Annotated in this window: 47 protein-coding genes (2 of these 47 cut by a window edge); 24 read left to right on the top strand and 23 right to left on the bottom strand. The window is 61.1% G+C overall.

Features of this window, described 5'->3' with window-relative positions:
* The 3 genes in view from EYS21_RS13840 to EYS21_RS13830 are tightly spaced (each overlapping or abutting the next) and all read right to left on the bottom strand, a layout consistent with a single transcriptional unit that may run on beyond the window.
* Positions 1 to 177 carry the 5' end (the start) of a tripartite tricarboxylate transporter permease gene (locus EYS21_RS13840; protein WP_131133779.1) on the bottom strand. The gene continues 1,332 nt to the left of window position 1, outside the view, so 177 of the gene's 1,509 nt are visible here — the first part of the coding sequence; its start codon is at positions 175 to 177; its stop codon lies beyond the left edge, outside the window.
* The gene (locus tag EYS21_RS13835; RefSeq protein WP_131133778.1) at positions 177 to 824 is read right to left on the bottom strand and encodes a tripartite tricarboxylate transporter TctB family protein; all 648 of its coding nucleotides are present in this window, start codon (positions 822 to 824) and stop codon (positions 177 to 179) included. Before EYS21_RS13835 ends, EYS21_RS13840 begins: the two co-directional genes overlap by 1 nt.
* Positions 821 to 1,801 (bottom strand): tripartite tricarboxylate transporter substrate-binding protein, encoded by a 981-nt coding sequence (locus tag EYS21_RS13830; protein ID WP_131133777.1) that lies wholly within the window; start codon positions 1,799 to 1,801, stop codon positions 821 to 823. Before EYS21_RS13830 ends, EYS21_RS13835 begins: the two co-directional genes overlap by 4 nt.
* A gap of 229 nt (positions 1,802 to 2,030) precedes the next feature.
* Here EYS21_RS13830 and tcuA point away from each other — a divergent pair, with 229 nt between their 5' ends.
* From tcuA to EYS21_RS13810, 4 genes are all read left to right on the top strand, one after another.
* Positions 2,031 to 3,524 (top strand): FAD-dependent tricarballylate dehydrogenase TcuA, encoded by a 1,494-nt coding sequence (tcuA, locus tag EYS21_RS13825; protein ID WP_207307772.1) that lies wholly within the window; start codon positions 2,031 to 2,033, stop codon positions 3,522 to 3,524.
* Between the two features lie 72 nt (positions 3,525 to 3,596).
* Positions 3,597 to 4,289 (top strand): GntR family transcriptional regulator, encoded by a 693-nt coding sequence (locus EYS21_RS13820; RefSeq protein ID WP_131133776.1) that lies wholly within the window; start codon positions 3,597 to 3,599, stop codon positions 4,287 to 4,289.
* 257 nt (positions 4,290 to 4,546) lie between these two features.
* Complete coding sequence (locus EYS21_RS13815) at positions 4,547 to 5,104, top strand: hypothetical protein (RefSeq protein ID WP_131133775.1); 558 nt, start codon at positions 4,547 to 4,549, stop codon at positions 5,102 to 5,104.
* A complete protein-coding gene (locus EYS21_RS13810) occupies positions 5,101 to 8,049 on the top strand; it encodes an ATP-binding cassette domain-containing protein (protein WP_131133774.1) in 2,949 nt (982 codons plus the stop codon). The genes EYS21_RS13815 and EYS21_RS13810 overlap by 4 nt, the downstream gene beginning before the upstream one ends.
* A gap of 383 nt (positions 8,050 to 8,432) precedes the next feature.
* Here the strand turns inward: EYS21_RS13810 and EYS21_RS13805 are convergent, their stop codons facing one another.
* From EYS21_RS13805 to EYS21_RS13780, 6 genes are all read right to left on the bottom strand, one after another.
* Positions 8,433 to 9,398 (bottom strand): cyclase family protein, encoded by a 966-nt coding sequence (locus EYS21_RS13805; RefSeq protein ID WP_131133773.1) that lies wholly within the window; start codon positions 9,396 to 9,398, stop codon positions 8,433 to 8,435.
* Positions 9,399 to 9,495: 97 nt separating this feature from the next.
* Positions 9,496 to 10,860, bottom strand: a complete 1,365-nt coding sequence (locus tag EYS21_RS13800; RefSeq protein ID WP_131133772.1) for an MFS transporter — start codon at positions 10,858 to 10,860, stop codon at positions 9,496 to 9,498.
* A 57-nt stretch (positions 10,861 to 10,917) separates the two neighbouring features.
* Positions 10,918 to 11,484, bottom strand: coding sequence for a zinc-binding dehydrogenase (locus EYS21_RS23755; RefSeq protein WP_242633427.1), 567 nt, complete (start codon positions 11,482 to 11,484; stop codon positions 10,918 to 10,920).
* 684 nt (positions 11,485 to 12,168) lie between these two features.
* Positions 12,169 to 13,215 carry a LacI family DNA-binding transcriptional regulator gene (locus tag EYS21_RS13790; protein ID WP_131133771.1) on the bottom strand — a complete coding sequence of 349 codons (1,047 nt, stop codon included), beginning with the start codon at positions 13,213 to 13,215 and terminating at the stop codon, positions 12,169 to 12,171.
* Positions 13,216 to 13,291: 76 nt separating this feature from the next.
* Positions 13,292 to 14,413 (bottom strand): NADH:flavin oxidoreductase, encoded by a 1,122-nt coding sequence (locus EYS21_RS13785; protein WP_131133770.1) that lies wholly within the window; start codon positions 14,411 to 14,413, stop codon positions 13,292 to 13,294.
* 39 nt (positions 14,414 to 14,452) lie between these two features.
* The gene (locus tag EYS21_RS13780) at positions 14,453 to 14,791 is read right to left on the bottom strand and encodes a helix-turn-helix domain-containing protein (RefSeq protein WP_242633426.1); all 339 of its coding nucleotides are present in this window, start codon (positions 14,789 to 14,791) and stop codon (positions 14,453 to 14,455) included.
* A gap of 85 nt (positions 14,792 to 14,876) precedes the next feature.
* On the opposite strand from EYS21_RS13780, the gene EYS21_RS13775 reads away from it, so the two are divergent.
* Positions 14,877 to 15,803 carry an alpha/beta hydrolase gene (locus EYS21_RS13775; RefSeq protein ID WP_131133769.1) on the top strand — a complete coding sequence of 309 codons (927 nt, stop codon included), beginning with the start codon at positions 14,877 to 14,879 and terminating at the stop codon, positions 15,801 to 15,803.
* Between the two features lie 577 nt (positions 15,804 to 16,380).
* Here the strand turns inward: EYS21_RS13775 and hemB are convergent.
* From hemB to EYS21_RS13760, 3 genes are all read right to left on the bottom strand, one after another.
* Complete coding sequence (hemB, locus tag EYS21_RS13770) at positions 16,381 to 17,364, bottom strand: porphobilinogen synthase (protein WP_131133768.1); 984 nt, start codon at positions 17,362 to 17,364, stop codon at positions 16,381 to 16,383.
* Positions 17,365 to 17,512: 148 nt separating this feature from the next.
* Positions 17,513 to 17,722 carry a hypothetical protein gene (locus EYS21_RS13765; protein ID WP_131133767.1) on the bottom strand — a complete coding sequence of 70 codons (210 nt, stop codon included), beginning with the start codon at positions 17,720 to 17,722 and terminating at the stop codon, positions 17,513 to 17,515.
* 183 nt (positions 17,723 to 17,905) lie between these two features.
* Positions 17,906 to 19,114 (bottom strand): alpha/beta fold hydrolase, encoded by a 1,209-nt coding sequence (locus EYS21_RS13760; protein ID WP_131133766.1) that lies wholly within the window; start codon positions 19,112 to 19,114, stop codon positions 17,906 to 17,908.
* 415 nt (positions 19,115 to 19,529) lie between these two features.
* Here EYS21_RS13760 and EYS21_RS13755 point away from each other — a divergent pair, with 415 nt between their 5' ends.
* From EYS21_RS13755 to EYS21_RS13700, 12 genes are all read left to right on the top strand, one after another.
* Positions 19,530 to 20,510, top strand: a complete 981-nt coding sequence (locus EYS21_RS13755; protein WP_165478319.1) for a sugar ABC transporter substrate-binding protein — start codon at positions 19,530 to 19,532, stop codon at positions 20,508 to 20,510.
* A 15-nt stretch (positions 20,511 to 20,525) separates the two neighbouring features.
* A complete protein-coding gene (locus EYS21_RS13750) occupies positions 20,526 to 22,046 on the top strand; it encodes a sugar ABC transporter ATP-binding protein (RefSeq protein WP_131133764.1) in 1,521 nt (506 codons plus the stop codon).
* A gap of 20 nt (positions 22,047 to 22,066) precedes the next feature.
* Positions 22,067 to 23,095 (top strand): ABC transporter permease, encoded by a 1,029-nt coding sequence (locus EYS21_RS13745; RefSeq protein WP_165478318.1) that lies wholly within the window; start codon positions 22,067 to 22,069, stop codon positions 23,093 to 23,095.
* A gap of 156 nt (positions 23,096 to 23,251) precedes the next feature.
* Complete coding sequence (locus EYS21_RS13740; protein ID WP_131133762.1) at positions 23,252 to 23,929, top strand: GntR family transcriptional regulator; 678 nt, start codon at positions 23,252 to 23,254, stop codon at positions 23,927 to 23,929.
* 194 nt (positions 23,930 to 24,123) lie between these two features.
* Positions 24,124 to 25,809 carry a thiamine pyrophosphate-dependent enzyme gene (locus tag EYS21_RS13735; protein ID WP_131133761.1) on the top strand — a complete coding sequence of 562 codons (1,686 nt, stop codon included), beginning with the start codon at positions 24,124 to 24,126 and terminating at the stop codon, positions 25,807 to 25,809.
* Between the two features lie 94 nt (positions 25,810 to 25,903).
* Complete coding sequence (locus EYS21_RS13730) at positions 25,904 to 27,385, top strand: NAD-dependent succinate-semialdehyde dehydrogenase (protein ID WP_131133760.1); 1,482 nt, start codon at positions 25,904 to 25,906, stop codon at positions 27,383 to 27,385.
* Between the two features lie 161 nt (positions 27,386 to 27,546).
* Positions 27,547 to 28,239, top strand: a complete 693-nt coding sequence (locus EYS21_RS13725) for a GntR family transcriptional regulator (protein WP_207307770.1) — start codon at positions 27,547 to 27,549, stop codon at positions 28,237 to 28,239.
* A gap of 228 nt (positions 28,240 to 28,467) precedes the next feature.
* Positions 28,468 to 29,685: an iron-containing alcohol dehydrogenase gene (locus tag EYS21_RS13720; RefSeq protein ID WP_242633439.1), complete on the top strand. Its 1,218-nt coding sequence runs from the start codon at positions 28,468 to 28,470 to the stop codon at positions 29,683 to 29,685.
* Between the two features lie 47 nt (positions 29,686 to 29,732).
* Positions 29,733 to 31,184, top strand: coding sequence for an aldehyde dehydrogenase family protein (locus EYS21_RS13715; protein ID WP_131133757.1), 1,452 nt, complete (start codon positions 29,733 to 29,735; stop codon positions 31,182 to 31,184).
* Positions 31,184 to 31,948: an SDR family oxidoreductase gene (locus EYS21_RS13710; protein WP_131133948.1), complete on the top strand. Its 765-nt coding sequence runs from the start codon at positions 31,184 to 31,186 to the stop codon at positions 31,946 to 31,948. Before EYS21_RS13715 ends, EYS21_RS13710 begins: the two co-directional genes overlap by 1 nt.
* Before the next feature lie 67 nt (positions 31,949 to 32,015).
* Positions 32,016 to 33,215: an L-2-hydroxyglutarate oxidase gene (lhgO, locus tag EYS21_RS13705; protein ID WP_131133756.1), complete on the top strand. Its 1,200-nt coding sequence runs from the start codon at positions 32,016 to 32,018 to the stop codon at positions 33,213 to 33,215.
* Positions 33,216 to 33,462: 247 nt separating this feature from the next.
* Positions 33,463 to 34,329, top strand: coding sequence for an enoyl-CoA hydratase-related protein (locus tag EYS21_RS13700; protein WP_131133755.1), 867 nt, complete (start codon positions 33,463 to 33,465; stop codon positions 34,327 to 34,329).
* 489 nt (positions 34,330 to 34,818) lie between these two features.
* Here the strand turns inward: EYS21_RS13700 and EYS21_RS13695 are convergent, their stop codons facing one another.
* Positions 34,819 to 35,238, bottom strand: a complete 420-nt coding sequence (locus tag EYS21_RS13695) for a thioesterase family protein (RefSeq protein ID WP_131133754.1) — start codon at positions 35,236 to 35,238, stop codon at positions 34,819 to 34,821.
* 119 nt (positions 35,239 to 35,357) lie between these two features.
* Between EYS21_RS13695 and EYS21_RS13690 the strand changes: the two genes are divergently transcribed.
* Positions 35,358 to 36,455, top strand: a complete 1,098-nt coding sequence (locus EYS21_RS13690) for a LacI family DNA-binding transcriptional regulator (protein ID WP_131133753.1) — start codon at positions 35,358 to 35,360, stop codon at positions 36,453 to 36,455.
* 539 nt (positions 36,456 to 36,994) lie between these two features.
* Positions 36,995 to 38,005, top strand: a complete 1,011-nt coding sequence (locus tag EYS21_RS13685) for a LacI family DNA-binding transcriptional regulator (RefSeq protein WP_131133752.1) — start codon at positions 36,995 to 36,997, stop codon at positions 38,003 to 38,005.
* Positions 38,006 to 38,351: 346 nt separating this feature from the next.
* Here EYS21_RS13685 and EYS21_RS13680 read toward each other — a convergent pair whose 3' ends face one another.
* The 8 genes from EYS21_RS13680 to EYS21_RS13645 all read right to left on the bottom strand — a co-directional run bounded on the left by EYS21_RS13680 (position 38,352) and on the right by EYS21_RS13645 (position 47,244).
* Positions 38,352 to 38,753, bottom strand: coding sequence for a hotdog fold domain-containing protein (locus tag EYS21_RS13680; RefSeq protein ID WP_131133751.1), 402 nt, complete (start codon positions 38,751 to 38,753; stop codon positions 38,352 to 38,354).
* Positions 38,754 to 38,804: 51 nt separating this feature from the next.
* Positions 38,805 to 39,833, bottom strand: a complete 1,029-nt coding sequence (locus EYS21_RS13675; RefSeq protein WP_131133750.1) for an oligopeptide/dipeptide ABC transporter ATP-binding protein — start codon at positions 39,831 to 39,833, stop codon at positions 38,805 to 38,807.
* Positions 39,826 to 40,872 carry an ABC transporter ATP-binding protein gene (locus EYS21_RS13670; protein WP_131133749.1) on the bottom strand — a complete coding sequence of 349 codons (1,047 nt, stop codon included), beginning with the start codon at positions 40,870 to 40,872 and terminating at the stop codon, positions 39,826 to 39,828. The genes EYS21_RS13675 and EYS21_RS13670 overlap by 8 nt, the downstream gene beginning before the upstream one ends.
* 70 nt (positions 40,873 to 40,942) lie before the next feature.
* On the bottom strand, positions 40,943 to 42,478 hold the full coding sequence (locus EYS21_RS13665; protein ID WP_131133748.1) for an ABC transporter substrate-binding protein: 1,536 nt from the start codon (positions 42,476 to 42,478) through the stop codon (positions 40,943 to 40,945).
* Between the two features lie 26 nt (positions 42,479 to 42,504).
* On the bottom strand, positions 42,505 to 43,356 hold the full coding sequence (locus tag EYS21_RS13660) for an ABC transporter permease (RefSeq protein WP_131133747.1): 852 nt from the start codon (positions 43,354 to 43,356) through the stop codon (positions 42,505 to 42,507).
* Positions 43,353 to 44,264: an ABC transporter permease gene (locus EYS21_RS13655; RefSeq protein WP_131133746.1), complete on the bottom strand. Its 912-nt coding sequence runs from the start codon at positions 44,262 to 44,264 to the stop codon at positions 43,353 to 43,355. Before EYS21_RS13655 ends, EYS21_RS13660 begins: the two co-directional genes overlap by 4 nt.
* A gap of 9 nt (positions 44,265 to 44,273) precedes the next feature.
* Entirely contained in the window at positions 44,274 to 45,125 is an 852-nt protein-coding gene (locus EYS21_RS13650; RefSeq protein ID WP_207307768.1) for an enoyl-CoA hydratase/isomerase family protein, read from the bottom strand.
* Positions 45,118 to 47,244, bottom strand: a complete 2,127-nt coding sequence (locus EYS21_RS13645; protein WP_165478316.1) for an acetate--CoA ligase family protein — start codon at positions 47,242 to 47,244, stop codon at positions 45,118 to 45,120. The genes EYS21_RS13650 and EYS21_RS13645 overlap by 8 nt, the downstream gene beginning before the upstream one ends.
* A gap of 974 nt (positions 47,245 to 48,218) precedes the next feature.
* Between EYS21_RS13645 and EYS21_RS13635 the strand changes: the two genes are divergently transcribed.
* From EYS21_RS13635 to EYS21_RS13620, 4 genes are all read left to right on the top strand, one after another.
* Positions 48,219 to 48,713: a MarR family winged helix-turn-helix transcriptional regulator gene (locus EYS21_RS13635; RefSeq protein WP_207307767.1), complete on the top strand. Its 495-nt coding sequence runs from the start codon at positions 48,219 to 48,221 to the stop codon at positions 48,711 to 48,713.
* Positions 48,714 to 48,833: 120 nt separating this feature from the next.
* On the top strand, positions 48,834 to 49,640 hold the full coding sequence (locus EYS21_RS13630; protein WP_131133744.1) for an MBL fold metallo-hydrolase: 807 nt from the start codon (positions 48,834 to 48,836) through the stop codon (positions 49,638 to 49,640).
* Positions 49,631 to 50,065 (top strand): nuclear transport factor 2 family protein, encoded by a 435-nt coding sequence (locus tag EYS21_RS13625; RefSeq protein WP_131133743.1) that lies wholly within the window; start codon positions 49,631 to 49,633, stop codon positions 50,063 to 50,065. The genes EYS21_RS13630 and EYS21_RS13625 overlap by 10 nt, the downstream gene beginning before the upstream one ends.
* 1,049 nt (positions 50,066 to 51,114) lie before the next feature.
* Positions 51,115 to 52,431 (top strand): MFS transporter, encoded by a 1,317-nt coding sequence (locus EYS21_RS13620; RefSeq protein ID WP_242633424.1) that lies wholly within the window; start codon positions 51,115 to 51,117, stop codon positions 52,429 to 52,431.
* Between the two features lie 1,221 nt (positions 52,432 to 53,652).
* On the opposite strand, the gene EYS21_RS13615 is transcribed toward EYS21_RS13620, so the two are convergent.
* Together EYS21_RS13615 and EYS21_RS13610 are read right to left on the bottom strand one after the other, a co-directional pair.
* Positions 53,653 to 55,017 (bottom strand): alpha-hydroxy acid oxidase, encoded by a 1,365-nt coding sequence (locus tag EYS21_RS13615; protein WP_278184739.1) that lies wholly within the window; start codon positions 55,015 to 55,017, stop codon positions 53,653 to 53,655.
* A gap of 55 nt (positions 55,018 to 55,072) precedes the next feature.
* On the bottom strand, positions 55,073 to 56,062 hold the full coding sequence (locus EYS21_RS13610) for a D-glycerate dehydrogenase (protein WP_131133742.1): 990 nt from the start codon (positions 56,060 to 56,062) through the stop codon (positions 55,073 to 55,075).
* 839 nt (positions 56,063 to 56,901) lie between these two features.
* Between EYS21_RS13610 and EYS21_RS13605 the strand changes: the two genes are divergently transcribed.
* A protein-coding gene (locus EYS21_RS13605) for a 3-hydroxyacyl-CoA dehydrogenase family protein (protein WP_131133741.1) crosses the window boundary here: on the top strand, positions 56,902 to 57,671 show its 5' portion. 199 nt of this gene lie beyond the right edge of the window; only the first 770 of its 969 coding nucleotides appear in the window; the start codon lies at positions 56,902 to 56,904; its stop codon lies off the right edge, out of view.

The raw sequence follows: 57,671 nt of genomic DNA, 5'->3' as shown, positions 1-57,671 counted from the left end.
CGCCGTCGGTTCCAGTGAGAAAGTCACGGGCAGCAGCAGCGCCACCGCCATGGCCGAGCCAAGTCCCGGGACGACGCCGACGGCGGTGCCCAGGAGGGCGCCGATCAGTACCCAGAGGAGGTTGATGGGCGTCAGGGCGCTGGCGAAGCCGCCCATGAGGAGTTCGAGTTGTTCCATTAGAGGATCCCTCCTACGAGGCCGGAGGGCAGGCTCAGGCCCAGCGCGGCGCCGAAGGCCAGTTGAATGATTGAAGAAAAGAGCAGGGCCACGCCGATGTCGAAGACCGGGCGGCGGCTGCCGAGGGCGTAGGCGACCAGCCAGAAGAGCGCTGCTGCGCTGATGATCCAGCCCAGCGGTTCCAGCAGCAGGACAAAGGCTACGACGCCGCCAACCAGCAGGCCGACGGTGCGCCAGTCGGAGTAGGTCTTCCATGTCTTGCCTGGCGTTGGGGATGGCGCATCTTCGTACGCCGCGTCTTCTTCCTTCCCCAGGTGGCCGAGGTCGTGCAGCATGTCCGCCGAGAACTGGCCGTGTCCGGGGTGGATGGTGTTGTCCGGCACGTTCGGTGTACGAAGGATGTGGATGGCCAGCAGCGTGGCGGCAAGGTACAGGACGATGCAGACCAGAATGGGGAAGAACTGCGGCCCGGGGGCCGACTTGCCCTGCACGTTCATCGTCGCGGTTCCGATGGTGAGGAAGATGGCGACTGCGTAGAGCACGGCAACAACAACAAATTCGCTGCGGCCTGTTCCAAAGCGGGCCCTTGGTTTGCCGTGTGGCTCCACGGACGATCCTGCTCCTGATTCTTGCTGGGTGATACTCATAAGCCGAGGTCCTTTACGATTTCTTGGGCCGTTGCAACTTCCTGGGTAATGAACTGCTCAAATTCCTCACCAGTTGAGAACGTGTCCGTCCAACTGTTGCGCTTGAGGGCGTTCCGCCAGTGCGCGCTGCCGCGCATCTCGGTGATGATCCTGATGAACTCCGCTTTCGCTTCCTCCGTGGTGCCGGGCGCCGCCACGAACCCCCGCCAGTTCGACATGGCCGCATCCACGCCCTGTTCCTTGAAGGTGGGAACGTCCACGCCTTCCAGCCGTTCCTCGGACGAAATGGCCAGGGCGCGCAGGGTTCCGGCTTCGATCTGGTCCCTGACCTCGTTGTAGCCGGACATCCCGGCAGCGGTGGTGTGGGACAGCAGGGAGGTCAGCGCCTCGCCGCCTCCGGAATAGGCGATGTAATTGACGTCTTTCGGATCGATCCCGACGGTCTTTGCCACCATGGCGCTGAGCAGGTGGTCGATAGAGCCAAGGGAACCGCCCCCAATCGAGGTTCCCCCGGGGTCTTTTTTCCAGGCTTCCAGGAAGTCGTCGAGCGTTGTGAACTCGGAGTCGGCAGGAACCACCAGCGCCGCGTAGTCATCGGCCATCCGTGCAATGGGAACAACGTCGGTCATGGACTCGGGATTATCCCCAAGCTCAATGGCCCCCACCATCACGCCCCCGGTTACCAGAAGGGCGTCTTCCCGACCTGGAGTCTGGACGAATTGGCTCAGTCCGATGGTTCCGCCGGCTCCGGGCACGTTGACGACCTGCGGGTTGTTAACGACGCCGTCGCTCTTGAGCGCCTGCTGCCCTTCGCGGGCAAATCCGTCCCACCCGCCGCCCGGGGCGGCCGGCGCGATCAGGGTCAGTTTGTTCCTCGCGGTGCTCGTTCCGCCGGCGGTGCCGGCATTGAGGAACGCAAGCGCGGCAACAACGGCCACAACCAGGCCGAACACGGCATTGCGTAAGGGGTTTTTCATGGTTCTCGTTCCGTAACGACGTTGTTGGGCGGTGCGAAAGTACTGTGCCGGGCCGGAGCGCCAGCCGTACTGGAGATATCTCGGCATGCGGCTGGATACCTTTGTACACAATGAAATACATTTATACCTGTGATCATCCTCACTGGCAAGTTAGATGCGAGAAATCAGGGATTGTGTAAGCGAATACTGTTGTATACAGTTGGATACAACATCAACGAAAGGACAAAGGATGTCTGTCGGAAATGGCTCGGCGCCCCAAGGTATGGAGGCTGTTGACGTAGTTGTGGTCGGCGGCGGCAACGCGGGATTCACCGCAGCACACGCAGCGGCCGTCCGGGGGCGGAAAGTGGTGCTCATTGAAAAGGGCAGCGAAGAATTAGCCGGCGGCAACAGTTTCTACACCGCCGGGGCCACGCGCATTGCCCACAGTGGGCTCGCTGATCTGCTCGACTGGGTGGAACCAGACGAGCGGCACAGCTGCACGGAAGTTCCGCACTACACGGCAGATGAATACGCCGCCGACCTCGCAAAGGTCACGGAAGGCCGGAACGACCCGGAACTGACGAAGGTGCTGGTTGAGGAATCCCAGCCCACGCTGCGCTGGCTCAACAGCCTCGGCCTGAAGTACCGCCTGATGTATGAACGCCAGGCATTCGAACGCCCCGATGGTTCGTACCTGTTCTGGGGCGGACTTCACGTCGGCAACGTTGGCGGGGGCGAAGGTCTGATAGAGGACCACACCCGGGTAGCAGCAGAACTCGGCATCGATGTCCGGTACAGCCACGCAGCCAAGAGCCTCATCGTCGAGGACGGCCGAGTCGTCGGCGTCGTCACGGACTCACCCGCGGGTGAACTGTCATTGCGCGCCGAATCCGTCATCCTCACCGCGGGCGGTTTCGAAGCCGATCCCCAGCTGCGCAGGGAGTACCTGGGCGAAGGCTGGGAAAACGCCAAGGTCAGGGGAACACCGAACAACACCGGCGACATGATCGCCGCTGCCCTTGAAATCGGAGCAGCACGGGGAGGTGACTGGGGAACGTGCCACAGCGTTCAGTGGGACGCCTTCACCGCCACCAACGAGAGCAACCGTGAACTCACCAATCGATTGACCCGCCAGAGCTACCCGTTCGGAATCATCGTCAATACCAATGGTGAACGGTTCCTGGATGAAGGGGCAGACTTCCGGAACTACACCTACGCGAAGTACGGCAAGGAGATCCTGAAGCAGCCCGGATCAGTGGCGTACCAGATTTTTGATGCAACCCTCCGCCCCATGCTGCGCACCGAAGAGTACGACATGCCCGGCATATCAGTTGAAGTGGCGGACACTCTCGAAGACCTGGCCAGCAAGATCGGCATCGACCCCGAAAAGCTGTCAAAGACTGTCAGCGACTTCAACAACTCAATCGACCGCAGCATCGATTTCGATCCCAATGTCAAAGACGGGCGCTCCGCCACCACGGAGCCGGTCAAGAGCAACTGGGCAGCACCCATCGAGACAGGGCCCTTCTACGCCTACGGCGTCACCTGCGGGATCACCTTTACGTTCGGCGGTGTCAAATCGGATACCCACGGCAGGGTACTCGACGGCGAAGGAAAGCACATCCAAGGCCTGTATGTGGCCGGCGAAATGCTCGGCGGCCTGTTCAGCGCCAACTATCCGGGAGGGAGCGGACTTGCTGCCGGATGCGTCTTCGGACGGCGGGCGGGAACCCTGGCGTAAAGTTTGCTTCGAACCCGCCGCCCCTGCGCTGCGGGTACGACGCCCAGCCCACATTCTTCAAGGACCAGTCAAGTGACGGATACAGCATCAACCCCACGAGCGGATGGCGAAAGCATCTTCCTGACATTGCGGGGCGAGATCCTGTCCGGAGTCCACCAGCCCGGCACAGCCATTCGGGAAACATCACTTGCCGAACGCTTTGGCGTCTCCCGGACCCCAGTCCGGGAGGCGCTGTCCCGCCTCCAGCAGGAACGTCTCCTCGAACGGGTAGCCAGAGGACTGCAGGTTCCGCAGGTTGACCCCCAACAGGTCATCCAAATCTATGACATGCGGATACTTCTTGAAGAGGAAGCCGCCCGTCAGGCAGCAAAATCCCGCCAATTTCCTGACCTCATGAGGCTTGAGGCACTGCTTCAGCGGGACCGGCAGATTGAGGATCCTGATGACCACACCAGAATCACCACAAACCTGGAGTTCCACGCCGCCGTCTGGAGCTCCGCTCACAATAGCGTTCTTCAGGACCTTCTGGACCGTCTGTCCACGCACCTCATCCACGCACCGCGGTCCACGCTGTCTACAGGAAACCGGTGGACGGAATCCCTTGACGAGCACGAAGCCCTGATACACGCCATCGAAGAGCAGGACAGCGACGCCGCCGGCAAAATTGCCAGGGAGCACATGGAAACTGCGCGTACCCTGCGTCTGCAGCTTCTCCGTGAGACAGCCCTGCAACATCCGCTGGCGAGCCACCGTCCCCAGCGGTAGCCACCAGCGCGCGAAGCCGACAGAAGCGGCCGCAACGGCTTAAGAGTTTCACCGACCGCCGGATCCAGTTCCGGCACGCGCAGCCTTAATCCTGCATGCCTTCGCAACAGCAACCCGAAAGTCGGGCGCAGGACAAGGCTAACGCGAGGGAGGCGGGGTGGCCGAAAGGCCGCCCCACCTTCATTCTCAGCGGGGAACTGACGTCACACAACGCGACGGCATCCCGCTCCGGACAGGCGACGGCCTACCCTTGACACGTGACTTTGACTAAGATCCGCACCGCCGCCGCGAGCTCCCTCGCCGCCGCCGGTCTCCTGATTTCCCTCGCCGCCTGCTCCACGCCGGCCACTACCCAGCCATCCGCCTCCGCGCCGGTTTCCTCGGCAGCGGCCTCATCCGACGCCTCCGCCGGGCCCTGCGCCGGTGTGAAAGTCATCGTCGATTCCGGCGCCCTGAAGCAGGACGCCGCTGAAACGTCGGTCTGCGTGGCCGTGGACGCAAAGACTCCCGCCTCCAAGGTGCTCGAAGAGGCAGAGGTGAAAACCGTAGGCACCACCCAGTACCCCACTGAACTCGTGTGCCGCGTTAACGGCGTACCCGCCGCCGACTTCGACATCGTCCACAAGGGCGGCACATACAAGGAAGAGTGCGCAGGCATGCCTGCAGCGTTCGCCTACTGGTCGCTCTGGGTCAAGCCGGCCACCGGTGACTGGGCCTACGCCCAGGAAGGCCTCGCCACCCTGCAGGTCAGCCCCGGAGAGAGCCTCGAGCTGCTCTACACGGTCGACGGCGCACCGGCCAAACCCACGGCATGACCTTTCGACCCGCGCCGTTACGCGCAGCGGCGGCTCTCGCCGTTGTGTTCATCGCGGCGCGGGTCATCTACCGCATCCTTTTCAACGGGGCGGGCATCGGTGAACCTGTCCTGCTCGACTTCCCGCCGGTGCGGCTGCCTGCCCCGTACGCCCATGTGGTCCTCCTCGGACCGCTGACGGGGCCCGGACTGTGGGCGGCGGTCCTGTCCGCCCTGCCGATTGCCGGGATGATCCTCGGTTTCGGCATCCTCAACGCCTGGGTGGACATCGCCCGCGGCTTCGTGCACCTGGCCCGCCGCGGCCCCATGCAGGGCATTGCCCGGATGCTGGTGGTGGCGTGGGCGGCCCTTCCGGCGCTTGCCGACGCCGTGACCTCCGTGCGACTGGCGTTCCGGCTGCGGGGCGAACGGTTCGGCGCCCGTGCCCTGGTGCCCGTGCTCGAACGCACCCTCGAGCACGCCGGCCGGGTGGCCGCGGCCCTGGAGCTGCGCGGCTTCGGGAGCCGGGCAGCACACCATCCCGGCCACGGCAACGAGGCGCCGGTCCTCATCCGGGACGCACAATTCCTGGTTGGCGACGCTCAGGTGCGCGTCGCCGCATTCGCGCCGCCGGGCGGATCCGTTGCGGTCATCACCGGGCCCACGGGCTCCGGCAAATCCACCATCCTGCGGGGCATCGCGGGCCTCCTCTCCCACGTCGACGGCGGGGACGTTTCCGGCACGCTGCGCGTCGGCGGAACGGACCGCGCCGGCACGCCGCCGCGCGATACCGCACGCCTCATCGGCGTCGTCCTGCAGAATCCCCGCGCCGCGTTCGCCAGCAGCCGGGTCCGGGACGAAATCGGCCTCGCCCTTGAGCTGCGCGGCGTGGCATCCGATGCCGCCAAGGCCCGGGTGCTGGAGGTTGCGGAGAGCATCGGAGTGTCGGCGCTGCTGGACCGGAATGTCAGCACCCTCTCGGCCGGCGAGGCAACGCTCGTGGCCATCGCCGCCGCCGTGGTGGAGCAACCGCCCCTGCTCCTGGTGGACGAACCCCTGGCCGACCTTGACACGGCAGCACGCATCCACGTCACCGCCGTGCTCAGCGCACTCGCCCGCGAAGCAGGTGTCTGCGTCATCGTGGCGGAGCACCGGGCACAGCCGCTCATACCCGTGGCCGACTCGTGGTGGACCATCGACGACGGCGCCCTGGTCCCCGGCGTTGCGCCCTCCCCGTCCTCGCTTCCTGCCGTTGCCGGTCCGACGCCGGTACCGACGGCGGAGCACTCCCCCGTCCTGACTGCCACGAACCTCGCGGTGCACCGCAAGGGCACGCCGCTGGTGCGCGAGGCGTCCCTGACCCTGCACCGCGGCGAAGTGGTGGCCCTGGTGGGGCCGAACGGTGCCGGGAAGTCGTCCCTCCTGGTGGCCCTCGCCCTCGGTGAAGGCACGAGCGCTCAAGGCAAGGACAGGCAAGGCACCGTGGGTGATGGAACGGTCGACGGCGGCACTGTCGACGGCGGCCGCGTCGCCCTGGTGCCGGACGCCTCGGACGACCTCTTCACCAGGGATACCGTGGCCGGAGAACTCCGCGCGGCCGAGCGGCGGCTGGCGCGCGCTGCTCGTCAATCAAAGCGACGTACGTCAGGCAGGCGCCACGGAGATCTGCGCCGCCCGGGCAGCCAGCTTCCCCCACGCTCAGCGGAATCACACCTTGCCCTGTTGCGGGGCGACGCCAGCATTCCCATTGGCCACGAGCATCCCCGGGACCTCTCGGCCGGCGAGCGCAGGATCCTAGCCATCGCACTGCAGACCATGGACGCTCCCCAGGTCCTCCTGATCGATGAGCCCACCCGCGGCCTCGATCCTGCGGCGCGCGCGGCAGTTTCTGCGGCGCTGCAGGCCGCGGCGGACTCCGGCGCGGCGGTCCTGATCGCCACCCACGACCACGATTTTGCCCACGGCCTCGGCGCCCGGATCCTCCCGATGCGTGACGGCGTCGCACCCTCTTCGCTGACTGAAGCGGCCCCGGCAGGTGACGTCCTGGCCAGTCCCGCCACACGGCACAGTGAAACAGCGCACCGCCTCCCGGCACCGCGGTTCACCGACCGGCGGAGCGACATTCCGGCAGCCAATAAATCGCACAAAATCCGGATGCCGCGGGGCCTCGAGCTCGCAGCCCTCGCCGCGGCAAACCTTGTGGCCCTCGCGGCGTTCTGCTGGCCGCTGCTCGCCGCGGCTTTCCCGGAGGATGCCGCCGCGGCACTCCCCTACGCCGCGCTGGCCATCGCGCCGCTGGCCGTCATTGCCATCGTGGTGTCCCTCGACGGCTCGGTCAGCTCGGCGCATACGGTGGCGTTGCTGGGCGTGCTGGCTGCCGTCGGCTCGGCGGTGCGGGTGGCGAGCACCGGCGTCGGGGGCGTGGAGGCGGTCTTTATCCTGCTGATCCTTGCGGGCCGGGCCTTCGGTCCCCGTTTCGGCATGCTCCTCGGCGCCGCCACCATCGCCGTCTCCAGCGCCTTGTGGAGCGGCATCGGCCCCTGGACACCGTTCCAGATCTTCGCCTGCGCGTGGGTGGCCGCGGGGGCCGGGCTGCTCCCCCGCCGGGTGCGCGGAAGAGCCGAACTGTGGATGCTGGCCGGCTACGGCGTGGTGGCGTCCTACCTGTTCGGCCTGCTGACCAACCTGTGGTTCTGGCCCTTCGCGGTGGGCGCCGGCACTGGCATCTCCTACGTGCCGGGCGCGCCGCTGGGCACCAACCTCTCCAGCTTCCTGCTGTACTCACTGGTGACGTCGACGGCGGGCTGGGACACCCTGCGTGCCGTCACCACCATCATCGGCATCGCCGTCGTGGGGCGGGCCATTCTCGCCGCGTTCCGGCGGGTGAAGCCGGTCTCCAGCGCGGGCGGGCACGCCGCGCAGGCGCGTTCCGCCCAGGCCAGGGACCGGCCCCAGCTCCGAGTCTGAGTCTGAGTCTGAGTCTGAGGGCACAGTGAGGACAGTCGGACCGACAGGCGCTACTCGCGAAACTTCAGTGTCGGGGTGGTTTTCCGTGATGCTGAATCGTCCTCTTCGATGGAACGTGACTCACTCTCACAGTTCGCGGCGCATTCTCGTGCTCGCGTCCGAATACGCCGCGTTCAACTTCTACTCCCGTTGTTTTCACGCCGACAATGGACCTTCCGTCAATCTAGGGCGGAAGGGGAGCGGCGCACGTGTGCGCGATTTCCGAGCTCGAATCTTACTAAGGCGCTGGCCCAGAGATAGACAGCCCGAGTACAGCTTGGGCCAGGCTCGCTTCGGTGGGGATCTGTATGATCCGCACGGATTGGCGCCAGCATAGCAACGGGCTATTTGACGACCAGAGGATTAACGGGGGCTCCAGTGCCATTCACGACCTTCAGAGGTGCTGCGGTGTAGAGGAACGTGTATTGGCCGTCAGCGGCGCAGTCTGCAGCAAGGGCCGCAAGATCGATGATTTCTGCGAAGGTGACTCCGAGGTTCCGCATTAGGGCATTGTGCAGTGGCAGGGCAACCCCGGATTCGGGATGGATGGTGACTTCGTTGGCGATGGTGTCAGTGACCAGGTTCGGGATCTCCATCTTCTGGAACCATTCGACCAGTTCCCGGCTGTAGGTAAGGCCGGGCTCATTGAAGTTTTCGTAGAACTCCTCCCTGGGTGTCGCGTAGAAGTACTCCAGCCATCCGGTCCGTACCAGGAGGATGTCCCGCGGGAGAATTTCGCAGCCCTGGCTGGCGGCGGTGTTCATCAGATCTTCGTGCGTAAAGGTTTCGCCCTTGTCGAGCCACTGCTTGCCTCGGTGCCGGGCAACGTCGAGGAGAATGCCTCGTCCGGCGATGCCTTTCTCGGCGATGGGCAGGATGCTGGCTTTCTTCATGCCTCCGGTGGTTGATTCGGCGGGGTAGCCGTTGTAAATCTCATCGCCGTACCAGAGGTGGCCCAGAGCGTCGTACTGGCTGGAGCCCTGCAGGTACATGGTGATCATGTCGTCGGCCAACTCAAGCCCGCCCGGGAAACTCAGACCGGTTCCGTTCAGGTAGTGTCCCCGGTCCATGGTGTTGACCCGGGCCGCTGGGGTACGGGGGCCGGGGTACGCCGGATCACCGTGGGGATGGCCGATCTGCACCTGGAGCGTAAAAGTCTTCCCAGACCGTATTTCCTTTGTGCCTCTCAGCACTTGTTCCGCGTCCAGGTAGTTGAGTCCGCCGACTTCGTCGTCCGGGCCCCACTTCCCCCAGTTTTTTGGAGAGCCGTCCAGCAGTTCGGATATATGCGGTACAGGTGGCTGTGACATTTCCTTCTCCTTTGAGTATTTCGGAGGGGCTTCCCCGAAGAATTCAGGGCCGCCCCTCCGCAGTAATGTGATGTGCCCGAGACTTGGACCGGTGGGGTCAGTTGGCGGATTCCTGCTGGGTGACCCGGTCATGCCGGAGCGAGGAGCCGGAGGTTTCCCGTGCGACGAGGGCGGCGATAAAGGTGATCGCCGCAGCGATGGCAAGGTAGATACTGACTCCAAGTGTGTTCTTTTGGTCCACGCTGCCCAGCAGGGCCACAGAGATCAGCGGTGCCAGTCCGCCGGCAAAGACGGAGGCCAGCTGGTAGCCGAGTGAGGCGCCGCTGTAGCGTACCGAGGTGCCGAAGAGCTCGGAGAAAAACGCGGCCTGGGGTGCATACATCAGCGTGGTGCAAACAAGGCCTACGACGATCGCCAGCATGATCAGCCCGTCGTTGTGCGTGTCTACCAGTGGAAAGAAGGCGAAGCCCCAGAGGCCGGTGCCGGCGGCACCGATCAGATATAGGGGTCGGCGGCCAACCCTGTCTGACAAGGCCCCGACCAAAGGGGTAAGTATGAACTGGCATACTGAGCCGACCAAGACACCGGCGATAGCCGCGTCTTTCCTCATGCCTTGGTACGTCACCATGTACGTGATGACCACGATCGTAAACACGTAATAAGCAATGTTTTCGGCCAGCCGCATTCCCATCGCGACCGCAACTTCCTTGGGGTATTTGAGCAGCACTTCCAGGATGGGCGCCCTGGTTTTTCCTGCCGCCTGCTGCTGCTCCTTGGCTTCGGCAAACACGGGGGATTCTTCAATACTCATTCGGACCCACAGGCCAGTGAGGACCAGGGCTGCGCTCAACAGGAATGGAACCCGCCAGCCCCAGGAGTTGAAGTCCGCATCAGACTGTACGGCGGCCAGGATCCAGAGCACGATGGCGGAAAGAAGGTTGCCCAACGGAACGCCGGCTTGGACCCAGGAGGACCAGAAGCCGCGATGACGGTCATCGCCGTGTTCGGCCGCCATGAGCACTGCCCCGCCCCATTCGCCTCCTACGGCGAAGCCCTGCAGAAGGCGGCAGAAGACCAGCAGCAGAGGAGCGGCAAAGCCAATGGTCCCGTAAGTGGGCAGTAGGCCGATGGCGAATGTCGCGGCTCCCATCAGCAGCAGGCTGATAACCAGCATCTTCTTGCGACTGACCCTGTCACCATAGTGGCCGAAGATGATGCCTCCGACTGGACGGGCAACAAAGCCGACGGCGTAGGTGCCGAACGCCAGGAGAACCCCTGTCGCCGGTTCCTCGCTGGGAAAGAACAAGGGGCCGAAAACGAGGGCAGCGGCGGATCCATATAGGAAGAAGTCGTACCACTCGATGGCAGTACCGATCAGGCTGGCAAACACAACCTTGCGAATGGAGTTCTTCGGGCGGGTTCCGGCAGCGTTGCCGGTGGCCTTGACCTTTGAAGGGGACATTGTTTTTCCTTGATTATGTAGAGGGCAGACCTCTGTGTGAGGCGGTAATAAAGAGATTCAGGGAATGAGTACAACCTTGACGGCGCCGGCTTCGGCTGCTGTCCGTAACGCACGTGTGCCATCTGATAGAGGGACCGTGGTAACCAGCGATTTCCACCTCTCCGGGGCGGATTCAAGTACGGACAGCGCGGCACGGTAGTCATGCGCCACTGAGCCGTAGCTGCCGAGCAACCGGATCTCATTGCGCGCCAGGATATTTACATCCACAGCGGGGACTGCCGGAAACAGACCCGCCACAACAATGGCTCCGCTTGGACGAACCGTTGAGATTGCGGTTTCCAGCGCCGGCGGTGCGCCGGATGCTTCCAGCCAACCACCGACATCTGCCGGGAGGGTTTCTCCGGCCAACACGGTGTCGAGACCAAGTGACCGCGCAAGCGGAAGCCGCTGGTCTTCATCGCGCGGAGCGCCCATAAGTAGCACACGGTAACCGTGGTCACTCAACAGCAACGCCCCCATGAGTCCGATCGGACCCGGTCCGCTGACGACGATCGTGAAACACGTGTCCACCGCCGCTTCCAGGCGCTTCACAGCGTGAAATGCCACGGAGAGGGGCTCGGTCAAAGCGAGAGTTGCCGCAGGCAACGTGCTGTCCGTCGGGATTGCCCTGTGAACGGGGATGGAAAAGTATTCACTTGCGCAACCATCGAATGAAAGGCCCAGGACGCTGCGGCTGCGGCATAACTGCCGGTCCCCACCCGTGCACAGGGTGCAGTCACCACATCCATCGATCGCGATGGGGACGACGAGTCTGCCGATCCACTCCTCAGAGACGCTTGGTCCGCAGGCAACTACCCTCCCAACGGCCTCATGGCCGAGTGTGACCGGGGCCTTAACCCACTCATACCCGGTGTCCTGGCGCCAAGCGTGTACGTCGCTTCCGCACAACCCGCACGCCAGGGTCTGAACCAGAAGTTCGCCGTTACCCGGATGCGGGACCGGCCGTGGGCGCACCTGTACGTCTCCAGGGGTAGAACTGGTTTTGCTCAGCGCAGCCATGGAGGTGGCTGGACGGGTCCTGGCTGGTAAAACGGCCGGGGTCAGGGTGTCACCCGATATGTCAGAGTTCATTCTTCTCCTTTGAAGATCAGTCACTGCTCAGTCCTCCGCTGCCGGACCTAAACGTTTAAGTTTTCGCATTGGCTTTTACCGAGGAACTTAAACGATTAGGTCAATGGTGCCGTCCGGAGAGTAATTTGGCAAGGGGTGTTTGGCTAACAGAGCCTGGTGGAGGGGAAAGAGCGTCAGCTAACTTCGCGTGGTGGCCCTGATCTTCAGCTGGTGTGGGAGTATCTCCTGGACCGGTGGGGCGTCCCAGCCGCCGATTCGCCGGTGGAGCAGCTCGAACCCCCGGCGCCCCATTAATGCGCGCGGAACTTCTACCGATGTCAGCTTCAAGGGTCCGGCACTGGAGAAGCTCAAGTCGTCGAAACCGGCAACCGCTACGTCATTGGGTACCGTTTTGCCCAGCTCCTCGCAAACATCAAGGACGCCAAGGGCGATCAGGTCGTTACCGCACAAGATACTGTCTACGTGTGGGTGAGTTCTGAACAGCTCAGCGGCACGCCGAGCCCCTGATTCCCGGGTAAGTGCACCCCAGGTTCCTTCAACGTTGACAATTTGGGCTTTGCCCGAAGCTGCGCCTTCGCGGAAGCCTCTAACCCGGTTCCGCGAAACGCTGGATACTTCCGGCCCGCCGAGAATGGCGATATTACCTTGTCCTGACAGTGCCAGATGAACGCCGATCTCTCTGGCAGCAGCGGTGTTGTCGATGGCAACTGAATCAGCAGCAACTCCGTCGAGTGAACGGTGGAGTTGCACGAATGGAACGCCGCCGTTGATCAGCCGGTGTAGAAGTGGGAGGTCCCGCGCGGCCACCGAGGTGAACAGGAGCCCTGCGGAGTTGCGGTCCAGTTGGGCGCCGGCAGCATCAGCCTGACGTTCACCGTCGACGCCCACGTGGGACACAAATACTTCAAACCCCTCCCTTGTGGCCGCTCCGATGACGCCGCTTGCGACGTCAGCGTAAAACGGGTTAGCAATGTCCGCCAGCAACAGGCCGATTGCGTCGGTCTTGCCCCTGCGTAATTGCTGGGCCACTTTGTTCGGCCGGTATCCCAATTCCTTGGCGGCCTGGAGAACCTTTTCCCTAAGTTCGGCCCCAACCCCTGGGCGGCCGCTCAAAGCGTAGGACACCGATGCTGTTGACACCCCCACCCGCGCAGCCACTTCGTGGATCGTTACACGCGTCGTCAAATTGCTCTCATTGACCCAGGCCCGCCCGTCAGTTGACATATGGGCATCTTAGACGTTTAAGCAGTGAAGCCAGGCCCGTGAGTGCCAAAGCTACTCACTCGGGCCCAGAGAACATTCAGTGCAGAATATGGCGGTCTTCGGCGGCGAAGGAGTGGAGTTCGTCGAAGGCGCCGCGTTCGAGCTTGGCAACCCACTGCGGATCGGACAGCAGGGCGCGGCCGACGCCGACAAGGTCGAACTCATCGTCGGAGAACCGGTCGATTATTCCATCCATGCTTGTTGTCTTCGCCCGGCCACCGTCCGTATATGCCGTCCAAAGGTCACCGTCCAGTCCGACGGATCCGACGGCGATAGTTGAGATTCCGGTCAACTTTCGGACCGACCCGGCCAACGTGAGCGGCGAACCCTCAAAGGCTGGCTCGAAGAATCGGCGGGTGGAGACATGGAAGACGTCCACTCCCGCCTCCGCGATGGGGTGCAGAAGCGCCCCGAGTTGTTTCGCTGTCGGGGCGAGCACGGCGCTGTAATCGCCGGCTTTCCAGTTGGAGAGGCGGAAGCTAACCGGGAAGTCCGGACCGGTGGCTTCCCGGCAGGCCATGACGACCTCCACGGCAAAACGTGCACGGCCGGCGGGGTCCCCGCCATAGGCATCGGTGCGCTGATTGGTGCGTTCCCAAAGGAACTGGTCGATGAGGTAGCCGTGCGCTCCGTGCAGCTCGATTCCGTCAAAACCCAGAGCCTGGGCCGTCCCGGCAGCCCGGGCGTAAGAGGCAACAATCTCCTCGATGTCGCCCAAGGAAGCCGCGCGGGCGGCGGGGATCTTGCCGTAGGAGACGCCGGATGGCGAAATGCTGGGCACCTCCGGGTTCGGCCCGGTTCCTGGTGAGCGCCGTCCGCCCCGGTGCCATAGCTGCGGGATGATCGCGCCGCCTGCAGCGTGGACGCCGTCCACGACCGAGCGCCAGCCATCAAGGGCCGCATCGCCGAAGAGCTGCGGCACATCGCCTGAGTCGCCCGCGGCAGGGTGGTCGATGTAGGTGCCCTCGGTGATGATCAGTCCCACTCCGGCAGCGGCCCGGCGGGAGTAGTAGGCCGCGACGTCGGGTCCCGGGACTCCGTTGGGCGAGAATTCGCGGGTCATGGGGGCCATGACGAACCGGTTTCGGAGGTTCAGCGGGCCGATGTCGAAGGGCGCGAAGAGGGGCGAGAGGTCTGCTGTCTGGCTGTCCGCCGGCATGGTGCTCCTAAGGAGTTGTGGCGAGAGGGGTGGGGAGGCTTAAAGGTCGGAGGCCACAGAGGACCGGAAACGGGCGATGGCGTCCTCATTGCGGGCGAAGTACGTCCACTGTCCGATCCGGGTGGTCTGCACGAGGCCGGCGTCTGAGAGGGTGGCCATGAACTGCGAGGCAGTGGACTGTGAAACCTCGCAACGCTTCCGGATGCTCGAGACGCACACCCCGTAGCGAGTGGCGTCGACTTTTTGTTCTTCAAAGTGCATCACGGGGTCCCGCAACCACTGCAGGATCGAAAGTCTGTGCGGGTTGGAGAGTGCGCGCAGGGCCGCAAGCAGCTCATCCTGCCGGAGTTGGATCCCGGAATCCTCATTAGTAGTCACTCCCCAAGGTTACCGCAATATCGTAATATCGCAATTTTACGATATGCGTGGTACAACTTAAATCCCCCCTTCGAAAGGAACGATCATGCCCATCACCACAGAGGTTTCCGCCGCCGTCCAGAACTGGAGCTCCAGCCTGGCCGCCCTTCCTCCCTTGCTGCGGGGGGAACCGTCGGACACAACCCTTGATGAATTGCGCACCTCATACGACGAGATGCTTGCCGCCCATCCGACCCCGGAAGGGGTCTCCATCGAGGAGGTGGACATGGGAGGGGTGCCAGGAATCGTGGTGACGCCCGAGACCGTGGAGGACAACCGCGCACTCTTCTACATCCACGGAGGTGCTTACATCGTCGGCAGCCCGGCAGGCTACCACGGGCTTGCCGGAAATTTCGCCCTGCGCCTGAAGGCCCGGGTGTTCCTGCCGCATTACCGGCTAGCCCCGGAATACCCCTTCCCTACGCCCATCAACGATGTCGTCGACGCCTACCGCTGGCTGCTGGATCAGGGTCAGGACCCCGAGCGCCTCATGGTCGCCGGTGATTCCGCCGGCGGCGCCATGACCATCACAGTGATGATCAAGGCCCGGAACCAGGGGCTGCCGCTTCCGGCGGCCGGGGTGGCCCTGTCACCGTGGGCAAACCTGGAACATACAGGCGCGTCGATGACCAACCGGGAAGGCCTTGACCCGCTGAACAGCAAAGCGGTCCTTGACCTGCTGGCCCGGTCCTTCCTGGGCGGGGCACTGCCCAACGACCCGGACGCATCCCCGGTCTTCGCCGACGTACGGGGCCTGCCCCCAATCCTGGTGACAATAGGCGAGAACGAACTCATGCTTAGCGACGCAGTCCGCCTCGCCGGGCACCTGGCCGAGAACCGCGTACGAGTCAGCCTCGACGTCTGGCCCGAAATGTTCCACGTCTGGCACATGCACCAGGACCAGCTCCCCGAAGGACGAAAAGCCCTCGATGACGCCGCCAGATTCCTGCTCGAGGCACTGCCCGCCCGATAGGGACAACTTGTGCGGCGCTGCTCCGGTGCGCTTGACCCGCCTGCACCCTGGCTGCACGGCCTTTTATTAGGACCCCATTTCGTCAGCCCGACCCACTCATGGGCGGGCTGACGAGTTGGGCGATTGCTGGGCGCTGGTGGGCCGTCTGTCTGACAAATAGCGCGCACCGCTAAGCATTTCCCAATAACGCACACTGCTCACGGAAAGCCCAGCCAAGTGCAAAGCCCAAGTAGGCACTGTCGTTACCCCAGGTTTGGCGGCGTGTGTCCGGCAGGCAGAAGTGGACGGCCCCTACGTTAGTGCCGGTGAGAGGCATCCGGGCACCCGCACGGTTCCCCTTCGTTCCTCTTCCAGCCACAGTCCCAGACAATGGGCAAGATGCCTATGGTGAATCCGATTGAGGCCCAGGCCATCTCACTAGCTGACGGCACGGGGTGCCCGCAAGACATGCAGTTGGACGCCGAGCCGAGACTCAGGGCCGCACCCACTCCCGACTGCCGGGCGAACTCCTCCGCCTTTCGGGTCCGGTCCAGCAGGTGCGAAGATTTCGAAGACCAGACACGGATGGCGGAAAGCCTCATGTGGCGTCCTTAAGCCAGGCTGCGGCTTCCGATGCCCAGTAGGTGATGACCATGTCAGCGCCCGCTCGTTTTATTCCCAGTAACGACTCCATGATGGCCGGGCGGCGGTCAATCCACCCGTTCGCCGCAGCGGCTTCGACCATGGAGTACTCTCCAGAGACCTGGTACGCGGCGACAGGAACAGGACTTGTTGCGGCAACGTCCGCCAAGATGTCCAAGTAACTCATTGCGGGTTTGACGATGACGATGTCAGCGCCTTCCTCCACATCGAGCCTGACCTCGGTTAGCGCTTCCCGGCGATTCCGGAAGTCCATTTGGTAGGTTCGCCGGTCCCCGGCAAGCTGTGAATCAACTGCCTCCCTGAAAGGGCCATAGAACGCTGAGGCGTACTTTGCAGCGTAGGACATCACGACGGTGTTCTTGTGTCCCGCACTTTCAAGTGCCCTCCGAACGGCCCCGGCACCGCCGTCCATCATGCCGGAAGGGGCAACCACGTGGGCTCCGGCGTCCGCTTGGGCAACGGCCATCCTGCCGTAGATATCAAGTGTTTTGTCGTTGTCGACCTGCCCGCTCGTGTCCAGCAGGCCGCAGTGTCCATGATCGGTGAACTCATCCAGGCACAAGTCACTCATTATGACGAGGTCATCCCCCACCTCTGAGCGCACGTCACGGATTGCTGCATTCAAAACTCCCGCGGGCTCAAGGGCAGCTGAGCCGGTGGGGTCGCGGTCGGCGGGGATGCCAAAGAGCATTATGCCGCCAAGTCCCTGTTCCGCTGCCTGCGCGGCTACTCGCTTGAGAGAATCTGCAGTGTGTTGCACTACTCCGGGCATGGAACCGATAGGGCAGGGTTCGGTAAGGTCCTCGCGTATGAAGGCTGGAAGGATCAGTTCAGAGCCTCCAAGCCGCTGCTCGGCCACGAGGCGCCTCAAGGCAGGTGTGCTGCGGAGTCTGCGGGGGCGCATTTGGGGAAAGGCCATGTGTGTCCTTTTCTTTTGATGTGGACATCATTCCGGGGAAGCGAGGAAGCGCGAGGATCAAGCAAGCTGTCCTCACGCCACGGGTGCAGTGAGGACAGCTTGCTCGAACACAGGCTCCACCGGCTGACAGCTAGTGCCGAGTGCTGGGTCATTCCTGTTGTGTGACACGGACGGCGTTGATGCCGTCGGACTTCAGGAACAGTGCACGGCCGAAAAACGTGTTCTGGACCAGCCACAGGGCGGAACCATCCGGCATGACGCCGTCGACGCTTCCGGAGGCTACCAGTTCACCCTTCCGATACAGGCGCACTACATTGCTGGATTCGAGTTCGGACCAGTTATCGATGAACTCGTTCATGTGGCTTTCTTTCCGCTCAGAGGCCCGCAGAAGTCAACGCTGATTACCGTCGCCAAAGGAACCGGCATGTACTCGCGGGCCAATGGGAGTCCTGCGGAAATGCGACCTGTATGGGCTCTACGGCATCACAGAATACCCTGCGGGCGGGTCGACTCCCGCCCGCAGGTTCAGGGCACATGTTTTCTACTTGTAGCCGTTCTTATGAAGGAAGGAGCGAATGGCTTCGTTGTATTCGTAGGGGTTCTCGATCATCGGGTAGTGCCCTGTGCCGGCAAGTACAGCGATTTCGCTGCCCTTGATGTGCGACTGCGTGGAGTTGACCTGATCGGGATAAACCAGCCAGTCGGCGTCACCTGCGAGCAGGAGAACCGGAGCCGTGACCTTGTGCATTTGGTCCCGGACGTCGAAGCCTGCGTAGCCGGTAAGGTCGGCAGCGGCGACTTTGGCGGTGTTGCGCTGGATCTGCCACACGACTTCTTCTGCCCGGTCTGCGGGCGTCCGGTCGCCGGTGAGGGACTGGGACCAGCATTCGAGGATCTGCTGGCCGTCAACTTTGAGCATGTCCAGGAAGAACCCGGACACTGTTGGGGTGTAGTCAGCGCCCTCAGAGGAAATAATCGCGGAGTAGCCGTCAGGCCGGCGTGCGCCTAGTTCAAGAACCATGTTGCCGGCCATGGAACAGCCCACGACAACGGGCTTTTCCAGACCTAGTGCTTCGATCAGTGCTTCGTTGAATTCCGCGTGACGGGTGAGGCTTTCGAAAGGTCCGCCCTCGGGCACCAGGGTTTTGCAGTGGCCTGGGGCGTCCACAGCGATGACCCGGTATTCATCAGAGAGCCCCTCCAGCACATGGCGGTACATCAGGCTGTCCTGACTCGCAGCATGGAAGCAAATAATCGCGGGGCCTTCGCCGGCTTCCTCGTAGTAGGTGCGGATGCCGTTGACGTCGATGTACCGTCCAACGATTTCCTTACCGGACGGACGCGGTGCCGGTGAAGGCTCCGGACGGGGGCTTGGTCCGTTGCCCACCCGTTTCATGGCCTCAAGCAGCAGCCACATGACCTTGATGTTTCTCATTGCGAGAACTGTGTCACCGCTGAGGGTGATTTCCCCCAGCCCTGGCGAAGTTCCCCTGTACCAGTCCGTTTGCCCGCTGGCTACCCGGTCCCACTCGGCGCGCGGAGCGGTGACGATGATGTCAGCACCCCTGGCCGAGGGGCCGTCCGTAACGCCGGCGACCTTGCCACCGCGCACATCCAGTGAGGCAGCACCGTTCTCGTGTCGGAATTCAATACGGGCTTCGAACCACTTGGCGGCTTCTGACCACCGCGCGTCGGTGTTCAACTCCTCGCCCAGCAGCTCCCACCATTTTCCAGAAAGTGTTTCAGTCATCATGTCTCCTTGATTCCGGTCGGACTGGCCCGATTTGGCCGCCATCGGCCACTCCGGGTGTTTCAGTCCTTCTTTGTGTTGGGGCCAGGGGTCCTCCGAATCCCGTCGCTGGGAATTCGAAGAGCACCCTTAGGCTCTCAAGCCTAAGCCGAGTGTTTCACATCACAAATACTAGACTTTGGATACGATCATGGCAACACTAGCCCACATTGCCTAGTATTTACCGCACAAACATCTTGTAATGTATCCAATCTCGCCTTACGCTTTATGCATGTGGTCTGCATCACTGCACCGATTCCAGTGGACAACGAAGCCCTGGAGATGGCACGGAGTTCTTGCACCCGCTAAGCCCAGGAGCGGCGCCTCTTCCTTTGACCCGCGAGCTCCCCTGACAGCTACATCCGAAAGGAACCTCGTGAAAACGAATCTCTTTACGCGAGCAATCGCAACAGCGGGCATCACTTTGCTTGCCCTCACCGCCTGCACTTCCGGTGATGCATCCGACTCTGCGCCGGCGGCAGGCCAGGACGGCGGAACGAAAACTGTTGGCCTGGTCCAGTTCAGCGGCGATGACGTATTTTCTAATGGGGCCCTGGAAGGTGCCGCCAAGTACGCAGAGTCGCAGGGGTGGAAGACCATCACCGTGGACGCTAAGGGCTCAGTTGATGCCGCAAACTCCGCAATGACCAACCTGGTCACGAGGGGTGCCAGCGCCATCATCACCACCGTTTTCCCCTCGGATGCCATGGGTGCCGGCATTGCCTCTGCCAAAGAAGCGGGCGTGACCGTCGCCACGTGGGGCGGTGGTCTGGCTGACGGTGTCAAGTTCGCCTCCGAAACCGGCTTGGGTGACGATCTAGCCGCACGTGTCGTCAAGGACCTTGGTGGGAAGGGCGATCTGCTTGCCCTTACCTATCCCCCGGGTCGTATCTGCCAGCACAGGGAGCAATCCCTGGACAAGGCAGTTGCCAGCACACCAATCAAAATGAACAAGCAGCAGATCACGATTCCCGGTGCAGTTAACTCCGCTCTCGACGCGACATTGGCGTGGGCCGCTGCACACCCGGCAGGCGGCGCCCCGCTGGCTATCTGGTCCTGCTTTGACGACCCTGCCACTGGAGTTGTTGCCGGGTTGGATCAGCTCGGACGCACCGACATCAAGTCTTATGGACTGAATGGGACCAAGGAAGCCATCAAGTTGGTGAAGGACGGGAAGCTGACCGCGACGCTATGGATCGATGGTGCGAAGCAGGGTGAGGAATTGATGAAGATGATCGTTTCTGATCTGAATAACGGTGGCAAGGACGAGCCCAAGGAAGTCGGCGGCGATATTGTCCTTGTTGACTCCACTACCGTTGATCAGTTCCTGGCCGCCCACCCGAATTTCAAGTCCTAGCGAATCAGGCAAACAATGGACACAACATCAACTGCCGGTCCGCCGTTGCTTGAGGTGCGGGGACTTGCCAAGGAGTACGGCGCCATACGCGCCCTTCGAGGAGTAGACGTCTCCTTTCACCGCGGCGAAATCCACGGCCTGGTCGGGGCGAATGGCGCTGGTAAGTCAACCCTGGTCCGGAGTTTAGCGGGACTTGAGCAGCCAGATGAAGGGCACATTCTGGTCGAAGGGGAGCCCGTTCATATCCGGAACCCTGCAGCGGCCGCAGCTCTAGGTTTCGCTTTCATCCACCAGGAACTGAACCTTGTATCGAACTTCACTGGGGCGCAAAACATCGTTCTCGGAAGCGACAAAGGCAGTGCTCTTCGATTCAGGAGCTTCGCCGGCGTACCTGAGCATGTCCGTGCCGTAGCTAAAAGAATCGGCATTGACTTCAGTCTCGAGAAACCCGTCGGACAACTCACGGTGCACCAGCAGTGGCTGGTCAGCATTGCCCGTGCCTTGGCCAACGACTGCCGGTTGATCGCAATGGATGAGCCAACTGCGTCTTTGGGTGAAGAGGAAGCAGCCCGCCTGATGAGCGTTGCCAAAGCACTGGCAGCCGAGGGTGTGGCAATCCTGTTCATTAGCCACAGGCTCGATGAAGTGACTTCCGTGTGTGATCGCGTCACCGCCTTCAGGGATGGTCAAGTTGTCCTCCAGCTGTCCAAGGAGGAGGTAACCCGCCCTGCCATCGTTGACGCCATTGTGGGGCACAGCGTCGTCCCCGGAGAACGCAAAGACCATTCTTCGAACTCAAAGGCCGCACCCGTTGTGCTGTCCCTTGAAGACGTTAGCGCTGGAACTGCGGTGAGGAACGCCACGCTGGAGTTGCATAAGGGCGAACTGCTGGGCATCGCAGGACTCGTCGGGTCGGGGCGTACTGAACTTGCACGGCTTATCTACGGAGCCGACCGACCCGACGGCGGACGGATGACCTATAAGGGCCGTCCCTATGCTCCCAAGTCCGTACAGGATGCTATTGCCCACTCCGTCACTTACGTCCCTGAAGAACGCCGGGCCGAAGCCCTGTTCCTCAACCTGCCGATCGAGAGCAACCTTCATGTCTCGAACTGGAAGAGCACAAGTATGGCCGGAACGCCCTTCACTTCGATGCGAAAGTCGAAATCCGTTGCCACCCAGATGTGCCAGCGGCTTGGAGTTGTATTGCGTGAAGGTGGAACACGGCAACCTGTCAGTGCCTTGAGCGGCGGGAACCAGCAAAAGGTCGTTATCGGTCGGTGGATGGCATTAAACCCGGACATCCTGATCCTGGACGAACCAACCCGCGGAGTCGACGTCGGCGCCAAAGCGGACATTTACGATCGCATCCGTGAAATAGCAGCCAGCGGCACTTCTGTCATCGTCATCTCCTCCGAGTTCGAAGAACTCCTGGAATGCGATCGTGTCGTCGTCCTCTCCGGAGGCAAGACCGTGGCCGAGCTCGAAGGAGACTCCGTTACGGTCGCCGACATGCTCCACCGCTGCTACTCATGAGCCCAACTAGGAGAGAATCCGTGACTACCGCAACACCAGAAAAGGCGTCAACGATGACGCCCCGCAAGAGCAAATCCGGCCTGTCCGCCCAGCACCGCGCGTGGACCTTCGCGGCCCGCTACGGCACCCTGGCCGTGCTCGTGCTGATGATCATTGGTTTCGGGATGGCCAGCCCGGATGCATTCCTGTCCCAGCGAAACCTGATCAATATCCTCAACCAGGGCGCACTGCTGGCGATCATTGCCGGCGGCGTAACTTTCGTCCTTGTAGTCGGCCAGTTCGACCTGAGCTTCGCCAACATGATCAGCCTCTCAGGCATTCTCACCGTTGGCCTCATGCAATTCAGCGGGCTGCCCAGCTACGCTGCAATCGCGATCACGTTGGCCGTCTCATGCATTGTCGGCCTCTTCAACGGCTTCCTCGTCATGTACTTGAGAATGAGCTCGATCGTCGCAACGCTGGCGACCTCAACTATCCTGATAGGCATCAACTTCTGGTACTCCAACGGTGTTCCCGTGACAGTTGGCGGCGGAAGCGGCTTCACTGATATCGCACGGGCTCGGCTGCTCGGAATCCCGATGCCCATCATCTACATGGTGGTCATCCTTGCGGTTCTCTGGGTCATTCTTAACCGGACGATGCTCGGTCACCACGTGCAGGCAGTAGGGTCCAATACCCTTGCGTCCCAGATGGCCGGTGTGAGGGTAAGCCGGGTGACCATCACTGCCTTTGTACTTGCAAGCCTTTGCGCAGGTGTTGCCGGCATCATTCTCTCGGCCCGTATCGGCAGCGGCCAGGTAACAGCGGGAGACGGCTTTCTGCTCAGCGCCTTCGCGGCCGTCTTCCTCGGGGCATCAGTCATCCGCGACGGAGAGTTCCACATCTTCGGAACGTTCGTCGGCGTCCTCATCGTCACGGTCACCACCAACGGACTATCAATCTTGGGCGCACCATCATTCGTCCAGTTCCTGTCCCAGGGCGGAATCCTGATTGCCGCCGTTGCCCTCAGCACCCTCAGCAGGCGAGTACTGGGCACACAGCGGCACTAACTGCCGGGCTCACATCATGCGCCCATGGGCTGAACAAAGGCCGCATCAACGCGATCACGTGAGCCCTCGGCAGGGAACCAGGATTCCTTGCCGAGGACAGGCACCACCCGCTGACCTGACCAGGCACACAAATTTCGGAAGCGAAAAAGGGAACCAATGGAAACGACCCGCACGGCAGGGAGAACCGGCAGGAACATCGCCGAACAGCTACGCGCGGACATCCTCCAAGGCCTCCTCGCCCCGGGTGAGCGCATTGGGCAAGAAGTGCTGGCCGAACGCTTTGACGCCAGCAGGATTCCCGTGAGGGAGGGCCTGAAGATCCTTGAAGCGGAAGGGCTCGTTACCATCGTCCCCAACAGCGGCGCCTGGGTTGCCAGGTTGGACGCCTTCGAATTCGACCAGATCTATAAGTTGCGCGAACAGGTGGAAAGCCTGGTTCTCCGCGAAAGCATTGATGGCTTGACGCCATCACAAATTGATCGACTCCAACGGCTCGCCGACGACATCACCAAAGCCTCCGACGCGGAGACCTTCATGCGGCTTGACCAGGATTTTCACCTGTCCACTTACGCCGGCGCCTCATTTCCCCTCCTGCACGACCTCGTCCACCGGTGCTGGAATTCCACAGTGCATTACCGGCGCATCTTCGCGCAGGAACTCCAGCGCGAACAGCAATGGGCAACAGACGCCGAACACCACCTCATCGTGGACAGCATCGTAAGAAAAGACCACGAAACCGCGGGAAATCTTATCCGCGCACACATAAGGAGAACCCGCCTGAAGCTGGCAGCACGCCCAGACATATTCCAACGCAGCCACGATCCCGAGGGCTAACACAGCTCATGGTGGCCGTCGTTCATTAAGCCGGACAGCGCCCACCATGCTCCGCTTGCCGAACCAGAGCCAAGTAAAGAAGGAAGAACAATGAAGTTATCATCCCCCACTCCCCCAACAACGACCATTTGCGCCGGAGAGCAAACATACATCAGAGCAGGGGAAGAGCTTGCTGACAGAGCGGCACGCACCCGATGACGCAGACGAGCACTGAAACACCCACCCAACGGCCGGTAGCAGCAGCAAACGGAATCAAGTCAGCAGGACACGTCATTGTCGACTCACTCGTTGCACACGGAGTCCGGCGCGCCCACGTGGTCCCAGGGGAAAGCTTCCTCGACGTCCTGGACGGGCTGCACGACTCACCCATTGAGACCATCGTGTGCCGCCATGAGGGCGGGGCAACCTACATGGCCGAAGCCGACGGGAAGATGAACCAACTGCCCGGCATAGCAATGGTCACACGTGGTCCCGGCGCAGCCAACGCTCACGTCGGCCTTCACACCGCCTGGCAGGACTCGACGCCCATGGTGCTGTTCGTCGGACTCATCCCCTTCGCCCACCGGGACCGCGAGGCGTTCCAGGAATTCGATATCAAAGCCTGGTTCGACACCGGAGCCAAACGCGTCATGGTCCTGGACCACGCCGAGCGTGCCTCCGAAATCGTCGCAGAAGCCCTGTTCGCAGCGATGAGCGGACGCCCCGGCCCCGTGGTCGTCGGCCTGCCTGAGGATGTCATCCGTCAGCAAGTCCCCGCCGAGCTGCATCCCCCTATCCCGGTAGCCACCGGCGGGATGACCACAGTAGACTCCGCCGCGCTGGCCGACGCCCTGGCCACATCAAGCAAACCGCTGTTCGTCACGGGCGGAAACGACTGGACCCAGCAAGGCGCAGACCAGCTCACCCGCTGGCTGGAAAAGCACCACATCCCCGCCGCCGCGGAATGGCGCACCCAAGGAACCGTGCCCTTCGACTCCCCGTCCTACGTTGGCCCAATCGGCTACGGCCGGCCCCGCCCCACGTACGACCTTCTCGAAGAAACCGACCTGCTCGTCTTTGTTGGTACTGTCCCCGGGGACGTGATCACGGACGGGTTCCTGTGTCGCCAGGACTGGAACAAGAAGAACTTCCTCGTCACCATTGACTCGTCCCTCCGGGGCCGCTCCGGCCCAGTCTCCTACCAGATTGTCGCCAAACCGGACGTGTTTATCCGTGACCTGGCAAAGCTTGAACTGCCCGTCAAAGCGGAGTGGACGAGCTGGACCGCCCGCATGCGCGCGGAACAGGAATCCTTTGCGGCCCTCCCCGAGGCAACTCCGGGCGAGGGACAGGCCAGGATGAACACCCTGATGGCCAACCTGGTTCCCACACTGCCCCGCGACGCTATCATCACCCTCGGCGCCGGTGAGCACACCAACTGGGCACACCGCTACTTCCCCACCCAGCGCTACGCCTCCATGATCAGCGCCCGCAACGGCTCCATGGGATACTCGGTGCCGTCTGCTATCGCAGCGTCGTTGGAGTACCCGGGCAGGCGGGTGGTGACTATCGCCGGTGACGGCGAATTCCTCATGAACGGCCAGGAACTTGCCACCGCGGCCCAGTACGGTGCAACTCCCCTGGTGATCGTTATGGACAACCAGGAATACGGCACCATCCGCACCCACCAGGAACGGCACTACCCGGAACGGGTCTCCGGCACCCAGCTGAAAAACCCGGAATTCGCACTCATGGCCCAGGCCTTCGGCGGCTACGGCATCAAAGTCGACCGCGATGCCGATATCCCCGCCGCCATCGAGGCAGCACTAAAAGCCATCGATGAAGACCGGGTGTTCGCCCTCATCCACCTTGTCGTCGAACAACGGATAAAAGCCTACTAAGGCTTCCGGGGACCACCACGCCTCGCTCCAACCAGTGTTTCAAGCTTGCGATGTGATCGCAGAAAAAACCGAACGCCTCACCGAATGGAAAACAATGTCTATTCCCGCAGTTAAGGAACTAGAGGTCCTGGACTCTGTCCCAACGGGCCTCCTCATCAATGGGCAGTGGCGTCCTGCCACCTCAGGCAAGACCTTCGACGTCGAAGACCCCGCCACGGGCAAAGTGCTGATGAGCATCTCCGACGCCACCGCTGAGGACGGGAAAGCGGCGCTGAACGCAGCCGCAGCCGCCCAGGAGTCCTGGGCGAAGGTCCCGCCCCGTGAAAGGGGCGAAATACTGCGGCGGGCCTTTGATCTGGTCACCGAGCGGGCTGAGGACTTCGCTTTGCTCATGACAATGGAGATGGGCAAGCCGCTTGCCGAAGCCCGCGGCGAAGTCATCTACGCAGCAGAATTCCTGCGCTGGTTCTCTGAGGAAGCCGTCCGAACGTTCGGCCGCTACTCGGTCTCCCCGGACGGAAAATCCCGCCTTTTGGTCACAAAAAAGCCGGTAGGGCCCTGCCTGCTGATTACCCCCTGGAACTTTCCCCTTGCCATGGCCACCCGCAAGATCGCCCCCGCTGTCGCTGCCGGCTGCACCATGATCCTCAAGCCGGCCAAACTGACGCCGCTGACCTCCCAGCTGTTCGCGGCCGTCATGCAGGAAGCCGGCCTGCCCGCCGGCGTCCTGAACGTCATCGCTTCCACCAGCGCCGGCGCCACCACCGGCCCGCTGATCAAGGACCCGCGACTCCGCAAGCTGTCCTTCACAGGCTCCACCGAAGTGGGCCGCCGCCTGCTCGCCGACGCCTCCGAGAACGTGCTGCGCACCTCGATGGAGCTCGGCGGCAACGCACCCTTCGTGGTCTTCGAGGACGCCGACCTGGACGCCGCCGTAACAGGGGCGATGCTTGCCAAACTGCGGAACATGGGCGAGGCCTGCACCGCTGCCAACCGCTTCATCGTCCACGAATCCGTCGCGGAGGAATTCGCTCAAAAGTTCGCCACCAAAATGAAGGACATGACCACCGCCCGAGGCACCGAGCCGGAGTCCAAGATCGGTCCGCTGATCGACGCCACGAGTCGGGAGAAGGTCCACGAACTCGTCACCGACGCAGTGGCCGCCGGGGCAAAGGCCGTCGTCGGCGGGAGCGCCGTGGATGGACCCGGTTACTTCTACCAGCCCACCATTCTTACCGGCGTGAACGAAGGCACCCGGATCCTGTCGGAGGAAATCTTTGGCCCGGTCGCCCCGATCATCACCTTCACCACCGAAGAAGACGCCGTCCGCCTGGCCAACAACAGTGAGTACGGGCTCGTCGCCTATGTCTTCACCCGCGACCTGAACCGAGGCATCCGGATGGGGGAGCGGCTGGAGACCGGCATGCTCGGCCTAAATGCCGGCGTTATTTCCAATGCGGCGGCCCCATTTGGCGGCGTCAAGCAATCCGGCCTGGGACGGGAAGGCGGCCTCGAAGGCATCGAAGAATACCTCTACACCCAATACATCGGCATCGCCGATCCCCACGCGGGTTAGCGTGCGCCGGCCGCCCTCCTCACCCCGTGAGGTCCTGCGCAGAACACTCCGGGCATCACCCCAGAGCCGCCAAGGCCCCCACTACTCCTCGCAACGTGGGGGCCTTGGCCCCACCAGGCCGTGTTCGCCCTCGCCGGCCATCCACGACCGTCCATACTGGGTTGACAGGTCAGAAAATCAAATGTGGAAGAGGGCGCATGCAGGACGAGAAGGCTGCCGGGGCAACAGGCCGGCGGATAGCACACGAACTCCGACAGGACATCCTAGAAGGGAAGCTGCGACCAGGGGAAAGAATCGGGCAGGAGGAACTCGCTGAACGCTTTAGCGCCAGCCGCATCCCTGTCAGGGAAGGGCTGAAGCTTCTTGAGGCTGAAGGTCTTGTCACGATTGTTCCAAACGCCGGGGCGTGGGTATCCAAACTGGATGCCTTCGAATTCGACCAGACCTACAAGCTCCGGGAGCAGGTTGAGTCTCTGGCCATCAGGGAAAGCATTGACAACCTGAGCGACAGCCAAATCCAAAGACTGCGTGAACTGGCAGACGAGATTGCCGCGGCCACCAACGTCGAGACATTTCTTCGCGTGGACCGAGAGTTCCATCTGCTGACCTACGCCGGAGCGGAGTTTGGCCTCCTGCACGACCTTGTGCAGCGGTTCTGGAACTCGACCCAGCACTACCGGCGAGCCTTTGCGCAAGGCCTGGACCTGGACCGGCAATGGGCTACTGATGCCGAGCACCGGCTGATTGTCGACAGCATAGTCCGGAAGGATCACGATGCAGCAGCTGGCCTGGTGCGCGGCCACATCCGGCGCACCCGACTCAGTCTTGCTGCCCGGCCGGAAATCTTCAACTAGGCCCACCAAAGCAATTGTATCCAAAATCCGATTTGGCTGGCCGCTCCGCGGCTGTCAGGCCTGCGAGTAGCGGCATCGGCCCATACCCCCAAGGGCCCCATTTTTCGGCGCCGTGGCGCACTTTCTAGCACGTTTACAGGTAACCTCCGCCTCGGAAGCCTTGACGCGGGAGGGGCTGGTCCGTTAGCGTAGTTTGCAGAAATTGTATCCAATCATGAAAGCGTGACGATGATGTCAAAACGATGGGTTCCCGCCCTTGCTTCCCCCACAGAGTTCCTGTCGCCGCCGGCCGTACTCGGAGGCCGCGGCTCCACGAAGCAGATCGCAAAGCTTCTCCGCGAGCAGTTCGGACTCACCGAAGGGACAGTTCTCGTCGCAGCCGATGATGCGGTCGTAAACTTCGGACTCGCAGAAAATTTGCTGCATGCCCTGGAAGGCGCCGGTTTCCGAGTAGTGCTTAGGAAAGGCTTCGGAAGCGAGCCGACTGCAGAAATTGTCGACGCAGCCGCTGAAGAGGCACGCGCCGCCAAGGCCCGCGCCGTCATCGGAATTGGCGGTGGTTCTGTTCTGGACTCATCCAAAATCATCTCGCTGCTGATGCTCAATGACGGGACGTCAGCGGACTGGCTCGGAGTTGTGGATCCACCGCTGGGCGTTGCGCCGCTGGTCTTGATCCCGACCACATGCGGGACCGGTGCGGAGGCTACGCGCATTGCCATGGTCACCGTGGATGGAGCCAAGAGGGCCTCATCGTGTACCCGATATGTGCCCCAGGCTGCCATTATTGACCCTGACCTGGTTGCGTCCCTGCCAAGAGGTGTCGTGGCATCGACGGGAATGGATGCCCTGGCCCACGCCATCGAATCGTTGATGGCCACCAGCGCCTCGCCTCTGTCCGCCCACCACGCAATCGGCGCGATCGAGATGCTCATGCCTAACTTGGACAAGGCAGCAGCCGGTGACCAGGATGCCCTCGCCAGCTGCCTCTGGGGATCGCACCTTGCCGGACAGGCACTCAATGCAGGCGTAGTTATGGGCCATTCGCTGGCTTACTGCCTGTCATATGAGAACCCCATGCCCCATGGCACCTCCTGCGCTCTCGCGCTGCCGTACTGCATCGCCTATAACCAGAACCTGGATCCAGAACTGGCGTCGGCGTTGGCGCGCGCCATCACCGGCGGACAGAGCGAGGACCTGCACACGGCCGCCCAAGCGATCCTTGACTTGTCCAAACGGCTGGGACTGCCGACAACTCTTGATGAGGCAAATATCCCGGAAGGCACCGAAGTGGCAATTGCCCAGCGCTGCGTCAGGGAATACCCGAGGCCGACTAACCCCGAGCCGCTGGAAGAAGATTCGCTGGAACGCCTCCTGGCTGCGATGCGTACAGGCGATCTGGCGGCCGCTTTTGAATCCACAGCCCAAACAGCCGAGGTGAATCGATGACCACGGCCACCCACCACGACAACACGGTCCGAACAGGAGCAGACACTATGACAATCGGATTGGTTAAGAACCTGGTGAACGGCGAATTCGTCGACGCCCGCTCAGGAACAACCCTGGATGTCTCAGACCCCGCCACAAATGGCGAAATCATAGGTCAGGTCCCGGCCATGGGCCCCGAAGATCTGGATGAGGTTTTCCGGGCCGCTGTCGAAGGCGCAAAGACCTGGAAGGCTACGGGGCATCTGGAACGCGGGCGTATTCTCCTGCACACCGCGTCCCTGATACGGGAGCACGCGGAGGAACTGATTGCCACGATTGTCACCGAGATGGGCAAGACCCGGGCGGAAGCCACCGGTGAAGTTGGCAAGTCTGCCGAATTCTTCGAATACTATGGCGGCCTGGCCCGGCTACCGTTCGGAGAGTACCTGCCCGACGCACGCCCGGGGACTTTCGCCAGTCAGATCCGTGAACCGATCGGTGTTGTGCTTCTCATTACACCGTGGAACGACCCCCTGCTGACACCTGCGCGAAAGCTTGCCCCCGCCTTGCTGGCCGGCAATGCTGTGGTGCTTAAGCCCGCCAGTGAAACGCCGATCATCGCACTGAAGCTCGCCGAAATCCTTCACGAGGCAGGCCTTCCGGCCGGCGTGCTCGGTACCGTCACGGGCCGTGGTGCGGACATTGGCCAGAAGCTCACATCCCATCAGGGCCTTCGTGCTGTCTCTTTCACAGGTTCGACCGAAATAGGCATCCAGCTGCAGAAGGAACTCGCGGGAACAGGGATCCGTGTGCAAACCGAGATGGGCGGAAAAAATGCGGCAGTAGTTCTCGAGGACGCTGACCTGGACGCTGCGATCCCCACCATCATCGCCGGCGCCTTCGCTCAGGCAGGGCAGAGGTGCACAGCCACCAGCCGCCTCATCGTCCAGCGGAGTGTCGAAACCGAAGTTCGCAGCAAACTCGTGGCCGCCATGGCGGGGCTAAAGGTCGCCAGCGGCAGCACACCCGGTGCAAGCCTTGGTCCGGTGGTGAGCAAGAAAGCGCAGCAGCAGATCCAGGCGCACATCTCAACGGCTGTCGGCCAAGGCGCTGAAATTATTGCAACCACACCCTTGGGAGAGGAGCAACGCCAGACAGGCGCCTTCGTCGAACCTACCCTGCTGGGTATTTCACCGGACCTGGACATCTGGCGGGACGAGGTCTTCGGGCCAGTGCTGGCGATGACCGTCGTCGACACGGTCGAAGAAGCCATCAATGCGGTAAACGACTCGGCCTACGGACTCTCCAGCGCAGTGTTCACCAAAGACCTTGGACAGGCATTCGCCTTTATCAACAGCGTCGACACTGGTCAGGTCTCCGTAAACCAGCCCACAACAGGTTGGGACATTCACCACCCCTTTGGCGGGTTCAAGGATTCAGGTTCACCGTTTAAGGAACAGGGCCTCGAAGCGCTGGGTTTCTACACCCGCATCAAAACCGCCGCGATCCGGACGCAATGATGGATAGTGGAAACAAGTTCTCCCTGGAAGGGAAACGCGCACTGGTCACCGGAGCCGGCCGAGGCCTCGGGCTCGCCATCGCCAACGGACTCGCACAGTCGGGCGCGCAAGTGGCCCTGGTATCCCGCAGCGAAGATGAGCTCCGTGCCGCAGTGCAGGACATAGGACCAGCCGCAACAGCGTTCCCGGCCGACGTGGCGGTCCGCGGCGCCGCAGCGCCCCTTCTTAACGACGTCGAACATGGCCTGGGCGGCGAAATCGACATCGTCGTTCATGCCGCCGGGGTTCAGCACCGCGAACCCGCCGAGTCATTTGACCCAGATGAGTGGGACCGCGTCATCAGCATCAACCTGACCGCGCCGTTCCTGCTGAGCCAGGAACTCGGAAAACGCCAGCTGGAAAAGGGTCGCAGCGGGAGCCACATCTTTATCGGTTCCCTCTCGAGCCAGCTGTCCTTGCCCTCCGTCGTCGCTTACACGGCCAGCAAGTCAGGAATATACGGGGTTCTCCGCAACCTCAGCCTTGAGTGGGCCGGACGGGGCATCCGGGTTAACGGCCTCGGGCCTGGGTACATCCGGACCAAGCTCACCGAGGCAGTCTTTAACGATCCCGAGCGGAAACAGAGGATGCTCCAGCGGATACCGATGAACCGATTTGGCGAACCGGAAGAACTCGCCGGCGCCGCCGTGTTCCTGGCATCCGACGCCTCCAGCTACATCACCGGCCAGCTCCTGATGGTCGACGGCGGCTGGACCGCCAGCTGACCCTTGCACTAATTCACGAACTGAAGCGCATCCCCACGGGGGAGCCATACACGAGACAGAGATAACGATGACCGAACAGATTGGCATCATTGGCGGAGGCATTGTAGGCATCGCAATCGCCCGAGCCCTCACCCAACGAGGTATGGGCGAAGTTACTGTGGTGGAGAAAGAACACCGCGTCGCCATGCACCAGACAGGACACAACTCGGGCGTGGTCCACGCAGGACTCTACTACGCGCCTGGATCTCTCAAGGCGACCCTCTGCGCCCGCGGCCGGGACCTCACCCGGGACTTTTGCCTCGACAAAAAGCTTCCTTACAGGGAGGTCGGCAAACTCGTCGTTGCTCTGACAGCAGAAGAGTTGCCCGCACTTGAGAACATCGAAAGCCGGTCTCTTGCCAACAAGGTTCCAGACCTGCGCCGGCTCAACGCCGAACAAATCAAAGAAATTGAGCCGCACGCAGCCGGAGTCGCCGCACTGCACTCTCCACACACGGCCGTCGTTGACTACGCGGCTATCACTGAAGCCATGGCCGATGACATCCGCCAAGCCGGCGGGAAGATCCTGCTCGGACACGAGGTGACAGCGATTGCCCAGGTGAGTGGAAAGGTCCACGTGACCACGACCGCAGCGGAACTGGTGTTTGACCGACTCATCGTTTGCGCCGGCTTGCAGTCCGACTTGGTCGCCAAATTCGTGGGAGCCTCCCCCTCACCCAAGATTCTGCCGTTCCGTGGAGAATACTGGGCGCTTTCGGCAGCAAAACAACACCTCGTCAAGGGAATGATCTATCCTGTCCCGGATCCGAGTTTCCCATTCCTCGGCGTCCACTTCACGCGCGGCGTCTACGACGATATTCATGTCGGCCCCAATGCCGTTCCGGCCCTCGCTCGCGAAGGCTACGGCTGGGGAACTATTTCATTGAAGGACACTTTGGCGTCCCTCACCTGGCCGGGAGCAACCACGCTTGCCAAGCAGCATTGGCGGATGGGTGCAAAGGAGATCGCAGCGTCCCTCATCAAGCCCCTGTACTTCAAGGAAGCCAGCCGGTTCATTCCAGAACTCGAGATGGGCGACCTGACGGCCAAGACAGCAGCCGGCGTCCGCGCCCAGGCCTGGGCCAGTGACGGCTCCCTGCTTGATGACTTCGCCATCGACCAGGTTGGACCCGTGACCCTGCTGCGCAATGCTCCATCGCCTGCGGCCACCTCGGCCATGTCGATTGCGGAGCACCTCATTGACCATCATGTACTCGCCCGCCCCTGAACTCATGACACGCCCCGGAGCAATCGTCGGAAGAGCGCAAACCGACGAAGAAGGCGCATGTGATGGTGCCGGTATCGCAGACTGCTTCTACTGCTCCGGGCCCGAGACAGACTAACGGGATTAGAGAGCCGCTTGGTTTGACCGGTGGTAATGATTTTCGGCTAGCAGGATCGCTCTCAATGCGTCATCTGGATGGCACCGGTGTCGTCAAGGAAACGCCCGCCCACTACATGAGTGAAGAAAAGGTATGTCTGAAGCTGCAACAATCGATTCCGGAACCGACGAGCTCCTCGTGGAGCTCTCAGAGGGAGTAGCCACAATCACTCTCAATCGCCCTGAACGCAAAAACGCCCTGTCCGAGGCAATGATGAGCTCCTTGGGGCCGATAATCAGTGATCTCGAACGGGACCCCAATGTTGGGGCGGTGGTCTTGACAGGATCCGGCACGATCTTCTCGGCCGGCGGCGACTTGAAGGAATTCAAGGCAAAAGGAGGCGAGGGCGGAGGGGCAGCGACCGTGGATCACGCCGCTATCGAACTTCAGCAGAGGCAACAGAAGGAGATTATCGGCGGGCTCCGTCGGATGACCAAGCCCGTGATCGCTTCCCTTCCTGGGGCCGCCGCAGGAGCAGGACTGGGTATTGCGTTGGCAGCTGACCTGCGCATAGGCACCCCCCGATCCATCATGGCCACAGCGTTTATGGGGGTTGGACTCTCCGGAGACTTCGGAACATCGTGGCAGCTGCAGCACCTGATCGGGCGCTCCCGTGCTGCCGAAATGATGCTTCTACCCGAGAAGGTCGACGCCGAGACCTGCCTGAGACTTGGCCTGCTCAACTGGATCGTCGAGCCGGAGGAACTTCAGTCGCGGACTACGGAGATCGCCTACCGATTGGCTCACGGGCCGCGACTCGCCCTCAACTATGCCAAGCAGAATCTCAACACGGCCGAATCGATGGGTCTGGATGAGGCGATGGACCGTGAAGTGACCCTACACAAATTGTGCGGGATCACCCCTGATCATCGAGAGGCCGTTTCAGCGTTCCTCGAACGTAGACCGGCTGTGTTCGCAAGCACAAGCCCGGACTTAGGCATAGTACCCAGACTCGACTAACCCTCGGGTTCGTGTCCTTCTCGCCTACTGGTTAGGCGCTCTGATGTCGTATTCCGCAATCGGTACCCTTGCATAGCGTTTCGGCCGCGCGATTCCGTCAATCGGCGTCATGGCTGCTCCAGCTGCAAAGCACCGCGGCCTAGTCATGTGGCGCGAGTGTTCCCGCCCGTACTCGTGTACCCGGTGTACATGAGAGCTGAGGGCCAGCGCCGGCAGTCATCTTCGCAGTCGCTCATACCCACGGTTCGACATCGGTCGCCGCCACCGAGTGAGGAGCATGCGCAAGAACCAGACTTTTGCGTGATCCGCATCGCGGGTCTAGTCGGTGACTGGGTTCCGCCTCGAACGGCCCTCTTCGTTCTCCGCAAAGTAACCCCGGTTGACTCAAACAGAGCCTGTCAGCAGTAGCTGACAGGCTCTGTGGTTGATGAGCGTACCGGTGGGCCGCAGCCAGGCTGCAAGGTACGTCGGATGCTAGATTCAGCGGCATCAGAGCGACGCCAGCCTAGAACCGCGCTCAAGTAGAGACCGGAGCTCGGCCGGCAGCGGCGCCTTCTTTTGAGTCATAGCGTCGATAACGACGTAGGTGATTGATGCTCGAGCGCGATCTTGGCCGGAGACCCCAAAGGAAAAGCTCAGCGTGAAACTGGTTGTGCCGGTTCGGCCTGCACTCACGGTGGCCATGAGCTCGTCCCCCCACCGGAGCGCCGCCATCCAATCGATTTCAACGTGGACCACCTGAACGTCATGTCCTGAGGCGAGCAAAGCCGTCAAGGGAAAACCCTCTTCAGCAAGGAACGCATTGCGTGCCTCTTCAGCAAATGCGAGATACCACATATTGAAAGCAACCCCCTGCTGATCAAACTGATAGTAGTGGGTGCAGATCGTGGCGTTCACCGTTGACGTCATGATATTCCTCTATGCCTTAGACTAAGATGACTACGTAATCATCTTATACGCCTAAAGCCTAGGAAACCTACCTCCGACCCAAGGAACGACAGTGATCAAAAGCGACCTCTTTCAAAGCGATGAGCACAGGATCGCTCATAGTCCTGAGCAGCGGTGTTGGCATGGCTAGCCCAGGAGGGGGCTCGCTAACGAGCAAGGACATCGCACGCCTGGCCGGTGTCTCGCAAGCGACGGTCTCCCGTGTCCTCCGGGATAGCCCGAATGTTCGTGCAGAGATGCGCGATCATGTGCTCTCTGTCATGGAGGGCAGCGGCTATGTTCCCAACCAACAGGCACGTGCCATGCGTACGCGCCGGACCGGAACGGTGGGCGTGGTTACTGGGCGCATGACCAACCCCTTCTACCCGGAGCTCATTGACGCTCTCGGGACTGTGCTTACCCGCCGTAACATGCGGATGGTGCTGTGGGCATCGGACACGGATTCGGGCGAGGCGGCCGCGATAGAAGCGATGCAGGGTGGCCTGATCGACTGCGTGATTTTCACCTCCGCGACCGAAGGGTCTGCCAGCTTGGAAGCTGCGATGCGCCTGAATCTTCCGGTGGTTCTGATGATCCGCGGCATGGAAAGCGCGAGCTGTGACCAGGTAACCAGCGACAACCACGCGGGCGGCGCTCTCGCCGCTGCGCACTTTATGGCAGCTGGACGGACGGACGTTGCCATCATCGGCGGTAATGACGGCGGCAGCGCGGGACGCGAGACGCGCGCTGGATTCCTCGACCACCTGCGTGACCAGGGCATCGAAGTCCCTCCCGAGCACATTCTCGACAGTGGCTACTCCCACGACTCAGCCCGGTCTGTGGCCGTCGGGCTCTTGGCAAAGTCAAATGCCCCGCGATCGATATTCTGCACCAACGACGTGCTCGCGTTCGGAGTGCTAGACGCCGCTAAGGAACTGGGACTTGGGGTTCCGAACGATGTCTGGGTGATCGGCTATGACGATATCCAAATGGCGTCATGGGGCCTCTTCGACCTGACCACCCTGACACAACCGGTCGACGAGATCGCTGACCTAGGTGTGGAAATGTTGCTCAAACGTCTTGACGACGGGGAGCGGCCACCCGAACACCGGCGCTTCGCTCCCCAATTGGTGATCCGAGGGTCAGCACCGGATACCACTCAGCCAAAAAGAAAGCCGGGCCCGGCTGGGTGCCGATAGTTGGACCGGCCCAATGAAGTCCAAGCTGCAAGCGCCTGGCACGCTCTCGCACAGGGCTCAGGCCTTTGTAGCTAGGCCGAGATCCGTTCAGTGGACCGACGGTGGATCCGTGACGCCTCCGACGAGCACAGCATTCGACGGCATTGACACGCGCTGGATTGACACGCGCTGGATTGACACGCGCTGGCGGCGGCATAAACAGCCAAGTCGGGTGTGCCCCGATAAGTTGCCGTACGGCGCGTCAACTGGGATTGTCGGCGAGTAACACCTGCCGCCAATTGCGACATCGCTCGTTTCATCAGACGCGGTCTCCACCCGGAACGCGCGCAGGTCTCCCCTCACGATGGCCTCTTGGGTCACTGCGCGGGAAACGCCTCGCAGCGCGATCCATCCAGCTGGACGACCAGCAGCACTTCAGAAAAATCGAGTGCCGCGCCGACCTGCTCCGTCTACCGGAGCATCGCCCCGTGTTCGACGCTACGCTGTGTTGAGGAAGACCGGCCGTTACGACAGACCGGCCGAAAATAACACCGAGGAGCATGTTGAAAACACGCACTAGTAGGGACATTGCGGTGCTCGCGGGCGTCTCTCAGACCACCGTTTCGCGTGTGCTTCAGAACCGCAACAATGTGCGCGAGGAGACACGGGCAAAAGTCCTTAGGGTGCTCGAAGAAACGGGATACGTCGCGAATCAGCAGGCGCGTTCAATGCGAATGCGTAAGTCCGGCAATATTGGCGTGGTCACTGGACGGATCAAGAATCCCTTCTATCCGGAACTTTTAAGCGGGTTGGCACAGAGCGTCGCATCGACAGACCACCGAATGGTGCTCTGGACGGCCGACTCTCCCACGGGCGATGCAGCTGCCATTGAGGCGATCCAATCGGGTTCCATCGAGGGCCTCATTTTTACGACTGCAACGACAGACTCTTCGGTTCTCGATCGTGCACTCACTCTGAACCTGCCAATCGTGCTCACGAACCGATCTATTCGAGGTATTCAGTGTGATCAGGTAACCAGCGACAACGTCTCGGGGGGCCGCAGGGTAGCCAGATATTTCCGAAAGCATGGGCGCTCTCGTATGGCAGTGGTGGGGGGTTTGGAGAACATTAGTACCGGGCAGGAGCGGCGGGAAGGGTTCTTTGCGCAGTGCGAGGAGGACGCGATTTCCCTGGCGCCCGAACTGCAGTTAATGTGCGATTTTACGCATGAGGATGCCCGACGTGTTGGCTTGGAGATCTTGCAGAAAGACGATCGACCGGATGCAGTTTTTTGCGTCAATGACTTGATCGCCTTCGGGGTGCGGGATGCTGCGGAGGTGCTAGGAATTCGCGTTCCTGAGGACCTCTGGATCGTTGGTTTCGACAACATCGAGAGTTCCGCCTGGGACAGGATGAGCCTCACGACGGTTGCCCAGCCAATCAGCGAAATGGCGGCCATCTCCCTGGACCTGTTGCTGAAACGGATCGAAGACCCCGCACGCCCCTTTGAACATCAAAAATTTCTGGGCGATCTTATCCCTCGGAACACCACCGCATATTCCCCAGAATGACTCGCTGCGGGTCTGTTTCCCTGCTTCTTCACGGCTGGAAGCGGCTTTAGAGGATCGGCACGTCACGCCCGGACCCGTGTCCGCGCCGACGGCCTTCAACCCATAGAAGGCCGGCCACCAACCTGGGAGGCCGGCCAACACCCTACTGTCAACGGCCATTATGTTCTGCCTAACGGCGGCCAGTTGAAGTGCCCGCTGGTGGCCAGTAAAACTGTCCGGTGATGGAATCGCCTCCACTGGGTGCCCGAAGCCCTCCCAAGACCACCCAGCCTCAACAGGGGGTACTTAAGGGATTGTCAGCGCTTAATCCAGGGTGGCGGCTTAGGGCAATTCGGATCTGTAGGCGTCAGCTGTCTTCCGCGAAATCTTGCCTGGGCGCGACTATGACCAACTCGCCTTGGGCGACAAGTTCAGGTGTTGAGAGGTATTCGCCCTTTGATGTTTTGCCTTCCTCCAAAGTGGTGCGCACCAGGACGTGCACGGAGGCGCGCATACGTCGTGAGCGGTTGCCAACTTTCAACATCTCACACCGCACCTCGATGAAGTCGCCGACGTCGCAGACTGATCGGAAGTCCACGTTTTCCCATCGAGCGACCAGTCCGGCCGTTTCCCCGCGCTGCAGATTCAGCAAGGCACCAGCATCCGACATCAAACCCATGTACGTTGCTGCGGGAATGGTCGTGCTTGCATACGTGGTGTCAGCAGCCCGCAGCCGCATCCGAAGTGTTGCTATTTCAGGCTTGTCCATGTTCTTGGGATCTTTCTGTTCTAGGTGGAGTGTGCAGGGTTGCCGCCTGGATCACTCCGGGTGGAAGCAGGCAAACTGATGTGCGGGATCGAGGTCGTTCGCCAGCTCAGGTTGTTTCTCGCCGCAGATCTCAGTTGCCTTCCAGCACCTGGTCCGGAATGCGCAGCCTGTCGGGACGTCCAGTGGTGAGGGCAAATCACCTTGAAGGGAAATCCTGTCCCGGGCCTCAATGTCGGGATCGGGTGTTGGTGCGGCCGCGAGAAGCGCCTTGGTGTAGGGATGCTTCGGGGATTCGAAGACGCTATCAGCTGGACCTGATTCCACGATCCTGCCAAGATACATGACCGCCACATAGTCCGAGATTGTCCTGACGACACTCAGGTTGTGCGCGATAAACACGTACGAAACGCCGAGCTCGTTCTGCAGGTCTTTTAGCAAGTTGATCACCTGCGCCTGGATGGATACGTCCAGAGCTGAGACTGGTTCGTCACAGATGATCACTTCGCAGCCTGCGGCAAGGGAGCGGGCGAGCCCGACCCTTTGTTGCTGTCCACCCGAAAGTTGCGCCGGATAGCGAGTGGCCATTTCTTGAGGAAGCCCAACTTGGGCCATCAATTCGTGAACGCGTGCGGTTTTCTGTTTCTTCGTCTGTTTGCCACGCAGTACGTCCAGAGGCTCCCGGATACTCCGCTCGATTGTCATCCGGGGGTCCAACGATGTGAACGGAGACTGGAAGACCATCTGCACCCGGCGGAGCAGGTCCTTGCGTCGTGGGGCAGATGCCGTGGCCAGGTCTTCGTCGAGAACTCGAAGGGTGCCGGTCGTCGGCTGATCAAGTCCGACGAGAATGCGTGCGAGCGTGGACTTTCCGCATCCTGATTCGCCAACGACACCAACTGTCTTTCCTTTCGGGACCACGAGATCGACACCCCGTACGGCTTGAAGGGTTCGACCGCTTTTGAGTCCCGAACTACCAAGATGGAATGATTTTGTAATACCCCTCGCCTCCAGCGCCGCGGGCTCCACTGTGTCCGCCACCGAGGGAAATTCCGTGCTGGCTGCAATGTTTTGACTACGCACGCTTGGTCTCCTGACGTGGTTCGGTGATGTTCTCTGCCCAGAACCGACAGGCAGTCGCTTGGGAAGGGCTTATTTCGAGAAGCGGTGCCGGCGCTTGGGAGCACTCGTCCCGGGCGTAGTGACATCGCGGATGGAATCGGCAACCCTGCGGTAGCTGACCCGGGGTGGGCGGGAATCCAGCGATGGAGAACAATCGCTCATCGCCTTGGTCCATTCGTGGCATCGCACGCAACAGCGCTTCAGTGTACGGATGAACGGGTTTCCTGAACACCTCGCGGACCCCGCCTGATTCCACGACAGTTCCCGAATACATGACCAGTACCCGTTCTGCTACTCGTGCCACTACTCCCATGTCGTGGGTGATGATGATCAGAGCCATTCCGAGATCTTTGCGAAGCCTGTTGAGCAGATCGAGAACCTGCGCCTGGATGGTGACGTCCAGAGCTGTCGTTGGCTCGTCCGCGATAAGGATGTCCGGATCGAGCACAAGGCCCATGGCGATGAGCGCCCGCTGACGCATTCCTCCTGAAAACTCGTGAGGGTAGTCGTTCAAGCGACTGGCCGCCGCTGGGATGCCGACGAGGTCGAGCAGCTCCGTAGCCCGACGATTGGCATCTTTGCGGCTCATGCCCCGGTGCACCATCAACGGCTCGGTTATCTGGAATCCGACAGTAAGCGAAGGGTTCATTGCCGCCAGAGCATCCTGGGCGATTAGGGATATTCGCTCGCCTCGAATTTTTCGCATGTCCTTTTTGCTGAGCGACAGAAGTTCCTGGCCTTCAAGGTGGACGCTGCCAGACACTGCGATGTTGTGGTTACCCGCGTGAAGTCCCAACAGCGCCTGCATCGATACGGATTTGCCCGAACCGGATTCGCCGACGATCGCCAGTGACTCACCGGCCATCAACTGGAAGCTGAGGTGGTCAACGACATTGAACGACACCCCTTGTCCGTTGATCTGCACTGACAGGTTGTTGACGTCAAAGAGCGCCGCTGTCTTGTTCTCAGTTCCATTCGGCTCTGTACCCAATGCGTACATGGTTTTTCTCTCTCCTCCGTTGGCCGGCCGCCCGACAGGCGGCCGGCCAACAGTCATTTACGACTGGGAATTACTTGAGCCCAATAGCGTCGAGGTCCAAGTTGTCACCGAAAGCCGGCTTCCAATCGATCTTGTCGCTCTCACCCCACAGGGCTTCGGTCTGCCACATAGCGCCAATGACGTAGTTGTCATGAACCACCTTTTGGGCTTCCTTCCAGAGAGCCGTTGACCGTGCCTCGTCGACCTCTGTCCCCGCAGCGGCGGCAAGTTTCTCGTACTCCGAAAGTTCACTGACCCTGATTGACCCTGGCATCAGGAAGGAGTTCATCTTGCTTGCTTCTGCCTCGCCGAAGTCCCACCCGACCATGTAGAACGGGCCGGCGCTCTTGGAGTTAATTTGCTGGATCAGGCGCCCCCATTCGACAGTTTGGGGCGTGATCTTGAAGCCTGCGTCGTCCAACTGCTTGTTGATGTATGCGTAGATCTGCTTGTCGGACTCGTAGCGGCCGTCCGATGTCTTCGTCTGGAGCGGCAAACCGTTGGGGTAGCCGGCCTCGATCAGGAGTTGCTTGGCGGCAGCCGGGTCGTATTCGTAAGGTTTGATGGTGTCGTCGTACTGCTTCACTCCTGGCGATAGCGGTGCGCCCAGAGGACGGCCATAGCCCTTGAGGAGGCCCTCCACGAAACCGGAAACGTCTATTGACTTAGCGAACGCTTCGCGGACCTTGGGGTTATCAAAGGGTGCCTGACGCGTATCAAGCAGGATGGTGTGGACCAGTCCCTCCTCGCTTCGCTCGACCCGGACTCCGTCCTGCTGCTCGACCCGATCAACATCGGAGATCGGTACCCGCTGGATGATGTCCACTTCACCGGAGAGCAAGGAGTTGACCCTGGTTGCCGACTCGGGAATGAAGGTAAATGTGGCCTTCTTTACCGCCGGCTTTGTCCCCCAATACTCGGGATTCTCCGACAGTTCGATTGACTGCCCCTTCTGCCAGTTCGATAGAACGTAGGGGCCCGTGCCTACCGGCTTGCTTGCAACCTCTTCGGGAGTACTTTCACTGAACAACTTCGGCGGAACGATGAAGATACGGCCTGAGCCCCCGACCGGCTGCATGCGTTTCGGAAGTACCGGGTCGGGCCTCTTTGTGTGGATATTGACCGTCGTATCGTCCACGATCTCGACGGTCTCGATCGAGGCGATCTGCGAAGCGCTGGGCGAGTTGGTCTTGGGATCCAGCATGCGGTCGATCGAGTACTTGACCGCCGCGGCGTTGAACGGCTCCCCGTTGGAGAACTTAATGCCCTCCCGCAGTTTGAACTGCCACGTTTTCGGGTCAATCAGTTCGTAGGACTCCGCGAGCTTGGGGACCAGTTCCCGAGTCTTCGGATCCATGTCGAGCAACGTTTCATAAATCTGCGACATCATGATGATGTCCGGGCCATTGGTCGACCGCCCCGGATCCAGGTTGTCCAGGCCGGCGCTGAGGCCGATCTTGATCTCACCGTTCGAGCTCGAAGCCGCGTCCCCGCCCCCACAGGCCGCAAGCCCCACCACTAAACCAACAGCTCCTAAAGCTGCCGTTACCTTCTTGAAGAAACTCACAATGTGCCTTTCATAGTTACTGTTCTCTATCGCTTGGAGTCTGGGTTTAGCCCGTCCCGGACCGACTCCCCGACAAGGTTTACGCTGAGTACCAGAAGAAAAATTACGAAACCAGGAATACCGGTCAGCCACCAAGCGGTGACAATGTAGTCCCTTCCGTCGCTGAGGATTTGTCCCCAGTCAGGTGAGCTGGAGGGCACGGACAAGCCGACAAAGCCCAGCCCGGAGATCACGACAATTGCTGTTCCAAAAGCAAACGTCGAGAGGACGATGACGGTCGGCATGACATTCGGGAGTACATGCGAAATGATGCTCCTGAGGGAGCTACCTCTCATGACTTTTACCGCTTGGATGTACTCCAGCTGCCGGATCTGTACGGTCTCGGAGTAAATTACTCGAGCAAATTCCACCCACGTGCCTAGGGCCACGACCAAGACGACGATCCAAAAGTTGGGGCTGAGGATGCCGACCACCGTCAGTGCCAGGAGGAAGAACGGGAAAGCCAACTGCATGTTGGTCAGGAGCACAAGGACGTCTCCAAGACGGCCGCCGACGAACCCGCCGATCATGCCAAGAGCAGTACCGGCCAGGGCGCCGATCAGAACGGCCAGCGCAGCAATGGCGATGATGTTTTGCGCTCCGGCGAGGATCAGCGAGAGCATGTCCCTGCCAAGGGCGTCCGTTCCCAGAACATGGACGCCCGCCGCCGAGCTCGAGCCTGGTTCCAGAAGTCGCGCAGTCAAGGTCTGGACGCTGGGGTCTTGGGGTGCCATCATAGGGCCGAAGATGGCCATAATGATGAAGGCAGCCAAGGTAAGCCCGGCCCCGACAATCATGAATTTCGAAGCGGTGTTGTTCTTGAGCTTGAGATACTTCATCGCAGCCTCGGATTAATTTGCCGGATAACGACTTCGGTCAGAACCGTGACGACCGCGAAAATCATTGCCACGTAGGCTACGATCCCTTGGACTACTGGAAAGTCACTCCTGCTGATCGAATTGATCACCAGGGTTCCAATCCCTGGCCACGAAAACACGGTTTCAGTCAACACTGCTCCGCCCAGTAGGGCCCCGAGCTGAAGGCCGGAGAGTGCCACCACGGGAACTAGCGCGTTGCGCATCACGTGCACGGTCACGACACGAAACTCGCCGAGTCCTTTGCTGCGGGCCGTTTTGACGTAGACGGCCGGGAGGATCTCGATTACGGAAGACCTCGTCAGCCGGGCAATGGTGGGGAATAGGTAAAGGGCCAGGGTTACGGTCGGCAGCACCAGATGCGCGGCACTTCCTGTCCCATACGTTGGGAACCAATGAAGCTTGGCTGCGAACACCTGCAGAAGCAGGATCGCCGCCCAAAAGGTCGGAATCGAGTTACCGAAGACGCTGACGAATTGGACTGCACGATCGATCACACCTCCCCTGCGGATGGCAGCCAAGGCCCCGAGAGGGATGGCCAACAAGAGGGTTGTAATGAACGACGCAGCAGCCAAGAGCGCAGTGTTTGGAAGATACCGCAGCACAATCGATGAGACGGATGCGGAATCGAAGTAGGATGCCCCAAAGTCTCCCCTGGCCGCACCGGCCAAGTACGAAAAGTACTGTTCAAGGATCGGGCGGTCCAACCCAAGGGACGTGCGGAGCGCGGCCCGCTGTTCCTCAGTGGCTTCCTGGGGGAGGATGATGCTCGTGGGGTCCCCGCTTAGCCGCACCAGGAAGAAGGTCAAGGAGATCGCGGCAAACACCACGATGAGGCCTAACCCCAAGTGTTTGAGAAGGAGTCTGGTCATGGGACTCTCCTACGCCCGTGAGTCCAGATATTTGAAGTACTCAGAGCGCCACTTTGCCGCAGCAGCGGGGCCATCATCCTCGACCCGGCGTTTGAACTCTTGAGTTACCTCATCCGAGAAGTCTGAAAGATGCACGACGCTCTCGACCCAACCATTGATGTGCGGAACCATACCCGCAACTTCGTAGGCGCGGTTGATCCCTTGCTTGCCCAATCGGACGGCCCCGGTGGGAACCTTGCACAGCCGGTCAGCGACTGCCGCGACGCGGGCCTCGAAACGGTCATCAGGCACGACCTCGGAGACCAACCCGATGCGATGCGCCTCTGTTGCGCTCATCCGATCGCCAAGAAGTAGGACCTGCTTGGCTTGTTTGTGATTCATCATCCAAGGGACCATGAGGAACGCTGAACCTGATCCGAAGAGGATCTCGGGTAGGCCCAACTCGCATGACTCTGAGGCGATAGTGAAGTCAGTAGGCAAGACCAGCTCGAAAGCGCCGGCCAGGCAATACCCGTGGACAGCTGCGATCACAGGCTTGGTACAGTTCCAAATGGCCCAACGCGTCCTGTTCGAACCTGTATGGTAGCTCGCGATGCGGCTCTCGGAATCTTTCTCAGCCACCTGCTGGGCCAGATCAAATCCTGCGGAGAAGGCTCTGCCTTCACCCTTGATCAGGACCGCCCGGCATGACGGGTCCTTGTCTGCAGCCCGGACAAGGTCCCCAATCTTCTCGTAGATTTCATACGTCAGGGCGTTCAACTTCTCGGGCCGGTTGAGCGTAATCGTCAGCAGACCGCCGGACTGCTCGTGGAGGAGATGCTGCTCGCTGCGTGTTGCCAGTGTCGTCACAGAATCAGTCACCCGTGCCACCTCCTACGGCTATGGATGCATCGACGGCAACCAGGTCCTGACCAGATGAAATCAGGGGGTTGATCTCGACGCTTTCAATGGATTCGTTTGCCATGCAGAGTTTCAGGGTCGACCGCACGATCTCGTAGAGTGCGTCGAGATCAACCGCGGGATTTCCTCGCCATTCCGCGAAGTAGTCCGACAAGGGCGAGCTCTCGATGGCGCGGCGGAAGTCAGCTTCGTCGAACGGTGCCACGAGGATGATCGTCCTGGCTGCGACCTCGGTCAGGAGACCTCCGATGCCTACGACGGCGATGTGACCGAAGGCTGCATCTTTTCGAACACCGACAAGCAGTTCCCGGTCCCCGCTAATCTGCTTGGCGACGCTAAGGCTGGACCCCTCCTGGGCCAGCTCGTCTTTGAACGAAGTTTCCATCTCCGCGAATGCCGCTGCGACGTCACCAGCATTTCGAAGCCCAAGACGGACTCCACCAAGCTCAGACTTGTGGGCGACATCCTTCAACTGCGCCTTGAGCACTACGGGATAGCCGAAACCATCGGCTGCCTCCACTGCCTCCTTTGCCGTGGAAATCAGCCGGTGAGGAGCAGACTTAATGCCAACCTGTTCGAGCAACTTAGCTGAAGCTACTTCAGTTAGTGTCCCGTCCGCGTGCGCCGTAAGTTCTGGCGAAGAATCAGGCAGGTCGCTGTACTCACCCGCCAGTTCGGGAAGTTCTGTCATCAGTGCGCGCGTCCGCAGGCTAGCCAGTGCGATTCCCGCCTCGGGCAGGGACCCGAAGCACGGAATGCCCGCTTGACGCATCGCGCTGAACTCGGGCGATGACCGCCGAGCGAAAGGTGTGTAGAAGACGATGGGCTTGCCCAACTTCTTCTGGAGCGTTCCCAGAAGGGGCGCAGCGGTTTCCCACGTCAACCCGTTCGCGTCGACGAGGTCCTTGACAAAGCCCTGCCCGTAAAGGCCGTATGACAGGCCACCATCGAAGGCGTCGGTGGACAAGGGGTACTCCATCAACCGGGCAAACATCGTCAGATCAGTGGTGAAGCCTCCCGTCATGTCGACAGGGTTCAGCATGGGTGCCCACGGCGGCAGGTGCTCTGACATGAAATCGACTACGTGTTGCTCGAACTGGGGCACTGCCAATCCTGCGAGTTCAACAGAGTCTGCGCCTATAGTTGAGTGCCCGCCTCCGGAACCTACCACCGCGATCCTGTCTGACTTCAGAGTGGGGCAACGCAAGAGTGCTTCGGTCACGGCAAGTACATGGTCCAGGCTCTCCACCTGAATGACCCCAGACTGTGCAAACGCTGCAGCATAGATGTCCCGGGGTGCCGACAACCGGGCGGTGTGCGAGGCTGCGGCCCGGCGGCCACCGTTGGTAACACCACCCTTGATAGCGACAATGGGCTTCTTCCGCGCAGCTCGCCGGCATGAGTTCACGAACGATAGCCCCGCGCCGTCCTGAAGGCTCTCGACGTAAAGGACGATCACTTCGATGGACGGGTCGTCCGCCATGTAGTCCACGTACTCTGACATGGAGATATCCGCCTGGTTACCCACGCTGACGAAGGCACCGATGCCCATGCCGTAATCCGGAGCGGCATCAATCAATGTGTGGGCGATGTTTCCACTCTGCGAAATCAGCCCGATTGAACCCTTGGGGATCCCGTTCAAATCCGTAAGGTTGAGCGAATTCTTTGCATGGAAGATGCCCATGCAGTTCGGGCCAACGACCCGCATACCACGTTCATTGACATCCTTGACCATCTGCCGCTGCGTCTCTGCGCCATCAAGGCTCATTTCAGCGAATCCTGCTGTGAAAACGATGGCATTTCGGGCCCCCGCTTCCGCCGCGTCGATGAGTGCCTGGGGCGTGCGGCTGATGCCTACGGCGCTGAAGACGAGGTCAGGCACCTCGGGAAGGTCCTTTATGGACGCATAGATTTTGGTTCCTTCGAACTCCCCCTCAGACCGTCCGATGGCGTATACGGGTCCTTCGAAACCGCCGTCATGCAGTTCATGGAGGATTTTGTTACCTCCCGACGCTCGGGTGGGTGAAACCCCGAAAACAACTACATTCTTGGGGTTGAAAAGTGAATCGAGCTGAGACACTGAAGTTCCTATCATCTATGGGTTGCGCGGGTGTTGACTTCTGGACGGTCCACCCAAGGGTTGCTGCCGTGGATGCCCCGCCAGAAACTACGGCTTGGTAGCGCCACTTCTTCAGCCTGTGATTCTGGTTACGTATTCACGGTGACTACGTAATCATGAACTTAGGGACACGATGATGTCAACCCTTTTCGACTTTTTGCTGTCATTTTGGTTACGTAGTCATCCCTTGTTACATAAGGAAATGAGGCAGTTCAGCGCCAGAGATCCCTCCTGAGCTGCTGTGACGTGACGGAGGGGCTGAAGCGAATGGCGTTTTGATGTCCATCTGCCGTAAGGCCGTAGCGAAGTCACCCGGCATGCGTGTGGTTGTACAAGCTCCACGGGCATCCGGTTTTGAGGTCCGTCATCGTGAGCCGCACCGTCAGCCGGATCCGGTGATGCCCTTTTGGCCGTCCTTGCGGCCGAGGCCTAAACAGAAGGGAACGCGTCTCTCGTAGTGACTACTGACGGGCGGCCGTGTCTGTGACTTGTTCGGCCCATCCCACGGCGTCGACAAGATGTCCCTCGCTGGGGAGTGATTGCTGTTCGGCCGCGGTTAGTTTGTCGTATGTGTAGGCGGCGATGGCCAGGTGGAGGTCGATCGACCCTCACGCCGGAACGGGCGCGACGGCAGCGGTGTTCCAAAAGCCGCGCTTGCCCGTGCTAACGGGACCAGCAGGGAGACCAGTACCTGCGCCACCCCAATCTTGAGTGACGCCCTCCCCTGCCAGCACAGCCGTAATGCGTTAAGAACACCCTCGACCGGCTTGACGAAAGGTCGATCATCGGCCTTGAAATGGGCGGGGAAGTGCCCGTAAAAAGGGCCGTCTCTAACCTCCGATGACGGATCTGTCAGCCCCGTCAACCCTGACCATGGCCCAGCCCAGTCTGCCCGTTCGAACGACCCATGGTCCGCTGCGGTTTAGTGTTGGACTGTGAGCGGTGTGATGGAATTCGAGTCCGGCCAAGAGGCTGCCAATGATTATCGCGTTTTGGTTTTCGGGCGTCTCCTGGGCGCGGCGAACCGGCTTGAGTACCTCTTGGGGCGTGACCTGGAGCAGGAATTCGGTATCAGTCATTCCGTTTTTGAACTTCTGCTTCTGGCGGGGAGGGCCGGTACTGAGGGAATCCCGGTGCGGGACATCGCCCAGGCCCGGGTACTGACCTCCGGCGGAGCCACCCGGCTGGTGCAGCGCGCGTCAGCGCTGGGCCTGATCGAACGCAGGAACTCTGCTTCTGACGCCCGGGTCCAGCTGATCCGTCTCTCTCCACACGGCGAAGACGTGCTCCTTCGCGCCAGTGCCCGCCATGTAGAAAACATCGAACGGCACCTCCTCAGCCTGCTTTCACCCGCGGAGTCGGAGGTATTCTCGGCTGCCGTGAAAAAGATCAGCAAGCACGCCGCGCGGGAGCTGCCGATCATGCCTTGACTATTTTGGGCCCAACCCTCGGGAATAGCTGACTGGTCAGCTATGTTGGATCTGAGTGAGCGTGCCTTGCGCGACTCGTCCCGGACATTTTCCGGGGACATCCGAGAAAGGTTCACCAACATGTCACTGAATTTTGAGGTTTTCGATCTCGACTTCCCCGCAGGTTCACCCAACAAGTCAGCAACGTTGATTACCGGCCCCTCAAAGGCTCTCCTCGTGGACGCCGGCTTTACACGGGCTGATGGCCACCGGCTGGTTGCGGCGGTCCTGGACTCCGGCAAGGACCTGGAAACGGTCTTCATCAGCCACGCCGACCCCGATTACTACTTCGGCCTGGAAGCAATTGCCGACGCGTTCCCGAATGCCACGATCCTGGCGACCCCCATCGTGATAGACCACATCCAGGCAACCTACGAGGGCAAGCTCAAGGCCTGGGCCGCGTTGGGGGCCAACCTTCCAACGCGCCTGGCCACGATCACCCCCCTGACCGCGGACGCCATCGAACTTGAGGGGCACCGCTTCGAACTCCGGGGCGGCTCAGAGACCCTCCCCGACAGGCACTACCTCTACAACGCGGCCCACAATGCAGTCGTCGGCGGAGTCCTGGTCTTCCAGGAGGAACACGTGTGGACCGCAGACACCGCAACTCCCGAACAGCGCTCGGCATGGATCGAGCTCCTTGACCAGATGCAGGCCCTGAACCCGGAGCTCGTCATCGCAGGGCACCGACTGCCGGGAACCGCCAACGACGCCTCGGGTATCGACTACACCCGGTCCTACCTCCAGGAATTCGAGCGGATCCTCGCCCGCTCAGCGGACGGGGCGTCTGTCACGGCTGCCCTAATCGAAAGCCATCCGAACTCCGGGATGCTCATTGCCGCGCAAATCGGGCCCAAGGTCGCCAAAGGGGAAATGACATGGGGCTGAACGGTACTACCGAGCCCGTCCCGTCAACCCAGCCCCGCGACGTCGTCCGCCGGCAGTACATTGCATCAGCAGCTGGTGACCTCGAAGCGCTCCGCGCCACCATGGCCCCGGATGTCGAGTGGACGGAGATGGCCGGCTTCCCCCTCGCCGGAACCTACCGGACACCCGCGGGAGTCACATCAAACGTCATGGAAATCCTGGGCCGGGACTGGGATGACTGGACCGCCCACGACGACACCTACATCGTCGAAGGCGAAAACGTGGTGGTCCTGGCCAGATATACCGCCCAGCACCGGGCCACCGGAAAACCCTTGAACGTCCGCGTGGCCCACCACTTCATCGTTCGCGGCGGACTCATCGTCCGCTTCGAACAGTTCGTCGACACCGCAAAAGTCGCCGAAGCAAGCCAACCAACAGCCGGCTGACTCCCCTGGATGCGATGATGCGGCAACAATGCAGGGAGTCCCCTCATTCGCCACCATGGTGATGCGCTACATTTCAGGACGAACAAAAGCGCGCCGGAGGCAGGGCACCACGAGGTCCCTGCCCTACGCACCGGTCGGAGTGGCGCATTCCCCTCTGACCGGTGCGGCGAGAACCCAACTGGTGCGAGAGGAGCTCGTGTCCCGCTTCAGTCAGTAGAGAATGGATCGATCAACTGCACGGAAGGACAGTAATTCGTCAAGGGCCCCGCGCTCAAGCTTGGCCACCCATCCGGGATCCGTCAACAGTGCCCGGCCGCAAGCAACCAGATCGAATTCCCCTTGGGAAAACCGTTCCACAATCCCGTCAAGACTTACCGTCTTGGCCCGGCCGTGGAGTCGTGAATCACAGGGGAGTGACCTGCGCTTTGTGCGGTCGCCTACGGTACAGGGGCAGCCGGGTCCGCGCAGGACGACGTTGTCCTGTCACTTACTGACCCTCCCCGTGCGGACATGATTGGGGCGTCTGCCTGGACATAAGCGTCATGGAAAACGCGGGAGTCTCTGGCGAGCCTAACCTTGCCGATGATCGAAGTGGTCGGGGCAACAAAAGCTGATTCACGAATCTCTGGGGGCATTGTCTAGTTTTATGTAGCAGCCCTATCCACGCCAGCCAAGCCCTTAACGTTGCTTAACAACGGCCACTCAGCATGTAATGAGAGTCACACCCGGCCGCATGCCAGGGATGTAATCAACTCCAGTTCCGTGGTCACAAGTTTGCCCAGCGAGACCGTGGCGTCAGTAAAAGAAGGGCTGAAATCGGACGATGAACCACGCAATAAACACTCGTCGGTTTCTTCCTGGCGACTGGCACGGCGGGAACCGCGGGTCCGAGGTCACCGATGGGTTCTCCCGGCCCTGCAGGGCGTCCAGGGGCCAGCTACGGCACGGATTCGATCCCTGCAGCGGCCGCTGAAAAAGTAGAAAACTGAGCCATCAGATTTCAGGAATGCTTCGAAGAAGCAACCCCTCACGAAAGGCTAATAACGTCCATGCTGACTAAGACCGCAACGATGCGTTCTCCGCAGGTTATTAATGCACTGATAATTAGAAAAATAATGCCCTTGCTGATAGGCGCATACATTCTCGCGTTTTTGGACCGAACCAATATCGGCATGGCCAAAGATCGCATGGAGATTGACCTTGGTATATCGGCGACTGCTTTCGGTATTGGCGCCGGGCTCTTCTTTATTACATACGCCTTGTCGGAGATACCCTCCAACCTGATCATGCACAAGGTGGGTGCACGGTTTTGGATCATGAGGATCATGATCACCTGGGGACTGATATCTGCCTGCATGGCTTTTGTTCAGGATGAGTGGTCCTTTTACATCTTGCGCATGCTTCTTGGCGTTGCCGAGGCAGGCCTTTTCCCGGGCGTCATGTACCTCCTCACCCAGTGGTTTGTCGTTCAAGACAGAGCGAAAGTAATCGGTCTCTTCCTGCTCGGGGTTGTTATCGCGAATATTGTCGGTGCACCACTCGGCGGTATTCTGCTCACTCTGGATGGCATGGCTGGACTCCACGGCTGGCAGTGGATGTTCATTATCGAGGGCCTCCCGGCATGTGGGCTCGCCTTCGTTGTGTGGAAGTACCTTCCCAATAAGCCATCGGACGCCACGTTCCTCACACCTGAAGAAGCGAACGACCTCGAGACACGAATCTCAACTGAGGAAAAGGCGGGAGCGGCTCACGCCGGAATCACCAAACTGCGTCATGTCGTCAAAGACCGGCAAATCCTTCTCGTTGTCGCAATCTACTTCACTCATCAGATAGCGGTCTACGCCCTGAGCTTCTTCCTCCCGTCAATCATCGGAACCTACGGCAATCTCAGCTCCGTCCAAATCGGCCTGCTTACAGCTATTCCCTGGATCTTCTGCGGAATCGGCGCTTTGCTCGTACCCCGATTCGCGACATCACCGCGCCGTTCCAAGGCCATAGCGACGGTGACCTTGGCGGGCGTTTGTGCAGGATTTGCTCTCGGAGCAGTGGGCGGACCCGTTCTCGGCCTGATTGGATTCAGCCTCGCGGCCTTCAACTTCTTCGCCCACCAGTCAGTGCTGTACACATATCCGGCCACAAGAATGGCTGGCTCTACCCTGGCGGCCGGACTGGCGTTTGTGAACACCATAGGCTTGTTTGGAGGTTTCATCGGCCCCTACGTCATGGGACTCATGGAAGATCTTACGGGCAGCAAACTGTCCGGGCTCTGGTTCGTTGTAGCCCTCGTCGCCATCGGCACCGTGCTAACTCTGAGGCTCAAGAGCGGGTCGCGGGCTCCTGAGAAAGTTGTGATCACAGGGCACTAGCGGAGTCGATCGAGAGGCCCGACTTCGAAGGCTTCAAGTCCCCTATTGACGCTCGGATTCCTGCCTTAGGGAATCCCTTCGGGCGAGTAAAGTGCAGAGACAGTAACGGGGTGCCTTGTCCGGAAGGATCCGGACAAGGCACCCCGCATTTCCGTCGGGGTATAACTCATGGTTCTCCACAGTTGCAGCGTTCAGCACTGCGGCTGTCGGCATGCATAACCATCCAAGGTGTGACCACTATCTGCTAGCGCATCCTCAGTGCTTCCAACATGATCCTGTCTGCTGGCCACGAAAGGCCCAGGAAAATTACCCCGCGCATGGTGGTCGTGCGGGAGTCGCGAGAATAAGCGGCAATCCATGCGGATCGTCTCGGCGCAGCAGCTAGCCTGGCCCTTCGCCGCCTACGAGGCACTAGCATATGGTTTTGAACTGCCCTCGTACTCGTCTCGGCCTCGGGCAACGTGATCCCTTAGGCACACGAGCAGGGATCAACTCCCACGTCGAACAACTTAAGTTCTGCCGGACGCTCCCCCTCGCCGACCTTGGCTACCCCCACCGGTACTTAAACATCTGCAGTTAGGATAGGAATCGACACGACACGACGGCCACGGGGCCGCCCTGTCAGGGATTAACCGGGAACGTGGCCCTCACTGTCAAGGGTTACTGTGCGCGCGCCGTCACCGCACGCCTCCGACCCGCAGTTCCGGGCTGGGCCTGCAACAGCGGACCGACGACTCCAACTTAGGCATCGTGCCCTAGAGGGCCGGCGAAGCATGCCTGCTGGCCAGCAACACAGGGGTTCTCAGGGCGTTAGATCCCGATGTGCTGCCCCGTTCCGGCTTTCATCGCGTATAAGAATAGCGACACGGCACCCGGGACAAGATACGAGTGCAAGACCGGCTTAAACCGCCTGCGACCACGGATCCTCGCAAGCGGGCGCGCGGCTGCCCGGGTCGGACCCGGTCCAAGACAACGGCAGGTGTCATCCCCCTCCGCAGCAATCAGGGCCAAAGCCGCCCGTGCCGCCCGCGGCGGAACAACGAGCGCCTTCGGCCCTGTCTGTAAAGAATGCCACGGCGTCGGGATTGCGTAATGAAGCATATCCGTGGCGGATATCGAACCCTCGTTGATCCCCGTTGGGATCGTGTCTCGGCTAGAGAATACGCAAAGGCGCTGACACGCCCGCTGTTACTTCCGCCGGAACTGTGACCCGCCTGCCGGCTACTTGTTGAGCAGGCGCACGTGGTCCGGGGTCAGCTCGGAGATCTTGCTGACGCCCAGCAGTGCCATGGTGCGGGCCATGTCCTTCTCCAGGATCTGGATGGCGCGGTCAACACCGGCCCGGCCACCGGCCATCAGGCCGTACAGGTACGCGCGGCCGATCAGCGTGAAGTCCGCGCCCAGGGCCAGGGCTGCGACGATGTCCGCGCCGCTCATGATGCCGGTGTCCAGGATGATGGCGGCGTCGGAGTTGTCCTTGGTGAAGGCGTCCTTGACGTCCGGCAGCAGGTGGAACGGGATGGGTGCGCGGTCCAGCTGGCGGCCGCCGTGGTTGGAGAGCACCACGCCGTCGGCGCCGTGGTCCACCACCTTGCGGGCGTCTTCAACGGTCTGGATGCCCTTGACCACGAGCTTGCCCTTCCAGGTTTCGCGCAGCCAGTCGAGGTCCTCGAACGTCAGGGTGGGGTCGAACATCGAGTTGATGAGGTCGGCCACCGTGCCCGTGTAGCGGGACAGCGAGGCGAAGGTCAGCGGCTCGTGCGTGAGGAAGTTGAACCACCAGGCGGGGCGGTAGGACGCATCCAGGACGGTCTTGATGGTCAGTGCCGGCGGGATGGTCATGCCGTTGCGGACGTCGCGCAGGCGGGCGCCGGCGACGGCGGTGTCCACAGTGACCATCAGGGTGTCGTTTCCGGCCTTGGCGGCGCGCTCGATCAGTTCCAGCGAGCGGTCGCGGTCCGTCCACAGATACAGCTGGAACCAGTTGCGGCCGTTCGGGGCGGCGGCGGCCACGTCTTCGATGGAGGCGGTGCCCATGGTGGAGAGGGTGTAGGGGATGCCCGCGGCTTCGGCCGCCTGCGAGCCGGCGTACTCACCTTCGGACTGCATCATGCGGGTAAAGCCCGTGGGGGCAATGCCCACGGGCAGCCGGGAGGACTTGCCCAGGATGTCGGTGGTCAGGTCGATCTGGGAGACGTTGCGCAGGATGCCGGGCCGGAACTCGATGTCCAGGAAGGCTTCGCGGGCGCGGCGCAGGGTGATCTCTGCTTCGGCGGCGCCGTCGGTGTAGTCGAAGAGCGCCTGCGGGGTGCGGCGCTTGGCGATGTCGCGCAGTTCCCAGATGGTGCTGGCACGCTTGAGCCGGGCTTCCTTGCTGAACTCGGGCTTCTTGAACTGCATCAGCGGGGCAAGGTCCGCGTACTTCGGGATACGGCGCTTCAGGGCTGCCGGAACTGCGGCAGGTCCACCGCTGACAGTGCCGGTCATGGCTATGCCGGTGGACAGGTTGCCTGCTCCGGCAGGCGCGTCGGTTGCCACAGGTTGCGTGGTCGTCCTGGGGTTGGCAGGCTCTAGGGTATGCGTCATTGATGCCTCCTGGGCATGGTGTTGTGGCACTGCCACGTCAGGTAATGAGTTTTGGTTACGCTTTGACGTACGAGCTGACGGGGTGCAGCGGTGCACGACCCTCAGCCATCGCCACAGCATTGAGCGCACTCAGTCGCGCCATCTCGCTCCGGACGCGCACCGTGGCGCTGCCGACGTGCGGCAACAGGACGGTGTTGTGCAGTTCGTTCAGCCCCGGGGCCAGCCGCGGTTCGTCCTCGAACACGTCCAGTCCCGCCGCGGCGATGACGTTGTTCTGCAGCGCTTCCACCAGCGCATCCTCGTGAACGACTGGCCCGCGCGCGGTATTGATCAGGATGGCGTCGGGTTTCATGCGGTGCAGCACGTCCGCGTCCACGAGGTGTCGGGTCTGATCCGAGAGCGGCACGTGCAAGGACAGGAAGTCGCTGCGTTCAACAAGTTCCTCCCACGGCACCTGGCGGACCCTGCCCACGAACTCGCCGAGTTCCTCGTCGCTAACAGGGCGGTCGGACGGCGGCCGCGGCGAGAAGAGCACCTCCATGCCGAAGCCGAGAGCGCGCCTTGCCGTAGCACGTGCGATCCTGCCAAAACCCGCGAGACCCAGCACGGCACCGGAGACGTCGCGGCCGAGCAGGAGTTCCGGTTCCCAGCCGTGAAATCTTCCGGAGCGGACCAGCTGATCCCCCTCCACAACGCGCCGTGCGGTGCCGAGGATGAGCAGCATGGCGATGTCCGCCGTCGCGTCGGTCAGTACGCCAGGTGTGTTGCCCACCATGATGCCGGCGCGGGTGGCGGCATCGACATCAATATTGTTGTAACCGACAGCGAAGTTGGACACACCACGCAGGCGGGCGCCCGCCAGGAGCGGAGCATCTATCACGTCGCGCAGCTGGGTGAGGACGACGTCGAAATCTCCTGAGGCGCACAGCGCCGCCAACGTCTCGTAGTCGGGTGGTTCGGGCAGCACCGTGACCCTGCCGGCGTCCGCAAGCAGTTGAAAGCCGGGGTCCGGGATAGCGGTGGTGACCAGGAAGCTGTTGCCCATGTTCAATCGCCTTCCACGATGCAGATTGCTACCGCTGGGGGGCTAAGGCGCTCAGTGATTGTCTTTCTTGCCTCAGCGGCAGCAATGGCGATTGGATGCCTGCGGGGCGCAATCTTCTGAGCGGTAGCGTCCAGGTTTCCTGCAGCCGCCAGACCGGCTGCTGGTGCGCCTGCATGGACAAGAACTCTCTTGGATGAAAAAGGCATAGGCTCCTCCTTGGGTCATGTGTTCGGGCTACTCCGCCGACGCCCAGTCGGCTCGGAATTGGTTTCCTTTTCGTCTGGCTGCCATATTCCCGGAGCAGGACGTGGGGTAGAGGACTGACGGGGCCATAGCCGATAGCTCGGTCCGGTGGCCACGTGTCCCGGGGCCAAAACCAGGAACCGCTGAAGCGGTGACTTTGTGTATAAAGCACCCTACGGAGGGCAGAAATTGTTAAGCAACGATAAGGAGATTTCTGCGCACCCAGCCTCAGTTGAAACACCCGTCCTTAAACGAAGGCCGATACTTAACGTTGCTTACCAGTAAGTAGGCCGGATGTAATAAGAGTCACGTAAAGAGCTGCTTCGTCTGAGACAACAGCAGCTCAGAAACCGGGCATGAGCCGCGGCAGCCAGCAAATGTGTGCCCCGACCAGCCACATCCGGACTAGCGGTGCCTTCTATGGGAATCGCGTGACGAACGGGAAGCACAATGGCACGCAGACCGACGGAGCAGCCGTCGTCAAAGTTACGCCCCCGGCTTTTGGGTCCCATCACGGGCTTACGAGCGCAAGCCGTTTCGCCATTCGCGGGTGGGGCTGCCCAGGACTGCCCGAAAACCGATTTGGAGCATAGAAAATGAGCACATCAAACACCACAAACAGGATCACCGTGGTCGGTGCCGGCTACATGGGAGGTGGGATGGCTGTGAGTTTTGCTCTTGGCGGTCATCACGTCAGCCTGGCCGACGCCACCCCGGAACTCGCCGCAGCAGGGCGCGATCGCCTCCTCAATGAAGCCGTCTCCTTCGTCGAGCGCGGTCTGTACCCAGCGGATGCCGCAGACATTCTCGCTGAACGCATCAGCTCGGCGAAGGCGGTAGCCAATGCCGTATCAGAATCCACTTACATCGCCGAAGTAGTAAGCGAGCGGATCGACATCAAATCAGGAGTTCTCGTGTCGGTCGCAAACGCGGCGCCAGACGACGCAATCATCGCGACGAACACCTCGGCCATCCCCATCCGGGAGCTGGAGGTCCATGTACGCAAGCCCGAAAGGTTCCTTGGGGTCCATTGGATGAACCCGGCTCAATTCGTTCCGGGCGTAGAGATCATCGCCGGAACCTATACAAAAGACGAAGTTGTTTCCCGCGCCACGGAACTAATTAGCGGTATTGGAAAGGTGCCTGTCAAAGTACCCGACACACCAGGATTTATCGCTAATCGCCTTCAATACGCCCTCCACAAGGAGTCAAGCCGTCTCGTGGAGGAGGGGCTTATCTCGGCCGACGAGCTAGATGCCGTCGTCTCCAACAGCTTCGGATTCCGTCTTGCGTTCTTTGGCCCCATGGCGATAGCTGACATGGCCGGACTCGATGTCTATGCCGATACTTATCGCTCACTGCACGG

Source organism: Arthrobacter sp. S39, assembly GCF_004320525.1.
In the GTDB taxonomy this organism is placed as follows: Bacteria; Actinomycetota; Actinomycetes; order Actinomycetales; family Micrococcaceae; genus Arthrobacter.
The sequence above is the reverse complement of the archived record's forward strand: the minus strand, read 5'-3'. Positions and strand labels throughout refer to the sequence as shown.

Coding starts and splice junctions, on each gene's coding strand:
- EYS21_RS13715 (WP_131133757.1), top strand. CDS start 29,733: ATGACAATCGGATTGGTTAAGAACCTGGTGAACGGCGAATTCGTCGAC.
- EYS21_RS13835 (WP_131133778.1), bottom strand. CDS start 824: ATGAGTATCACCCAGCAAGAATCAGGAGCAGGATCGTCCGTGGAGCCA.
- EYS21_RS13620 (WP_242633424.1), top strand. CDS start 51,115: ATGCTGACTAAGACCGCAACGATGCGTTCTCCGCAGGTTATTAATGCA.
- EYS21_RS13680 (WP_131133751.1), bottom strand. CDS start 38,753: ATGGACAAGCCTGAAATAGCAACACTTCGGATGCGGCTGCGGGCTGCT.
- EYS21_RS13750 (WP_131133764.1), top strand. CDS start 20,526: ATGGACACAACATCAACTGCCGGTCCGCCGTTGCTTGAGGTGCGGGGA.
- EYS21_RS13625 (WP_131133743.1), top strand. CDS start 49,631: ATGGGGCTGAACGGTACTACCGAGCCCGTCCCGTCAACCCAGCCCCGC.
- EYS21_RS13735 (WP_131133761.1), top strand. CDS start 24,124: ATGACGCAGACGAGCACTGAAACACCCACCCAACGGCCGGTAGCAGCA.
- EYS21_RS13830 (WP_131133777.1), bottom strand. CDS start 1,801: ATGAAAAACCCCTTACGCAATGCCGTGTTCGGCCTGGTTGTGGCCGTT.
- EYS21_RS13690 (WP_131133753.1), top strand. CDS start 35,358: ATGAGCACAGGATCGCTCATAGTCCTGAGCAGCGGTGTTGGCATGGCT.
- hemB (WP_131133768.1), bottom strand. CDS start 17,364: ATGGCCTTTCCCCAAATGCGCCCCCGCAGACTCCGCAGCACACCTGCC.
- EYS21_RS13615 (WP_278184739.1), bottom strand. CDS start 55,017: ATGACGCATACCCTAGAGCCTGCCAACCCCAGGACGACCACGCAACCT.
- EYS21_RS13610 (WP_131133742.1), bottom strand. CDS start 56,062: ATGGGCAACAGCTTCCTGGTCACCACCGCTATCCCGGACCCCGGCTTT.
- EYS21_RS13805 (WP_131133773.1), bottom strand. CDS start 9,398: ATGTCACAGCCACCTGTACCGCATATATCCGAACTGCTGGACGGCTCT.
- lhgO (WP_131133756.1), top strand. CDS start 32,016: ATGACCGAACAGATTGGCATCATTGGCGGAGGCATTGTAGGCATCGCA.
- EYS21_RS13790 (WP_131133771.1), bottom strand. CDS start 13,215: ATGTCAACTGACGGGCGGGCCTGGGTCAATGAGAGCAATTTGACGACG.
- EYS21_RS13760 (WP_131133766.1), bottom strand. CDS start 19,114: ATGACTGAAACACTTTCTGGAAAATGGTGGGAGCTGCTGGGCGAGGAG.
- EYS21_RS13700 (WP_131133755.1), top strand. CDS start 33,463: ATGTCTGAAGCTGCAACAATCGATTCCGGAACCGACGAGCTCCTCGTG.
- EYS21_RS13800 (WP_131133772.1), bottom strand. CDS start 10,860: ATGTCCCCTTCAAAGGTCAAGGCCACCGGCAACGCTGCCGGAACCCGC.
- EYS21_RS13655 (WP_131133746.1), bottom strand. CDS start 44,264: ATGACCAGACTCCTTCTCAAACACTTGGGGTTAGGCCTCATCGTGGTG.
- EYS21_RS13660 (WP_131133747.1), bottom strand. CDS start 43,356: ATGAAGTATCTCAAGCTCAAGAACAACACCGCTTCGAAATTCATGATT.
- EYS21_RS13685 (WP_131133752.1), top strand. CDS start 36,995: ATGTTGAAAACACGCACTAGTAGGGACATTGCGGTGCTCGCGGGCGTC.
- EYS21_RS13775 (WP_131133769.1), top strand. CDS start 14,877: ATGCCCATCACCACAGAGGTTTCCGCCGCCGTCCAGAACTGGAGCTCC.
- EYS21_RS13810 (WP_131133774.1), top strand. CDS start 5,101: ATGACCTTTCGACCCGCGCCGTTACGCGCAGCGGCGGCTCTCGCCGTT.
- EYS21_RS13695 (WP_131133754.1), bottom strand. CDS start 35,238: ATGACGTCAACGGTGAACGCCACGATCTGCACCCACTACTATCAGTTT.
- EYS21_RS13765 (WP_131133767.1), bottom strand. CDS start 17,722: ATGAACGAGTTCATCGATAACTGGTCCGAACTCGAATCCAGCAATGTA.
- EYS21_RS13785 (WP_131133770.1), bottom strand. CDS start 14,413: ATGCCGGCGGACAGCCAGACAGCAGACCTCTCGCCCCTCTTCGCGCCC.
- EYS21_RS13740 (WP_131133762.1), top strand. CDS start 23,252: ATGGAAACGACCCGCACGGCAGGGAGAACCGGCAGGAACATCGCCGAA.
- EYS21_RS13670 (WP_131133749.1), bottom strand. CDS start 40,872: ATGTACGCATTGGGTACAGAGCCGAATGGAACTGAGAACAAGACAGCG.
- tcuA (WP_207307772.1), top strand. CDS start 2,031: ATGTCTGTCGGAAATGGCTCGGCGCCCCAAGGTATGGAGGCTGTTGAC.
- EYS21_RS13630 (WP_131133744.1), top strand. CDS start 48,834: ATGTCACTGAATTTTGAGGTTTTCGATCTCGACTTCCCCGCAGGTTCA.
- EYS21_RS13710 (WP_131133948.1), top strand. CDS start 31,184: ATGGATAGTGGAAACAAGTTCTCCCTGGAAGGGAAACGCGCACTGGTC.
- EYS21_RS13730 (WP_131133760.1), top strand. CDS start 25,904: ATGTCTATTCCCGCAGTTAAGGAACTAGAGGTCCTGGACTCTGTCCCA.
- EYS21_RS13720 (WP_242633439.1), top strand. CDS start 28,468: ATGATGTCAAAACGATGGGTTCCCGCCCTTGCTTCCCCCACAGAGTTC.